Source organism: Enterovibrio norvegicus FF-33 (genome assembly GCF_000286835.2).
Classification (GTDB): Bacteria; Pseudomonadota; Gammaproteobacteria; order Enterobacterales; family Vibrionaceae; genus Enterovibrio; species Enterovibrio norvegicus_A.
In genome coordinates, this window is sequence record NZ_AJYD02000038.1 from 2,642,742 (window position 1) to 2,700,412 (window position 57,671).

The 57,671-nt window shown below is 48.6% G+C and carries 46 protein-coding genes and 1 tRNA gene (1 of these 47 only partly in view); 29 read left to right on the plus strand and 18 right to left on the minus strand.

Features of this window, described 5'->3' with window-relative positions; genetic code table 11:
* Positions 1-1,328: the 5' portion of an FAD-dependent oxidoreductase gene (locus A1OO_RS19770; protein WP_017004182.1), read on the minus strand. Its footprint begins 469 nt before the window's first position; only the first 1,328 of its 1,797 coding nucleotides appear in the window; the start codon lies at positions 1,326-1,328; its stop codon lies off the left edge, out of view.
* A gap of 97 nt (positions 1,329-1,425) precedes the next feature.
* Positions 1,426-2,409, minus strand: coding sequence for a sulfurtransferase (locus A1OO_RS19775; protein ID WP_017004183.1), 984 nt, complete (start codon positions 2,407-2,409; stop codon positions 1,426-1,428).
* Positions 2,410-2,738: 329 nt separating this feature from the next.
* On the opposite strand from A1OO_RS19775, the gene A1OO_RS19780 reads away from it, so the two are divergent.
* The 5 genes from A1OO_RS19780 (at position 2,739) to A1OO_RS19800 (ending at position 9,203) form a co-directional block, all read left to right on the plus strand.
* Positions 2,739-4,526, plus strand: a complete 1,788-nt coding sequence (locus A1OO_RS19780) for a sensor histidine kinase (RefSeq protein WP_431354959.1) — start codon at positions 2,739-2,741, stop codon at positions 4,524-4,526.
* Positions 4,526-5,137, plus strand: a complete 612-nt coding sequence (locus tag A1OO_RS19785) for a response regulator transcription factor (RefSeq protein ID WP_026023961.1) — start codon at positions 4,526-4,528, stop codon at positions 5,135-5,137. Before A1OO_RS19780 ends, A1OO_RS19785 begins: the two co-directional genes overlap by 1 nt.
* A 383-nt stretch (positions 5,138-5,520) precedes the next feature.
* Positions 5,521-7,032, plus strand: coding sequence for a hypothetical protein (locus tag A1OO_RS19790; protein ID WP_241819198.1), 1,512 nt, complete (start codon positions 5,521-5,523; stop codon positions 7,030-7,032).
* 1 nt (position 7,033) lies between these two features.
* Entirely contained in the window at positions 7,034-7,864 is an 831-nt protein-coding gene (locus tag A1OO_RS19795) for a hypothetical protein (RefSeq protein WP_016961233.1), read from the plus strand.
* Between the two features lie 79 nt (positions 7,865-7,943).
* Complete coding sequence (locus A1OO_RS19800; protein ID WP_016961232.1) at positions 7,944-9,203, plus strand: OmpA family protein; 1,260 nt, start codon at positions 7,944-7,946, stop codon at positions 9,201-9,203.
* 122 nt (positions 9,204-9,325) lie between these two features.
* Here A1OO_RS19800 and A1OO_RS19805 read toward each other — a convergent pair whose 3' ends face one another.
* The 6 genes from A1OO_RS19805 to A1OO_RS19830 all read right to left on the minus strand — a co-directional run bounded on the left by A1OO_RS19805 (position 9,326) and on the right by A1OO_RS19830 (position 15,833).
* The gene (locus A1OO_RS19805) at positions 9,326-10,507 is read right to left on the minus strand and encodes a M24 family metallopeptidase (RefSeq protein ID WP_017004185.1); all 1,182 of its coding nucleotides are present in this window, start codon (positions 10,505-10,507) and stop codon (positions 9,326-9,328) included.
* Positions 10,508-10,599: 92 nt separating this feature from the next.
* Positions 10,600-11,943 carry a TRAP transporter large permease gene (locus A1OO_RS19810; RefSeq protein ID WP_017004186.1) on the minus strand — a complete coding sequence of 448 codons (1,344 nt, stop codon included), beginning with the start codon at positions 11,941-11,943 and terminating at the stop codon, positions 10,600-10,602.
* A complete protein-coding gene (locus A1OO_RS19815) occupies positions 11,943-12,482 on the minus strand; it encodes a TRAP transporter small permease (protein ID WP_016961229.1) in 540 nt (179 codons plus the stop codon). The genes A1OO_RS19810 and A1OO_RS19815 overlap by 1 nt, the downstream gene beginning before the upstream one ends.
* A 143-nt stretch (positions 12,483-12,625) precedes the next feature.
* The gene (gene dctP, locus A1OO_RS19820) at positions 12,626-13,669 is read right to left on the minus strand and encodes a TRAP transporter substrate-binding protein DctP (protein ID WP_016961228.1); all 1,044 of its coding nucleotides are present in this window, start codon (positions 13,667-13,669) and stop codon (positions 12,626-12,628) included.
* A 120-nt stretch (positions 13,670-13,789) separates the two neighbouring features.
* On the minus strand, positions 13,790-14,998 hold the full coding sequence (locus A1OO_RS19825; RefSeq protein ID WP_017004187.1) for a M20 aminoacylase family protein: 1,209 nt from the start codon (positions 14,996-14,998) through the stop codon (positions 13,790-13,792).
* Between the two features lie 64 nt (positions 14,999-15,062).
* Positions 15,063-15,833, minus strand: coding sequence for a maleate cis-trans isomerase family protein (locus tag A1OO_RS19830; protein ID WP_017004188.1), 771 nt, complete (start codon positions 15,831-15,833; stop codon positions 15,063-15,065).
* Between the two features lie 250 nt (positions 15,834-16,083).
* On the opposite strand from A1OO_RS19830, the gene A1OO_RS19835 reads away from it, so the two are divergent.
* On the plus strand, positions 16,084-16,575 hold the full coding sequence (locus A1OO_RS19835; RefSeq protein WP_016961225.1) for an Lrp/AsnC family transcriptional regulator: 492 nt from the start codon (positions 16,084-16,086) through the stop codon (positions 16,573-16,575).
* A 77-nt stretch (positions 16,576-16,652) separates the two neighbouring features.
* Here A1OO_RS19835 and A1OO_RS19840 read toward each other — a convergent pair whose 3' ends face one another.
* Positions 16,653-17,843 carry a diaminopropionate ammonia-lyase gene (locus A1OO_RS19840; RefSeq protein WP_017004189.1) on the minus strand — a complete coding sequence of 397 codons (1,191 nt, stop codon included), beginning with the start codon at positions 17,841-17,843 and terminating at the stop codon, positions 16,653-16,655.
* Positions 17,844-18,336: 493 nt separating this feature from the next.
* On the opposite strand from A1OO_RS19840, the gene A1OO_RS19845 reads away from it, so the two are divergent.
* The 3 genes from A1OO_RS19845 (at position 18,337) to A1OO_RS19855 (ending at position 24,531) form a co-directional block, all read left to right on the plus strand.
* A complete protein-coding gene (locus A1OO_RS19845) occupies positions 18,337-21,777 on the plus strand; it encodes a M66 family metalloprotease (RefSeq protein WP_017004190.1) in 3,441 nt (1,146 codons plus the stop codon).
* Between the two features lie 383 nt (positions 21,778-22,160).
* Complete coding sequence (locus tag A1OO_RS19850; protein WP_017004191.1) at positions 22,161-23,261, plus strand: alkene reductase; 1,101 nt, start codon at positions 22,161-22,163, stop codon at positions 23,259-23,261.
* Positions 23,262-23,523: 262 nt separating this feature from the next.
* Positions 23,524-24,531, plus strand: a complete 1,008-nt coding sequence (locus tag A1OO_RS19855; protein ID WP_016961220.1) for a substrate-binding domain-containing protein — start codon at positions 23,524-23,526, stop codon at positions 24,529-24,531.
* Between the two features lie 121 nt (positions 24,532-24,652).
* Here A1OO_RS19855 and galM read toward each other — a convergent pair whose 3' ends face one another.
* The 4 genes from galM to A1OO_RS19875 all read right to left on the minus strand — a co-directional run bounded on the left by galM (position 24,653) and on the right by A1OO_RS19875 (position 29,069).
* Positions 24,653-25,711 carry a galactose-1-epimerase gene (galM, locus tag A1OO_RS19860; protein WP_017004192.1) on the minus strand — a complete coding sequence of 353 codons (1,059 nt, stop codon included), beginning with the start codon at positions 25,709-25,711 and terminating at the stop codon, positions 24,653-24,655.
* A gap of 9 nt (positions 25,712-25,720) precedes the next feature.
* Positions 25,721-26,881, minus strand: a complete 1,161-nt coding sequence (gene galK, locus A1OO_RS19865) for a galactokinase (RefSeq protein WP_017004193.1) — start codon at positions 26,879-26,881, stop codon at positions 25,721-25,723.
* Positions 26,882-26,972: 91 nt separating this feature from the next.
* The gene (locus A1OO_RS19870; protein ID WP_017004194.1) at positions 26,973-28,025 is read right to left on the minus strand and encodes a UDP-glucose--hexose-1-phosphate uridylyltransferase; all 1,053 of its coding nucleotides are present in this window, start codon (positions 28,023-28,025) and stop codon (positions 26,973-26,975) included.
* 339 nt (positions 28,026-28,364) lie between these two features.
* Positions 28,365-29,069, minus strand: coding sequence for a VC0807 family protein (locus A1OO_RS19875; protein ID WP_017004195.1), 705 nt, complete (start codon positions 29,067-29,069; stop codon positions 28,365-28,367).
* Between the two features lie 452 nt (positions 29,070-29,521).
* Here A1OO_RS19875 and A1OO_RS19880 point away from each other — a divergent pair, with 452 nt between their 5' ends.
* Positions 29,522-29,986, plus strand: coding sequence for a hypothetical protein (locus tag A1OO_RS19880; protein ID WP_017004196.1), 465 nt, complete (start codon positions 29,522-29,524; stop codon positions 29,984-29,986).
* 124 nt (positions 29,987-30,110) lie between these two features.
* Here A1OO_RS19880 and A1OO_RS19885 read toward each other — a convergent pair whose 3' ends face one another.
* Positions 30,111-30,698, minus strand: a complete 588-nt coding sequence (locus A1OO_RS19885) for an acyl-homoserine-lactone synthase (RefSeq protein WP_016961214.1) — start codon at positions 30,696-30,698, stop codon at positions 30,111-30,113.
* Positions 30,699-31,047: 349 nt separating this feature from the next.
* Here A1OO_RS19885 and A1OO_RS19890 point away from each other — a divergent pair, with 349 nt between their 5' ends.
* Together A1OO_RS19890 and A1OO_RS19895 are read left to right on the plus strand one after the other, a co-directional pair.
* On the plus strand, positions 31,048-32,043 hold the full coding sequence (locus A1OO_RS19890) for a hypothetical protein (RefSeq protein ID WP_017004197.1): 996 nt from the start codon (positions 31,048-31,050) through the stop codon (positions 32,041-32,043).
* 425 nt (positions 32,044-32,468) lie between these two features.
* The gene (locus tag A1OO_RS19895; RefSeq protein WP_241819200.1) at positions 32,469-33,224 is read left to right on the plus strand and encodes a LuxR family transcriptional regulator; all 756 of its coding nucleotides are present in this window, start codon (positions 32,469-32,471) and stop codon (positions 33,222-33,224) included.
* 169 nt (positions 33,225-33,393) lie between these two features.
* Here the strand turns inward: A1OO_RS19895 and A1OO_RS19900 are convergent, their stop codons facing one another.
* Both A1OO_RS19900 and A1OO_RS19905 read right to left on the minus strand, forming a co-directional pair.
* The gene (locus A1OO_RS19900; protein WP_017004199.1) at positions 33,394-34,782 is read right to left on the minus strand and encodes a hypothetical protein; all 1,389 of its coding nucleotides are present in this window, start codon (positions 34,780-34,782) and stop codon (positions 33,394-33,396) included.
* 44 nt (positions 34,783-34,826) lie between these two features.
* On the minus strand, positions 34,827-35,195 hold the full coding sequence (locus A1OO_RS19905; protein WP_017004200.1) for a hypothetical protein: 369 nt from the start codon (positions 35,193-35,195) through the stop codon (positions 34,827-34,829).
* A 168-nt stretch (positions 35,196-35,363) separates the two neighbouring features.
* On the opposite strand from A1OO_RS19905, the gene A1OO_RS19910 reads away from it, so the two are divergent.
* The 17 genes from A1OO_RS19910 to A1OO_RS19990 all read left to right on the plus strand — a co-directional run bounded on the left by A1OO_RS19910 (position 35,364) and on the right by A1OO_RS19990 (position 56,360).
* On the plus strand, positions 35,364-36,353 hold the full coding sequence (locus A1OO_RS19910) for a hypothetical protein (RefSeq protein WP_017004201.1): 990 nt from the start codon (positions 35,364-35,366) through the stop codon (positions 36,351-36,353).
* On the plus strand, positions 36,346-37,917 hold the full coding sequence (locus tag A1OO_RS19915; protein WP_017004202.1) for an AMP-binding protein: 1,572 nt from the start codon (positions 36,346-36,348) through the stop codon (positions 37,915-37,917). The genes A1OO_RS19910 and A1OO_RS19915 overlap by 8 nt, the downstream gene beginning before the upstream one ends.
* A complete protein-coding gene (locus A1OO_RS19920) occupies positions 37,914-38,915 on the plus strand; it encodes a 3-oxoacyl-[acyl-carrier-protein] synthase III C-terminal domain-containing protein (RefSeq protein ID WP_017004203.1) in 1,002 nt (333 codons plus the stop codon). The genes A1OO_RS19915 and A1OO_RS19920 overlap by 4 nt, the downstream gene beginning before the upstream one ends.
* Positions 38,896-40,449: an AMP-binding protein gene (locus tag A1OO_RS19925; RefSeq protein WP_017004204.1), complete on the plus strand. Its 1,554-nt coding sequence runs from the start codon at positions 38,896-38,898 to the stop codon at positions 40,447-40,449. Before A1OO_RS19920 ends, A1OO_RS19925 begins: the two co-directional genes overlap by 20 nt.
* On the plus strand, positions 40,442-41,443 hold the full coding sequence (locus tag A1OO_RS19930; RefSeq protein ID WP_017004205.1) for a hypothetical protein: 1,002 nt from the start codon (positions 40,442-40,444) through the stop codon (positions 41,441-41,443). The genes A1OO_RS19925 and A1OO_RS19930 overlap by 8 nt, the downstream gene beginning before the upstream one ends.
* Positions 41,440-42,384 carry a transglutaminase-like domain-containing protein gene (locus A1OO_RS19935; protein WP_017004206.1) on the plus strand — a complete coding sequence of 315 codons (945 nt, stop codon included), beginning with the start codon at positions 41,440-41,442 and terminating at the stop codon, positions 42,382-42,384. Before A1OO_RS19930 ends, A1OO_RS19935 begins: the two co-directional genes overlap by 4 nt.
* Positions 42,371-43,333 carry a 3-oxoacyl-[acyl-carrier-protein] synthase III C-terminal domain-containing protein gene (locus A1OO_RS19940; RefSeq protein ID WP_017004207.1) on the plus strand — a complete coding sequence of 321 codons (963 nt, stop codon included), beginning with the start codon at positions 42,371-42,373 and terminating at the stop codon, positions 43,331-43,333. The genes A1OO_RS19935 and A1OO_RS19940 overlap by 14 nt, the downstream gene beginning before the upstream one ends.
* A gap of 17 nt (positions 43,334-43,350) precedes the next feature.
* Positions 43,351-44,322, plus strand: coding sequence for an alpha/beta hydrolase family protein (locus tag A1OO_RS19945; RefSeq protein WP_241819207.1), 972 nt, complete (start codon positions 43,351-43,353; stop codon positions 44,320-44,322).
* Between the two features lie 293 nt (positions 44,323-44,615).
* Positions 44,616-45,614, plus strand: a complete 999-nt coding sequence (locus A1OO_RS19950) for a TIR domain-containing protein (protein ID WP_017004209.1) — start codon at positions 44,616-44,618, stop codon at positions 45,612-45,614.
* A gap of 427 nt (positions 45,615-46,041) precedes the next feature.
* On the plus strand, positions 46,042-46,311 hold the full coding sequence (locus tag A1OO_RS19955) for an acyl carrier protein (RefSeq protein ID WP_017004210.1): 270 nt from the start codon (positions 46,042-46,044) through the stop codon (positions 46,309-46,311).
* 2 nt (positions 46,312-46,313) lie between these two features.
* Positions 46,314-47,204, plus strand: a complete 891-nt coding sequence (locus A1OO_RS19960; RefSeq protein ID WP_241819209.1) for a hypothetical protein — start codon at positions 46,314-46,316, stop codon at positions 47,202-47,204.
* The gene (locus tag A1OO_RS19965; RefSeq protein WP_017004212.1) at positions 47,204-47,833 is read left to right on the plus strand and encodes a hypothetical protein; all 630 of its coding nucleotides are present in this window, start codon (positions 47,204-47,206) and stop codon (positions 47,831-47,833) included. Before A1OO_RS19960 ends, A1OO_RS19965 begins: the two co-directional genes overlap by 1 nt.
* Positions 47,830-48,942: an acyl-CoA dehydrogenase family protein gene (locus A1OO_RS19970; protein ID WP_017004213.1), complete on the plus strand. Its 1,113-nt coding sequence runs from the start codon at positions 47,830-47,832 to the stop codon at positions 48,940-48,942. Before A1OO_RS19965 ends, A1OO_RS19970 begins: the two co-directional genes overlap by 4 nt.
* Positions 48,939-50,273 carry an MATE family efflux transporter gene (locus A1OO_RS19975; protein ID WP_017004214.1) on the plus strand — a complete coding sequence of 445 codons (1,335 nt, stop codon included), beginning with the start codon at positions 48,939-48,941 and terminating at the stop codon, positions 50,271-50,273. The genes A1OO_RS19970 and A1OO_RS19975 overlap by 4 nt, the downstream gene beginning before the upstream one ends.
* 14 nt (positions 50,274-50,287) lie before the next feature.
* A complete protein-coding gene (locus tag A1OO_RS19980; protein WP_016961193.1) occupies positions 50,288-51,946 on the plus strand; it encodes a class I adenylate-forming enzyme family protein in 1,659 nt (552 codons plus the stop codon).
* Positions 51,943-53,091, plus strand: a complete 1,149-nt coding sequence (locus tag A1OO_RS19985; RefSeq protein ID WP_017004215.1) for an efflux RND transporter periplasmic adaptor subunit — start codon at positions 51,943-51,945, stop codon at positions 53,089-53,091. Before A1OO_RS19980 ends, A1OO_RS19985 begins: the two co-directional genes overlap by 4 nt.
* A complete protein-coding gene (locus A1OO_RS19990; protein ID WP_017004216.1) occupies positions 53,088-56,360 on the plus strand; it encodes an efflux RND transporter permease subunit in 3,273 nt (1,090 codons plus the stop codon). The genes A1OO_RS19985 and A1OO_RS19990 overlap by 4 nt, the downstream gene beginning before the upstream one ends.
* Before the next feature lie 222 nt (positions 56,361-56,582).
* Here the strand turns inward: A1OO_RS19990 and A1OO_RS19995 are convergent.
* Positions 56,583-56,673, minus strand: a tRNA-Ser gene (locus A1OO_RS19995).
* Positions 56,674-56,857: 184 nt separating this feature from the next.
* Positions 56,858-57,610, minus strand: coding sequence for a phosphate ABC transporter ATP-binding protein PstB (gene pstB / locus A1OO_RS20000; protein ID WP_277814493.1), 753 nt, complete (start codon positions 57,608-57,610; stop codon positions 56,858-56,860).
* Positions 57,611-57,671 lie beyond the last annotated feature (61 nt).

The window sequence follows — 57,671 nt, forward strand, 5'->3', positions numbered from 1 at the left end:
AGACGAGATGCGTAGCTGTATTCATCTTGGAAATCACGACCTTCTTCTAAAGGACGATCTGCGAATTGGCGCTCAATGCTCATTGCCGCTTTACGGCCCAGCGCCATCGCTTCAATCACGATGTTACCGCCACAGGCATCGCCCGCTACATACACACCCGCCACTGAGGTTGCCATCGTATTCTTATCAACCACGTAACGACCGCCACGGGTTTGCTCAAGCGCACCATCAGTGATGTCGGCAACAATTTGACCGGTTGCGAATAACACGGTGTCGACGTCAATAACACGGGTTTCGTCTGCGTAGCTCGGTGCAAAATTACCGTTTGCGTCGAGAATAGAAAGTACACGCTTCAGTGTGATAGAGAACACTTTGCCGTCTTTCTCTTCGATAGAGATTGGGCCCCAACCTGCGTTGAATGACACGCCTTCTTCCAGCGATTCTTCAATTTCAACGTGGCTTGCTGGCAGATTTTCCATGCTTTCCAGTGAACACTGGTGCACTTCATCTGCACCGATGCGCCATGAAGAGCGTGCACAGTCCATGGCAACGTCGCCGCCACCAATAACCATCACACGCTTACCAGCACGCGGGAACGCACGGGTTTCAGAGACTTCTTTCAAGTATTCAACCGCTGAGAACACGCCTTCTGCTTTGTGACCCGGCAGAGGAATGATTGAACCAATGTGCGCGCCGTGCGCCAGAACAACGGCATCATGGGTATTGCGCAGTTCTTCGAAAGTGATGTCTTTGCCGATTTCCACACCGAACTTGGTTTCAATGCCCAGCATATCTAGGTAGCTGTATTCGAAATCGATCACATTACGTGGCAGACGGTATTCTGGGATACCGACACGCATCATGCCGCCGTATACGCTCAGTTTTTCAAAAATGGTGACACTGTGACCTTTACGACGCAGCTCGATTGCCGCTTGAGCACCCGCAGGGCCCGCACCGATAATCGCGATCTTCTTACCCGTTGGGTTAAGAACGGCAAGATCCCAGTTTTCTTTGTTATCCATTTTTTCAGCAACGAAGCGCTTAATGCCCGCCACGCTGATTGCTTGGCCGTATTCTGTGTTACGACGACATGCCGCTTCACATGGGTGCGCACAAATGCGGCCCAGTGTTTGTGGCAAAAACAATTTTCCGCGAATGGTATCAAGTGCTTCTTGATACTTACCTTCACCGGCCAGACGCACATACTGTTTAACATCAGTGTGCATTGGACATGCTGTTTGACATGCTGGATCTGCATCGCCCATACAGCCATCTACTACGCGTTGTGCCGCGTCATAGAGTTTTTGGCTAAAGATTACATTGCTCATTATTTTTATGCTTCCAGTAGAAGTTGAATTCTTTTTGTATCCGTTACATGACGCAGGGGTCAGCAACACACCGACCCACCGTCTTACTCATTCGCAATTAGCTTTTGCCGTTTTGTACCGGCACGTCAGCGCGTGATTGCTCGTAGTGGGCGTAGCTGTATTCAATCCAAGAACCGTCGTAGTTGTAGATACCTTCTGCACCCAGTACTTCTTCCAGTACCATTTGAGTGTGTGCAGAACGAACACCAGACTGGCAGTAAGCAATGACTTTTTTGCCTTTGATCACGTCGCCATAAAGTGCTGTTAGCTCTTCAGCGCTTTTCAGCGTGCTGTCTTCGTTCAGGGCTTTGGTCCAGTTGATATGAACACTGCCAGGAATCGTGCCAGGACCGAATGCACCCGATACGGTGGTAGAACCATCAAATTCTTGAGCGCCGCGCGTATCTAGGATCACCCAGTCTTCAGAAGATTGTGCATCGATCACCATCTCTAGTGTGGCTAATCCGTTCTCTACTGCTTGCGGTGCAGGCGCTTCGTAATTGCTTGCCGTCACGGTCGGGTTAGCATTGCCCGTTGGGTAGCCTTCGCCAATCCATGCGTTCAAACCACCGTCTAGATAGCGAACATCGTCATGGCCTAGATTTTTGATTTGCCAGAAAAGGCGAGCAGCATCGTGGTGAGAGTTAGCAGCGTAAACAATGATGGTTGAAGAAGGCGTCGCGCCGTACTGGCTTAGCAGCGTTTCCATTTCATCGACAGAATTGCGCATGCCGTCAAATGCATAGGCGCCGTCTGCTGCAGAGTAGTCATTACGCCACATAGAGAAAGAGCCTTCGATTGGCGCATCAGGTTTCATTGGGTTAAGTGCACCAATGACCACAACATCTGCACCCGTGCCCATGATGCTTTTCAGATCTTGCGCAGAAATAAAGGCTTCAGGGTTAGCATACGCATTGAATTTTTCGTTCAATACGTCTGCACTTACGGTGACGGCTTGTGCGCCGAACATTGAGGTATATCCTACGTAGCCTGCTGCCATTGCAGTAGCGAGCACACCCATTGCAATTGTCGATTTCTTCATCACATCATTCCAATATTGTTTAAATTTTTTCGCTCATCACTGAGCAGATTGAAATCGGTGACATGAAGCTTTACTGGGAGGCTGAGTTATTGTTTTTTAGTGCCACACGTTGAAAAGCATCACGCTATAAATTATTTAGTTGGCCGCTAAGAGCCAGTAGCACGGATTGTGCGTTTTTGAAGGGCTGACGGATATTGTGGTAAACCACAATATCGACACTAATTTGATCTAAAACAACATAAAGAAAGCGGTTATTTCAGGTATCATCCCCGCCAATCGAGTTTGCCCTTTAACGGTCCTCCCTTTTGTCTGGATATTTAGTGCGCCTGATGCCCCTGTTTAGCATCAAGGCCGTTTTACTTTTCGTCGTCAGTTTTAGCTGTTTTTGCGCCTGTCCGGTGCGAGCTAATGTTATTCAGCATTATGATGTTGGCGTACTTGCGTTGCGTGGAGACGACCATGCCAAAGCCGCGTGGCTTCCAACGTTGAAATGGCTCGAATCTCAAATTCCAAATACAACATTTGATATCCACACGTACGATTTCGACCAGTTAGATGATGCTTTTCGACACAATCAACTCGACTTTCTGCTGACCAGCCCAGGACAGGCGACCAAGATTGCCCGCCAATATCCGCTTAACTGGCTCGCCACGCAGAAAACTGCCTACAGCAGTAATGCAACCCATTCCATCGCCTCGGTGGTCGTCGTGCACGACGACTCGCCTTATAAAACATTGAGGGATATTGAGCATGCGTCAGTCGCAGCAGTCTCTGAAAAAGCATTTGGCGGATTTTTGGCACTGCGGTATGAGCTGGATAAAAGCGGTTTGTTCAGTCGGGCTTTCTACAAAAACATCACGTTTACGGGGCCACCAACAGACAAACTGCTGCTCGATGTGCTGGATAAGAAACTGGATGTGGCGATTGTGCCTGCCTGTACGCTGGAAAGTATGGCCAAAGAAGGCTTACTAAAACGTCATCAACTTCGTGTGCTTGACCGTAAACACCCTCATGATTCGGTATGCGCTGTCACAACGGCGCTTTATCCAAACTGGACACTGACCAAAACGGAACGCGCATCGAACGAGATCGGTAAAAAAGTCACTCAGGCCTTATTGTCACTCCCTGAATATTCAAAAGCGGCAGCCGCGGCAGGTAACATTGGCTGGACACTGCCCGCCAGTTCGATGCGCGTAGACAAAGTGTTTCAACACCTTGACATGCACCCGCTGCAAGAAAGCTGGCAACAGGGCCTATTCAAGTGGCTGACCAAAAACCAACTCATCACCTTTGCCATCGTGATTTTTCTTGTTCTGCTCAACGTGTACCACTTCTGGCTTGAATACCATTTCAACCGCAGCAAGAAGGACTTGGAACGCACATTGTTTGATCTCAAAGAAAAGAACACCATGCTGGAACATGCCCAGCGCACCATGATTGTCGGCGAGCTAGGCAGCAGCATTGCACACGAAATTAATCAGCCATTAAGTACCATCAAGAACTATTCCGAAGGCATTCAACGGCGGTTAGATCAAGGTATGACCGCGGAAGAGCTCGCGCCATTTCTGGGCAAGATCCACCAGCAAGTGGGCGTGGCCAGTGACATTGTTCAGCGCTTAAGAAGCTTAATAAAACGCACTCCGAGCGAGCGGGTTATCTGTGACCCAGCAGCCTTTATCAGTGAATCGTTAGAGCTTATCGAGTTTGATTTTCAAGCACTGAAAATTGGCTTGAAGTTCACGGTTGAAGGCACGCCAATACAAGGCGAATTTGATTACATTGGCATGCAACAAGTCATGCTCAATGTACTACGAAATGCCAAAGAAGCGTGTCTTGCTAATCTGGATTGGGAACAGCGGCCAATGGTCAGCGTCGAGCTTCTCTATGGCGAAAATGACATTGTTATTCGCGTTGAAGATAATGGCGTGGGCCTGGAAGCCTGTGAGAAAACGGTAAAAGAACCCTTCTTCACCACCAAGCAGGACGGTCTTGGACTTGGACTGGCAATCTGCCGTGATGTCATTGAATCACACCATGGGCATTTGATGATCCAACCTGCCCGCCCGAATGGCTGCGAAGTCACCGTGGTCATCCCCCTCAAGAGAGAACAAGCATGATGAATTCCAACACCGGCCCCGTTTATGTAGTGGATGACGAAAACGCGGTACGAGAGTCGCTGGTTTTTATGTTGGAAACTTACGGCTTAACGATTCAAGATTTCAGCTCAGGGCAAGCCTTTCTCGAACAGGTTGATATTCATCAGCCCGGTTGCATTGTGCTGGACAGCCGCATGCCTGAAATGCGCGGGCAAGAACTGCAAACCTTATTGAACGAGGCACGAAGTCCGCTTTCCATCATCTTCTTAACGGGACATGGCGATGTACCGATGGCAGTCGATGCACTCAAAGATGGCGCGGTCGATTTCTTTCAAAAACCCGTCGATGGCGACAAACTGGCCAAAGCCATCGACAAGGCGCTGACACACTCGTTTAAGCGCGAAGGTCACGTTAACGTTGAGAAGAAATACAACAGCCTGACTGAGCGCGAAAAACAGGTGCTGAAAGAGGTGCTAAAAGGCCAAACCAACCAGCAAATGGCGAAGACGCTGTGCGTTTCACTGCGCACCATTGAGGTTCACCGCGCCAACATGATGAAGAAATTCGAAGCCTCCAATGTCGCTGATTTGGTGCTGAGGCTGAGTACGCTTATTCAGCAGAGCAAGCTGTAACCACAGCTAAATGATTGTCGCTCACTGAAGCAATCAAAACATCATCAATGCTTAGTGTTCATCAGTCGAAAAAGCACGTCATTCCTCCCAACACTAATGGCAGATTTTCCAGTAAATAAAAATGAACGAACCGAGAGGAAACTATGGATGGCATTTGTATTAACCAATTCCCCTGAAAACCCACTCCCATATTGAGAATATTGTTAATAAAGAAAATCTCTGAAATATCACACTAAAAACGACGACTAATAAAAATCAATTCAGACTGAGTAAACGTTATTCACGTTGCACACCCCGCAAAACAAGCATTATTATTGACTAGTTACTATGCTATTAATAGAATTCAAGCTTGAAACATCATCTAAACATTCTTTGAGAATAAAATGAACGAAATTATAAAAACAATGATTCAGTACCGAACCGTACTGGCTATTGCTTTGTCTACGTTGGTTACTCTGTTCACTCTTTATTACAAAAGAGAGGCATTCGCGCTTTGGCTTAAGTCTCTTTGGTACAGACTCCCTCTTATCGGAGTAAATAATAGATTATCAAAACGACTAGGATTGAATGACCAGAATTGGTTCAATTCAGAAACTGAAGTATGCAGCGCATTTCTAAAGAATTATGTTGAAAATGAGGCTGATGAAGAGCACTACCAGCAAGCAAGTGTCTATCTAGATAAAGTTGGAGACAAAGGCGTCAACCCATTAAAATGGTACCACTGGTTGGGTCTGTCCATACTCGTATTGATCGAAGCTGCAGGTTTTGCTTATGTACTAGCAGGGTTTACTCTTCAAGATGCGAGCGAATCTCTTCAAAAAGAAGCTGCTGTAGCCATTGCACTTATCATCAGTGCTCTGCTTGTTGCTCTCACCCATACTATGGGCGGCGAAATTTATCGTAACCAACAAATCGATAAGGTTCGTTTACGCTGGCAAAATTCTGAAAACAAAACAAACATTATCGAACCAGATAATACTGTAAGCCTTAAATCTCGCCGCAATCATATTGATGACAACGAGTCAGGCTGGCAACAAATGGCAAACCGATTAGACAAAGTAAATGCTCAATTTTCTAAATCTTGGGCATTAACTATTATCACGTTGTCCTTTATCGCTATCGTCGCTGTTGGTGCAACTTATGTTCGTGGTCAAGTTCTCGAGAAGCTTGCTATTGAAGAAGTTCAAGGTGCTTCTGAGAACACAGATATTGCAGTGTTTGACAATCCGTTTGCTGCAGTACCAAAAGAAGGAAGAGATGCAAATGAAGAAGCATCTAAGATTGCAGAAGACGAAAAGCGCGATGCACATAAAAAAGCCGGGTGGACTACTTTTGTCATCCTAGCCGTTATTTTCGTTGCTATGCAGTTCTACAGTATCTACCTAGGTTTCAAAACGACATTTTCAGGAAGGGAATCAAAGGAAGCTTACAACTACATTAATGAGTTCGACAATGTTACTAACTTCATTAATTACTATGCTGCTCGTCAAGAAGCTGTAGCAAGAGCGGCTCAACGTGTCTTGTCAGATCTCCAAGCAAAGATAGCGAATTTTTCCCAGAAAAACTCAGGGGAACAACGTGTACTTTCTGCTGCCACTAATTCTACCAATAGAAACTTCACAAGTTTCTTACGCCTAGAAGCAGAACAAACCAAGGTTCAACCCCAGCCTGCAGTGAAAACTCAAACACCACAAGCTTCTTCGCAGATTCAAGCACAGTCATTAACATCATCTGCAGTGCTCACTGATGAAATCATTCAACGAGTGAAGCAGGGAGATATTTTAGGTTTAGATGACGCAACCGTTGTAGCTGCAATGAAAGCAATCAAGGAACAAGCGTCTGAGGAAACTTCAGAGCAACGCTTAGCCCGACTGCAAGCATCGCTAGGACAGTAATATGGTAATCAAAACGCTATTGATTGCTGCAAGTTTGATGTCATCGGCGGCCTTAGCCTTCACAGATAGGAATGATATTCCTAGCTGCAGCCAAGGCCTACCTGATGATCTAGTCACTACCACGGCTGAACGTGAGTTATTTGTGATTATAGATAGAACGATGTCAGCCAGTCTGAATGACCGAATCATGCAAGAAACCTATGGGCAGATTTCTCGTTTTATCCGACCAGGCGACAGCATTCAGATTATTCAGTTTTCGTCCTACAACAAAGATGGATTTACCAGTATTGCTCTTAAAGGCAAAACTGATATGCCTTTGTCTAAAGACAGTCGCGACGAAGTCCGAAAATCCCAATTAGCTAAGTTTGACAAGTGCTTGAAAGATCAAAAACGTTATTTCCTAGCTAAGACTGGTTTTGCACTCAAAGATTCTTTTTCAGCGCAAGAAAATACTGATTTTACTGAAGTGCTTGCTGCACTTAGAGACATCAGCACCCAGATTGTCAAAAACTCTAACGCAAAAGACAAAGTAGTCTTACTCATTAGCGATATGCTTGAAAACTCCGCGTCAACATCTTTTTACCAACGCGGAAGTGTTAGAACAATTGACCCTAAAAAAGAAATTGACCAAGTTATTGATCGAAGTGAGCTGGGCGATTTCGCTGGAGCTCGAGTTTACGTCATGGGTGCAGGCTTACTTCCGGGAGGACAAAGCTATGTCTCCTCTACAAAGATGAACGCCATCGAAAGATTTTGGAGCGGCTACTTTTCTGAAAGTAATTCTGATCTAAGAGGCTTCGGTAAGCCTTTACTTCTGACACAATTTCAATAGCTACAAAGAAGCCTACGCCTGTAGGCTTCTTTAATTTTCTCTACCTAAGAAATTCACAAGCTACATTTTGGGATTCAACATGCTTTCAATGAAAAGATCGATAGTTCTAGCCTTGTTTTCCATCCTCTCCGTTGGTTGTGCAGGGACACCAGGCGAAGGAGAAGCGTCAAAAAATACTGGTTCATCATATTCTAACGAACAGATCTTCTTTGCTTATCAAAACACACTTGATCTAAAGCAGGAAAAATTATACGTAGAAGAAAATGGAACAAAACGCTTCGTCGGAACAAGAACAACAGCCCACTCGATCTTCAAGCCAAGCAGTACTGATCTTAAAAACAAAGACAGCGTACAGAGCTTTTTCTACCATAGAGGCCTGAATGCTAGGTCTGCAACTACATGGCTAACCGTTGTAGGACATACTGACTCTAGCGGCAATTCAGAAACCAATTTCAAGCTTTCCAAAAAACGAGCATTCGAAATTGCGTCACTGACTATCCAAGCGGGGCCAAATCTAAAGCACTACTATCAATTTGGGGATTATCTTCCAGCCTACCCGAACAATACTAAGCAAGGGCGTGCAAAAAACCGCAGGATCGAACTGCTTGAGTTTAACAGTGAAGATGACCTAAACCTCTACATGAACCAGTATTACTTTGCACCTTTCGATACAGAATTAGCTGCAAGAAAAAAACAAGTGGAGAAGCAAGATGCAGCGAAAGCGTCTTCATCTAAATCAAGTGAAGACAAAAATCTGAACAAAAAAGTAAAACGAAGAACCGGCCAATTTATTAATTTTGCGGGCACACCTTTTGGCTCAAGCAGCAACGACATTATTGCTGTACTTCAACCATTGCAGAAGTCTTCATTCAACATATTCAAAAAGGCGGTCGCTGCGGACGTGTCAAACGCTTGTTTAAACGATACCCCACCTAGTGAAACGAAAGATATAATATTGAAGACCAGTGAGTATTACCCTCTGATGAACAGAACATCATGGTGGGCAATAGTCAATGGTCATGGTGTATTGGTCACTCCCGTTGGAGTAGCAAAAGACGACGCTGAACCTGTCTCTTCGCCTACTATTTATGTATATAAAGACTACCAACCAGACGCCAAACCCACACACAAGTACCCTGCCGATGTGGTCGTTTATGAAGGTAAGGACCATCTTCTATATCGTGTCTTTCCAAGAGACATTTCTCAATCAATGCAATGTATTGATATTTTGTTATCCAAAAAAGCCATGGCGCAGCCTCCTCAAGCTACTCGAGGAAAAATCTACTACGACACGAAAACTGGAATACGCGTAGCCAACTACTTACCAATCAAAGGGTGATTTCGGCAGGAATGAAAAATTCGAAGCCTCCAATGTCGCTGATTTGGTGCTGAGGCTGAGTACGCTTATTCAGCAGAGCAAGCTGTAAGGGGGAAGACGAAGCCTGTCACCCCCCGTGCATGTCAGGTAATTAATGGCATCTGCTGCCATGTTCTTTCGTGCAGCAATTCACAGCCTGATTCGGTGATCACAAGATTGTCTTCATGTACCATCATTCGGTTCGGCGCGAATGCCATGCCCGGTTCGAGCGTGAGTACCATTCCTGGTTTCAGCACCACATCACCATTGGGCACATGGGACGGCCATTCAGTGAGTTGCATGCCCAAACCGTGCCCCATTCGTCCAACATCGTTTCCGAGCGCGCCTGCTTTTTCAAGCACAGACCACATGGCTTGCCACACATCCCCCGTGGTCGACCCTGGCGCAGCGGCACGTAACCCCGCTTCCGTTGCGGCATACACCGCATCGTAAGCTTGCACAGTATCCTCAGCGGCATCCCCGAACGCATAGTTTCGGTCAAAATCACTGAAGTAACCGTCAAAGTTTGCGCCCGTATCAATGATCAGCACATCACCGTCGACCAACTCGCGATCGGTGGGCCCCATGATGATATTGTCATACCCGCCCTGCCCTGATGCCGAAATCAAATAGGGGCAACTGTCAGCGCCCAAACGCAGCATTTCTAGATGCATGGCTTTGCACGCCTGCCGCTCCGTCATGCCAATGGCAAGATGGTGGCGCAAGTAGTCAAACCCTGCAGCAGCTACCTGACACGCAAAGCGGATTTTATCTATCTCTGCCAATGATTTGATACTGCGGATCTCTCGCACCATTAAGGATGCGTCCACCAACTCATGATGCGCCAACACCTTCTGTAACATCGCGAAATTCGCCGCGGGCATACGCAGAGATGTTTCGGGACCTAACATCGCGCCAGTACGGCGATAACGCGTACTGACTTCAACCAAGGTCGCAGCAAGTAATGAAATTCCATCATCTTCAGGTCTTGGTGAAGGCCAACTGCGCACGTCATCAATCCACGTTAAATCAAACCCTGCCACGCCTATCTCAGGCACAACCGCAATAGGTTTGCCCTCGGCTGGCACGACAAGAAACCACGGGCGGGTTGGGCTTTCCCAAAACTGCGATTTAAAGCCGCTGAAATAGCGAAACTCCGGCTCAGTGGTAAAGAACACCGCGTCTATTTGCTGCAATCGCATATGTTGCTGCAATTGCTGCGTGCGGTATTCGTATTCCGCCAACGCAAACCCGCGTGCAGGCACAACCAATGGCAGTGTGGTCATGTTAATCATCCTTTATCAACGCTCGGTGCCAACTGGTTATGGCACGTCAAAAACAGCTTCATCAAATCAGATTCCGTTAAAAGAAAACGCCATCATGGAAATAATATGTCTCTTGGCATTAACGCAATGCCCGGGAAGAAAATCAGCAGCGCTGACATAAACAACAAGATCACGAAGAACGGCAAGGCTCCTCTGATCACGTCCAAATAAGGTCGTTCAAAAATAGCGATGGCGGTGAAGATGTCACAGCCAAATGGCGGTGTTGCCGAGCCAATGGCCATTTGCAAGGTGATCAACACTCCAACAAGGATAGGATCAAGCCCTGCCGCATAAACGATAGGCATAAAGATCGGCGTCAAAATCAGTAACACCACCAGCGAATCGACAAACATGCAACCGACGAAGAAGGCCAACGCAATCACAAACAGGATGTACTCCGGCGATGCGTTATCTAGATCCAACGGTGCCAAAAGCTCTTGAGGGATTTGTTCAAAGGAAATGTACCAAGAGAACGCTTGACCAACACCCACCAGCACAAACACCACCGCAGTAATCAGCCCAGTGCTCAGCGCGGCATCGCAAATATCTTTCACGCCCAATTTTCGATAGAACACGCATTCCACAATAATGGCGTAAAGCACGGCAAAAGAGGCCGCTTCAGTGGGAGTGACGATGCCTGAGTAAATACCCCCAATGATGAGTGCGGGAAAACCCAGCGGCAATATGGCTTTTTTGATCGCTACAATTTTTTCTGCGGAATTGGTTTCTTCAACCAAACTGATGCTGTCGCTATGCTTCACACTGTATACGTAACTGTAGATGGCAAAGAAACAGGTCAACACGACACCGGGCCCAATCCCCGCAATGAATAATTCACCGACACTCGCGTTAGCCAATGTGCCATAAAGGATTAAGCCAATGCTCGGTGGAATTAAAAACGCGATGTCACTGGCATTGATGATCAACGCCATCACAAAGCTGTCTTTATAGCCCGCCTGTAACAGCTTAGGGCGCATGATCTGCCCCACCGACACCACGGTCGCTTGCGTGGAACCAGACACCGAACCAAACAAGGTGCAGCTAATACACGTCGTGATCGGTAAGCCGCCGCGCAGGTGGCCAACAAACGCTTGAATCAAGCCAAGCAGGTTATGCGCGGTGTGTCCGCGCGTCATGATGTCTGCGGCCAAAATAAACATGGGCACCGCAATCAAGGCGTTGGGGGAAATGCCCGTGACCATTTGTTGGATGAGCACTTCTGGGTCGACTTGAGAGAAATGAATCAAGCCAATCAAGGCACCGACCGCCAAAGGTACAACCATCGGAAAACTGAGGAATAACAAAATGATCATCACGGAAACGAGGGTAAACGTGATCACATAGATATCGAGTTCACCCGCGATAATGTCTGAAAAAAATTGCATCACATCATTCATCACAACACCCCTGATAGGTCTTTTTGATCTTCGGTGACATCAAAGGAAAGATAGATTTCTTTGTGGAGCAAGTTCATCACGAAGCTCATCGCATACTGCAACCCCGCCATGGCAAAGCCAACCGGAATAATGGCGTAGATATAGTAAACGGGCATTTGAAGCGCGGGACTCAGCCGGTTAATACTTTTCAATTCGAGGACATAAAACACCGAAAGATAGGCGAGATAGAAAAGCAACAGTGACGTACAAAAGGCAATCACTGTGGTGAGGACTTTCTGTACCGGTCGGCTCAGCGAATCATAAATTGCGGTCATCCGGATGTTGCGCCCTTTGCGAACGGCATAGGCAAAACCAATGAAGGTGACGCCAACAATCAAGAATTGGTTTAGTTCTTCAGAAAAGAAGATACTCTTATTGAATGCATAACGGCCAATGGCATTCGCCGTTGAATTCACCATCATGGCGAGAATGCCTGTCATGATCAAAAAGCGCTCAAGCTTCTCAGTCATCTCGCTGATCTTCTTCAACAGGTTTTTCATAGAATGTCCTACAAACGAGTTAGCAAGTCTGTCAGCAATCTGTAGTGAAGGCTAAACGCTCCTTTTACTAACAACGCTAGTTACATGACTGACCCACCAGACGATGCGAACAACCTGCCGCATCGTCTGATGGAGAGATGGCACTATTGCGCTGCTGACGCTGCTTTCACTTCGCTCAGTAAGCTTTGCAGAATATTCTCCGCACCTTCGCGCGCGGCGGCTTTTTGATCGTCAGGATACGCATTCGCCACCACGTCATAGTACGTCGCATGCAGATTCTCACTCAGTGCTTTAAAACGATTACGTTCTTCGTCAGTCAACACCACCACTTGCATTTCAGGACGTTCTTTGAGGATTTTTTCCATGTTTTCGCTGTTGATGCGAATTTGGTATTCATAAGCGGCTTGATCGGCGGCCTTAATCGCTTTTCTCACCATGGCTTGTTTTTCAGCAGACAATTCACTGAACCATTTGCTGTTTGTCGACACCGTGCTGACGTAAGGTTGCTGCCCTGGGAACATCAAATAATCTTGCACTTCATGCCATTTGGCGTTGTAGATGAAGTAAATAGGGTTAACCATGCCATCAATGGTTTTGAGCTGAAGCGAACCGTACACTTCACCCCACGACAAAGGCGTCGGGGTGGCACCAAACGTCTTGTAGGTTTCAACAGGAATTGTCGATGTGAACGTTCGGATTTTCTGATCAGAGAAATCTTCGGGTGAACGAATCGCCTTGTTAGCCCCCCAGACCATTTCCCCTTCAGACATCATCGATAGCAGCTTCAAGTTGACCTTTTCAAACTTAGGGGCCAATTCGTTGTAGATCGTTGGGCTTTCAGTCAGCACTTTGTGTGTCACTTTTTCGTCTGTACCCAACACATATGGCAAGCTTACCGCCTGCACTTCGGGCACGTAAGAACCCAAGTGACCAGACCCTACAGACACAAACTGAATAGTGCCTTTTGCTGCTAGCTCAACAATATCGTTTTCTGTGCCAAGCTGACCGTAATAGTAAATACGCACGCGGATATCGCCATCCGACTCTTTTTTCATCACCTCGGCAAATTTTTGCGCATAGATATCTTGCACGTCAGTTTTGTCTTCTTCCGACGCAAACTTCCATGTCTCAGCCTGTGCACCGAACATCATTCCTAAACTTAATAGTGCTACGCCAAATCGCTTCATTACTTCCATCCTTCTATGTCGCTATCCGAGAAACACCTTAATACCGGACGCCGTCATGGCATTCACTCAAGTACTTAGGTGGTGAACTTGCACTGTGTCAGACACAGCCTGTTGCCTGATTCAATCGACCGTGAGTTGGGTTAAACGATCGTTAACCAGTTGGATCCAATATCGTGCTCCCAATGCCAGAATGCGGTCATTGAAATCGTATTTGGGATTATGCAGCGCACACCCACCGACCGATTCCACGCCATTACCGAGCAATACATAACAGCCAGGTTTAACGCGAAGCATGCTTGAGAAATCTTCCGAAATAGTCAGCGGTTCACATTCGCCGTTGACCTTGTCATCACCCAACACTTTCTGCGCAGCTTTCACGGCATAAGCAGTTTGCTGTGGTGCATTTACTGTGGGGTAAAAGGTATTAATGAACTCAAATGAATACGTCGCACCTGCCGCCAAACAAATGCCGTCAACAATACGCGCCATGCTCTGTTCGATGCGTGCCAACGTGGCTTCCGTAAAACATCGGCAATCCCCTTTGATAGTCACTTGGGAAGGGATCACGTTGACCGTGCCATCCGTCACGAACTCGGTGGCAGACACCACGGCGGTTTCGTTAATGGCGCTGAGATTGCGCGAGACGATGGTTTGAAGCCCCATGATCACTTGTGCGCCGACCACAATCGGATCAATGCCTTGATGTGGCAAAGCGGCATGACCGCCGACCCCATGGATCGTAATTTCAAAGCTGCTTTCGCTCGCCATTAACGAGCCTGCACGCACCATTAACTCGCCTTCCGCTAAACCGGGAAAGTTATGAATACCGTACACTTCATCAATGGAGAAACGTTCAAAAAGACCATCATCAATCATGGCTTGTGCACCACGACCATGCTCTTCATCAGGCTGAAAAATGAAGTACACCGTGCCATCAAACATTAGGTTCTGAGCAAGATAAGCGGCGGCTCCCAATAGCATGGCGGAGTGCCCGTCATGCCCACAGGCATGCATCTTCCCTTCATGTTGGGAGCAATGTGAAAAGGTATTTTGTTCATGGATATGCAGCGCATCCATGTCTGCGCGGAGCCCGATACTGGCCGTACTACTTCCACTGCGCAACATGCCCACCAGCCCGCTTTGACCAATATTTCGCACCACCTCAATGCCAAAGCTGTCTAATTTGTCTGCAATAAAATCAGCGGTGAGATTGACGTCAAAACCACACTCGGGAAACCGGTGAAGGTGCTGCCGCCACGTCGTCATGTCAGCAACAAGCTGCTCGGATAACAATAATGAAGAAACCGAAGGTGAAGAAAGCAATGACATTGTGAGCACTCCGTAGCGAGCCATTAAAAAAGCGTTGTCCCTTCAGACAATAGAAACAGATGCACTATTGCGCGAGATGCTGCTCAAGGAGCACACCAAATCCTGTGATCGGTCGGGGGTAGTTCACCAACCGAAGGGAATGCCACACCAATACCTGATTACTGCTGAGGACAGGCTTGTCTAGCGCCAACTCTAAACGCGACACAACACTCGACGCGCGCAACGCAGTACAAGAAATAAAGAGGAGATCAGCATCAGGGTGGCAGGTTGAAATGGCCGCTTGCGCAATGTCCTCCCTCGAAATGTACGTCATCGCCGTATCATCTTCGAAGCCAAATCCCGCAATATTGAGTACGTCATAACCTTGCTCGATGAACAATGCCGCCATCTCTCGGTTCACCGCATCAGTATAGGGAGTCAAAATGGAGATTCGCTTTGCGCCCAACGCTTCAAACGCGCACAGGGCGGCGGTCACAGGGTTAGTGACTTGAGCGCCGGGTCGTGCGCGTTGAACCAATTCAGTGACACGGTCACTACCAATGGCAACAGTGCCAGAGGTGCAAGCGTAGATAATCACGTCCAAGTCCGTGCCGGGTAAAATGCAATCTGCCGCGGCGCTGATGCCCGGTGCCATGCTGCGCAGGTTTTCGACCGTCAACGGGTTAACGTTTCGCACGCGGCTGGTAAATGCACGCACATCATCGGGATACAGATGGCTAAAATCGTGCTCGATATTGAAATCCGTCGCCAATGCGATAACACCGATGCGTCCTGCTGGTGCTAAGTGCTCAAGTTCGCATCCAAGAGCAACAGTTTCGCTGTTTATCTTTTCCATCTCTGACCATTCCATCAAGCTTGTTGTTACATTTCGTTCACAAGATCCATAATCCCCCGAAGGGTTTAAAGAAAATCCCAATAAACATCTTTTGGAATGAAGAAATTCCGCATTTTTTATGCGCTATAGTGGGTTTTTAGTACCAAGATAAAATAAACACTGACATGGCTTTCTCGCCTTGTTTTTGTCTCAAAAATGGACAGAAACACCACCACTATTTTGACGTCACCATTCAAAGGACCGAACGGGTATGCCGAATTCATCAACACCTTCTATTGATAACTTTGATCGCAAGATCCTCAATATCGTGCAAGCGTCAAATCGTACGACATCCGATCAAATCGCAGAACAAGTGGGACTCTCTCCCGCCGCCGTACAGCGACGTTTAAAACGCCTTCGAGAGCAAAAAATCATTCATGCCGATGTGTCTGTGATTGACCCTAAAGCGGTAGGAAATGCGATGACGTTTGTGGTGCAAGTGACCCTTGAGCGCGAGCGCGTCGATTTGATGCATAATTTCAAAAAGGAAATGAAAACGAACCGCTCTGTACAGCAATGTTATTACGTGACAGGGAGTTCGGATTTCATTTTAATAGTGACAGCGGCAGATATGGCGGGATATGACACGTTCACACGAGAGACATTCTTCGACAATGCGAACATCAAAAACTTTCAAACCAATGTGGTGATGGATCCGGTTAAAACTGGGTTAACGGTGCCTATTGATGAAGTGGCGGAATAAAACGTCTGCCAAGAAAAATGGCAGTGTGTGTATTTATCACACTGCCCATTTATGATGTCGGCTAGCAAACGAGACGATTAGCCGACTAGCTCACGATAGAGTTCGGGGTCAGTGGCACCTTCGGTGCCAAAAACAAGCACGCGGCTGGTTTCATCTAGCCCCAACGCTGACGATAATTCGGCTTGAGTTCGCGCCAATAGCAACGCCGACAAGCCCGGCACACCGGACTCTCCTGCTTCAATTGCAGGGTCGTTTTGATAACCCGCCGCAAGCAATCTCATTGTTTCAGGTATTGCGCCTTCGCTGATTGTCATAAAATCATCGGCACCATTAGCCAAAATTGACCACGCAAGGCTCGAAACTTCGCCACACGCCAACCCTGCCATTAAGGTATCGAGATCACCATGAACAACAACAGGCTCGCCGGCTTGCGCACTTTGCTGAAGGCAATTCGCTTGCTCTGGTTCAACAATAATGAATCGTGGGCGTGCATCACCCCACCAGTCCCAAAAATAGCCGCACACCGCGGATGCCAAGCCGCCCACACCACCTTGTACAAATACATGGGTTGGAATATCACCTTTAAGCTGCTCAACGATTTCCGCCAGCATGACGGTGTAGCCCAGCGCCACGTCTTTCGGGATTTCCATGTACCCCTCATACGAGGTATCAGACACAATCACGCGATCATGTTTTTTAGCTTCAGAATCTGCCATGCGAACAGATTCATCATAATTTCCGCTGATCCGAATCACGTTCGCACCAAAGGCTTCCATCGCCTGCTTGCGTCCTTCAGACACATCACGGTGGACATAAATGACGCAGCCACAACCAAACATCTGCGCCCCCCAAGAAACCGAGCGCCCATGGTTTCCATCAGTCGCGCAACTCACCACGATCTCAGAGACCTCTGATTGCCATTTACCGGCCAATAAGTCCGCAATCGCTGGCGTTTTGCCAAAGCGCTCACTCAACACCCACTGCAACTGACGCGCAACGGCATATGCCCCACCCAACGCCTTAAAGCTTTTTAGCCCAAAACGTTGTGACTCGTCTTTGTACCAAAGCTGACTCACCCCAGCCGATGCTGCCATGTCGCTCAATGCATGAAGCGGTGTCACCTGATAACCGGGCCATTGCGAAATCGAGGCAATGGCTTGTTCTGCATTCTTCACACTCAAAATACCCCGTTGGGCATCGCTGTATGGCGTTTCTACATGCGATTGAGGGTTACGAAAATGCGTCAGGTTGCCAGTGAGAAGCTGCATAGAAAATCATCCTTGTATTGGTTCGCCTATGGCTCGGGGTTTCAGCGTGTATTCCGTGAAGCACACGTTCAATGTCGATAATAAAAGTTTACCAACACGGCCTGCTGCGGTTGTGCCTTGTTACGTTCAAAAATGCGGGTTTTACACAAAATGGCGATGATCTACGCGTAAATTCCGCATAGTCAAAATCAAGCATCGTTGATGATCACACATTCCAACGCTCCTTCAATCTCGCCAATATCAGTGGGCACGCCATGTTAACTCGAACAATACCAACTCAATATTTTCACTCTAAATTAATGATTTAAAGCTTATTTTTCAGCCAGCATGTAGCACGACAAAACCCGCATTATTGAAGCAGGATCAACATTTCAAAAACAATCTCTGCACCAAGATCAATGAATTGCATATTCACCCATCATCATTATTGATAAATCCATCAGAATCCCGTCCGTAAACACATAATTCTAAGAACATTTTTCTGGGACAAACCATGAAACTAAAGCTGTTGCCATTGCTCATTGGAAGCGCACTTGTCAGCCTGCCTACACTGGCAGAAACCAACACACTCACTGCGATGGGTGAACAAACTCGTGCATCGCTGGAACAGATGCAGCAACTCGCACTAGACCCCGCCAACATTGTTGAGCGCGACGGTCGTCGCTTTTTGCAGTACCAAGGCAAAGAATATTGGGTGAACCACGAAAACTACCCAATGTTTCCGCTAAGCGATAAAAATGGTGAATACAGTACGGCCTTCCCGTTTGTCGACACCGATTGGGAATACGTCGCTTACAATGGCGGCTTCTATTTGATGCATCGCGAATTCGGTGTCATGACATCGGATGATACGGGTTGCTACGTAGAATACATTCCCGCAGCGCGTGGCTCACAACATGATGACGGCAGCTATATTTGGCAAAGCGACATGGTATTGCGCACCGTCACGTCTGACTGCGGCACGCTGACTCTGCCAGAGATCACTGAGCTGCAGGCAGCATCTGTGTCTGACATCGGCGTAGAGCTGGCTTGGGTCGCAACAAGTGATGATGCTGACTACTCCATTGCACTGACCGCTCGCCACGAAGGTCAATCACCGATCACTTATAACTATTCTGCCAAAGGCAAGAGTTTCTATATTGGCGATCTCGAACCAGAAACCACCTATGAAGTCGAGCTCAAAGGCTGTAATGCACTAAGTTGCGACACTGAAACGTTTAGCTTTACCACTTTGCCAACCCGCCTTAGCTACAACGACAGCCGCAATGCGCAAAATCACTTACTTGGTAACCTTCGTGCCCACGTTAATTTTGCACAGACACACACCAGTGTGATGCCAAATGGCAACGAGGTGTTGGGTCACCCTAATCTTGTTATGTCACGTAACGCGCAGTTGTTGGTGACTCCCTCTCAGCGTGGTGTAAACCAACTGTGGGTCGACGTTGAACTTGACGGCGTCAGCATGGGTCGTTTCCCAATGCAGCCACCGAGCGCATTGGCGAAAACCGATCAGCCAAACAATGGCCGAAGCAAAGTGGTGTACTCCCACCACGCGTGGAGTTTCCCCCTGAGCTGGGAATGGATGAAACCCGGTCTATCACTGCGCTTTAGTGACAATCGAGGCCGTGAAGGCGATCTCAACAGCGACATGCTGGTATTCGGCGGCGCACCAGAAATGGTGATTCAAAACATTGATATCGGCATGTTGGTTGAGCCGCGTGATCGCTATGACATGATTAAGCAAATGCCAAATCTGGCGACCGATTACTTCCAGAAGATCCCAGTATCTAAACTGGTAATGGCAGATTACACGCCCGTGCATTTACGAAAAGTGACACTGCCAAATGGCAAGGTGTACACCAAGGCCAGCGAGTTTGAAACACCAGGATGGCACGGTGGTGACATGCGTGAGTTCATCGGTAAGCGCTTGTTCTCCATTGGTATTAATAACGCCAACTTCGGCATCACAGATACCGCTGGCGGCGATGCTAGCTGGGCTCGCCCATTTAGCCATATCACGGCACACAACAGCCGTGGTCGCTATTTGGCGAAAAACGCGGAGACAGGCGTTGTCACGTCTACCGTCGTGGTGCATGGCGGCAGCGGCGGCGGTGGCATTGTGACGCTAGACGATACCCGTGGCAACGAGTGGTCACACGAACTTGGCCACAACTTCGGTCGTGGTCACCACCCACAAAACTCGTCGATTCATGACATGGAATCTGGCTGGGGTTGGGATGCACGCTACAATCGCTTCATCGGCAACATCCATTGGTCTGCTGCACCAGAGACAATGGAAAACCCTAGCAGTGGTGAAATTGTGCCGCCGTTCGCAGGTGAATTCCGCTTTCTTCGTGAAGCCATGGGGGGTGGCGAGTATCCGCTGACTGGCCTTATCAGTCATTACACACTGGAGCACCCTATCCAATCTCGCATTACACAAGATTGGTTTAACCGTTCGAACAATTTGGACATGAATAGCACCACGGGCTTCTCGCAGTGGGATCACTATGCACAGCAATATGTTGAAGCTGATTCAAACTATTCAAAACCAACATCGAAAGGCGTGCCAGTTATTACTGTGTTGGGTATTTACGACCCTTCAGAGAATAACCCAAGCCAGATTTATCCCTTGGTGTATTCCAACTACGGCAACCTATTTGATCTTCCTGCGCCAAGTGCCATCGACCTGCAACTCGAAGGCTGGCAAGACGTCGTTTCCATCACCAGCGCTGATCGCGTGAACACCCAATGGCAGACGATCAAAGAAAACAATGAATGGCTACCGCTTTGTCAGTTCAGCTATACCAATGCGAATGGTGAACAAGCCAACTTCGTCGGTTATGAAGATACAGCAAACGCCGTATGCCGCTCATCATCAGACATGTATTGGGCCGTGAATGGCGAACGCGAAATGCCAGAATCCGTGCCGATGGAATACCAACTGCTGGCAAGCAAGGGCGAACTGTTGGGCAAAGTAACCTATTCGCCAACCGCGGCGCTGGGTGAGCAAACCCTTTGTAGCCTTGATAAATCAGGCACATCACACGACGGTGCAGGCTTTCTTGCTAACGGAAAATGTACGCAGTTTGACGGTGTTAAACACGTCAACGGCGCAAACTGGGCTTATGCAGCCCATCAAGGCGGTATCATGCAGTACAGCCTGACTTCACAAAAGCAATGTGAGCTAGTTGTTGATGGCGAAGACGGTTCAGTGCAGCGCATTGCGCTGGCAGGTGGTCGTTACAACAACGGTGAAAGTAACAAGTTCCACATCAACTTGCCTGCAGATGTGCACCCTGAGCGAATCTCTCTGAGCTGTTCTACAGGCGTAGATTCTCACAGTGTGCTCGATTCGGTTGAAACGCCACGCAACCCTGCGGTTAACGATCTGATTGGCCCTGTCATCATTGGTCAAGAACACGGTTATGAAGCACTGGATTCCGCATTGCCATCAGGCTGGTTTAGCCACAACGACACCTTCGACCCTGCGGCATTGACTGAAAAAGAGCGTCAAAACCTTGCTACCCTGCGTCTAGGCAATGACTACCCGAACATCTGTCGCTTCCCAATGACAGTCAACGGCGTAGAAAAAACCCTGCACGGTTACGTGGATAACCTTGGCAACGGCGATTTCCAATGCACAGGTGGCAGTGAAATCACAGTGCGTGATGCAGAAGGCGAACGCCCTGTTTTATCAGCGCTGAACCAATTTGAATGGCTGTCTTTGATTAGCCGAGAAGATATTGGGGAGCGTATCAAAGCGACGGAAAACGGCGATGCTAACCTGTGTAGCTTGAATCGCGGCGGTGATTTTTACGGCGCAGGATTTGTGAATAGCGGTGGCCAATGTGTGCAAGAGCCTGAAGTGTATTGGTCAAATGGCAATCATTGGACCTTCTCTAATGGTCATGGCGCATATAGCTTTCGTTAATGATGGCTTCGTTTAACGACAGTTTTCGTTAAATTAATCATGTCTAACCTTTCCCGCCAACACCGCGCTTTTCGCAGTGTGTTGGCGGGATGTTTTCTGTTTGCATCCCACCTGAAACACCGCTCAGCCCCCCCGTTATTTCATTAACCTCTTTAACTCTTTCTGTCGCGTAAGTCCGTGCACAAGACTCGCGATGTTCATAACGTAAAATTATTCATTCGATAATAATCGATAATTTTACGCACACACTATGAGCGCTTATTCTCGACCCCAAGCAAAGCCAACGTTTAGCGCGGCATGTAAAAGAGAACATCATTCTTATCAATAGCCCTGACGCCTAACCGATTGCGCTGAATGAGATAAGCGAATACGAGGAAATCGACATGAAAGACGCATTGTTCCAACCTATTAAACTGGGTTCTCTTTCACTTCAAAACCGCATTGTCATGCCGCCGATGACACGGTCTCGTGCCACCCAACCCGGCAATTGCGCTAACGATATGATGGCGACTTACTATGCACAACGAGCCAGTGCTGGCTTGATCGTGGCTGAAGGCACGCAGATCTCGGCATTAGGCCAAGGCTATGCTTGGACACCGGGTATTTATAGCGAAGAGCAAATCACGGGCTGGCGTAAAGTGACCGACGCTGTTCACGAAAAAGATGGCGTGATTTTCGCACAGCTTTGGCACGTAGGTCGTGTGACGCATACGGCTAACACAGGCGGTGAACAACCTATTTCATCGTCTGCACTTAAAGCCGAAAACGTCAAAGTATTCATCGATAACGGTACCGATGAACCAGGATTTTTCGACGTGGTTGAACCGCGTGAAATGACAAAAGAAGACATCAAAAACGTGGTGGCGGAATACCGTCAAGCGGCTTTGAATGCCATTGAAGCGGGTTTCGACGGCGTTGAACTGCATGCTGCCAATGGCTACTTGGTGAACCAGTTTATTGATTCAGAAGCCAACAAACGTACCGACGAATACGGCGGCGCTATCGAGAACCGTCTGCGTTTCCTCGGTGAAGTGATTGAAGCTATGACTGACGCCATTGGCGCAGATCGCGTCGGCGTGCGTCTCGCGCCGTTCACGTCATTGAACGGCACCGTGGATAAAACCCCCGTAGAAACCTACACCGCTGCTGCTGTGTTGTTAAACAAACTGAATGTGGTTTACCTGCACATTGCGGAAGTGGATTGGGACGATGCCCCAGAAACCCCAACCGTGTTCAAACATAATGTGCGTGAAGTGTACCAAGGCGTGATCATTTACGCGGGTAAATACGACGGCGACAAAGCCGAACAAGCAGTCAAAGACGGTCTTGCTGACATGATTGGTTTTGGCCGCCCATTCGTTGCCAACCCCGATCTGCCAAACAGACTTCGCAACAGCTACCCGCTGGCACAGCACGATCCCAACACCCTCTTTGGTGGCGGTGAAAAAGGCTTGACGGATTACCCTGAATATCACGCTGATTGATTTTCAGCGACATAGTTTCGGATATAAAAGCCCGCCCTTTCGTTCAACGACAGGCCGGGCTTTCTCGTTTTTCGACGCATTTTCATTTGCGCTGACAATAGAAGATTCAATAAAAAAGAGCCCAAAAAGCAGAACGTTTACACTCCCACTAATCACCAAGATTACAATTGGTTATCTTAAAAATTCACACAGAGAAACTCACTTTAATTGCTTCATTTACACAATCGGTATTTAATAGCCTCAGTGAATTGAGAGGTAGAAAATGGCAACGATCAAGGACGTGGCGAAAGAGGCGGGAGTCTCTGTCGCAACCGTTTCTCGCGTGATTAACAAATCGCCAAAAACGAGTGAATCATCCATCGCATCTGTCACCAACGCGATGAGTAAACTCGGCTATCGTCCCAACGCGGCAGCGCGAGCCTTAGTCAGTCAAAGCACCAACACAGTTGGCGTGCTAGTGGGTGATGTGTCTGACCCCTTTTTTGGCACCATGGTGAAGGCGGTGGACAACGTTGCCCATGAGCACGGCAAACACATATTGATCAGCAATGGCTATCACCGCCCTGAAGAGGAGCGCAATGCGATTGAGCTTCTAATCAATAACCGCTGCAATGCCTTGGTTATCCACGCAAAGGGATTGTCAGATGAAGAGTTGATCGGCTATGCCAAAGAAGTGAAAGGCATGGTGATCATTAATCGTCACATTCCTGATCTGGCAGAGCGCTGCATCTCGCTTGATAACCGCAAAGGCGCGTATCTAGCGACCGAATACCTCATCAATCACGGTCATACTAAAATTGCCTGTATCGCGTCGTCACAAAACATTGAAGATGCTTCTCAGCGTGTTGAGGGTTATCTTGCCGCACTGAAAGACAACAATATTACGCTGTCAAAAAGCCATATCGAGTATGCCGAACCCAATAGTGATGGCGGTGAAATCGCGATGACGAACCTACTCAACAAGTCACTTGAGATAACAGGAGTGGTGGCCTACAACGATTACATGGCATCAGGCGCGTTATCTGTTTTGGATGAAAACAGCATCAAAGTGCCTGAGCAAGTGTCCATGATGGGGTTTGATGATGGTTTAATCGCCCGTTATGTCTACCCTCGCCTCACCACAGTGCGTTATCCAATTGAGATGATGGCCGACAAAGCCGCGCGGTTAGCACTCGCATTAGCGCGTGAGGATCACGTGGAAAATGAGACCATCGTTTTTTCACCCACCGTTGTGCGTCGAAACTCCGTAGTGCGTGTGTCGGAGAGATAAGCCAAAATCACCAAATCAGACAAATAAAAAAGAGCGCGAATATGCTGATATTCGTGCTCTTTTTTGTTTTTACGCCCGACGCTAACATTCACGCAGGACAGCAACTCTCTCGTTGAACTGATTAAAAATCAAAAGCATAAACTGTGTGGTAGCGATACGTTTGATCTGGTTCAAGCACACAACTTGGCTGATCCCACTCAGGGTGATGAGGAGAATCTGGCAAGAACTGCGTTTCCAGCGCGACGCCTGCATAGTCGGCATATTCACCACCGCTGCGATTTGGCGTACCAGCCAACCAATTCCCCGAATATAACTGCATCGCCGGTTTGTCGGTAAACACCGACATTTGAACCTTCTCATCACGACTCGCAAGCACAGCAACCGCCATCGAAGCCTCTCGGCGAGGGTTAAACCAATAACTGTGATCGTAACCTTTGGCACCTTCTTGCTGACTATCCGCGAAGAAATCCTGACGAATTGTTTTAGGCTGCCTGAAATCAAACCCCGTCCCACCGACTGATGCCAACTCCCCCAAAGGAATACCCAAATCCGTCGTCGGCAAGTAGTGGTCCGCATTCACTTGCAACCTTTGGTCACGACAATCTGCGCCCGATTCCGCCCCATCGAGATTAAAATAAGCATGATTGGTCAGGTTAACGGGTGTCGCTTTGTCTGTGTTCGCTAAATAGCAGATCTCAATGCAATTATCCTCGGTGAGCTGATACGTCACCATCACAGTAAGGTTGCCCGGAAAGCCTTGATCGCCATCTGGAGACTCATGTGAAAAAACCACTTTTGCTGACGTCTGCTCGCGAATACGCCAGCGCACTTTATCAAAGCCGAATGCGCCGCCATGCAAGGTGTTGCCCACTTGATTAGTCGTCAGCTGATAAGCATGATCGTGTATGTTGAAACGTCCATTGGCGATGCGGTTGGCATAGCGGCCAACCGTCACGCCCATGTAACTTTGCTGACGCTCAAAATCAGCCAATCTAGCCACGCCCAGTATGATTTCTCGGCGCTCCTCATCAGCTATCGGCAATCGACAACTTAGCCAGGTTGCGCCAATATCCATCAACACAACGCTGACTCCCGCCGCATTGCTTAATTCCACCAGCTGTGCCGGCTTGCCATCATAAGCAGACTGTTGCGTCATTGATTGAAACAGAGGATGCGTCATTACACTCCCTTATAACGTTTCTACTAGACCTGCGCCGTCATGCACCTGACACACGTAGATGGATTCTTTCAAGCCTGTCTGCGCTTTATAGTTTACTTCGACTGCGGCCTTCACCTCATCGACCAATGCAGGAGGCACAAGGGCAACGATACAGCCACCAAAGCCACCGCCTGTCATACGCACGCCGCCTTGATCGCCAATCACTTCCTGCACGATTTCTACCAGTGCATTGACTTCTTTGACGGTGATTTCAAAATCATCACGCATTGAGGCATGGGATTCGGCCATCAGCTCGCCCATACGCTTCATGTCACCCGCACGAAGGGCGTCTGCGGCAGCAAGGGTGCGGTCGTTTTCAGTGATCACATGGCGAGCACGTTTGGCGACTAACTCTGACAGATCGCTAACTCGGTCATTGAATTGCTCAATGGTCACGTCACGCAAGGCTTTCACGCCAAAGATACGCGCCGCTTCTTCGCACTGAACACGACGCGTGTTGTATTCGCTGTCGACCAAGCCGCGTTTTTTGTTGGAGTTGATGATCACCACCGCCATACCTTTTGGCATGGATACCGCTTGGGTTTCCAAGCTGCGACAATCCAACAACATGGCATGGTTTGCGCGGCCTTCGGCGGAGATCATCTGATCCATGATGCCGCAGTTACACCCGACGAACTCGTTTTCGGCTTGCTGACCATTGAGGGCAATATCAGCTTGAGAGATATCGAGCTGATACAGTTCTTTAAACGTTTGACCAATCACCACTTCCAGCGCGGCTGACGAGCTTAACCCCGCCCCCTGCGGCACGTTACCGCTGACTGAAATGTCTGCACCGTTGAACGAAAAACCACGCTCAAGCAAGCATTTGACGACGCCACGAATGTAGTTTGCCCACATCTTGTCTTGTTGGAAGGTAATGTCTTGTGTGATATCAAATTCATCAACTGCGTTGTCATAATCAACCGACACCACGCGAACGATGTTGTCTTCACGTTTCGCCGCTGCCACCATGGTTTGATAGTTAATCGCGCAGGGCAGCACAAAACCATTGTTGTAATCCGTATGTTCACCAATCAAATTGACACGTCCTGGCGCCTGCACGATGTGGGTTGGCAGGTAGTGAAAAATCTTCTCAAAAGACGCTTTCACATTTTGAATCAGATCAGACATATCTATCGCTCTTATAAAATTTCAAACTGGGTGAAGGCACACCAAATCGAGCAAGCCCTCTGAATTCATTTTTTTCACTGTTCTTTAATCATTATTGTTCTTTGTAGTGAACGTCGCTGACATCACGAAGACGCTGCGCTGCTTGCTCTGCCGTCAGGTCACGCTGACTTTCTGCGAGCATCTCGTAGCCGACCATGAACTTGCGCACCGATGCACTTCTCAGCAAGGGCGGATAGAACAACGCATGCAATTGCCAATGGTCAATATCCGTGCCCTCATCAAAGAATGGCGCGTAATGCCACCCCATCGAATAGGGAAAAGAACATTGAAACAAGTTGTCATAACGGCTGGTGAGTTTTTTGATCGCCACCGCTAAATCATCACGCTGCTCATCACTCAATTCGTTCATGCGACGAATAGACGCTTTCGGCAACAACATGGTTTCAAAAGGCCATGCTGCCCAATACGGCACCAGTGCAACCCAATGCTCGGTTTCAACGACCACACGCGAGCGATCTTTCCGCTCAGCGTTCACATAGTCCACCAACAGGTTAGACCCGTGCTCTTGATAGTAGGCATTTAAGTGGTGTTCTTTGCGTTCGATCTCGTTCGGCAAAAAGCTATTTGCCCAGATTTGACCATGAGGATGGGGCTGAGAGCAGCCCATGGTTTCGCCTTTATTCTCAAACGCTTGCACCCACAGGTAATCTTTACCGAGTTCTTCGATTTGATCGTTCCACGTATCAATCACGCGGCGAACGCTCTCAAGCGGAAGCTCAGGCAGCGTTTTACTGTGATCGGGCGAGAAACAAATCACGCGGCTCAACCCACGAACACCTTGGGTTTTGAACAATAGATTGTCCGATTCGGGCGCGTCAGGTGATTCCACCATCAAGGCTGCAAAGTCATTATTGAATACATACGTGCCCGTATAATCGGGGTTTTTGTCACCAGACACGCGCTCATTGGTTGGGCACAGGAAGCACGTTTTTTCATAGCTCGGCAGCGTGTCATTCGACGGTTTTTCATCTTGACCGCTCCATGGACGTTTTGCTCGATGAGGAGACACAAGGATCCATTGCCCTGTCAGCGGGTTATAGCGGCGGTGTGCGTGATCAACAGGGTTAAATTCAACATTCGACATCTTCGTTACTCATTAATCTTAAAGCGCATGTAAACGTTTCCATAAGATAATAGAATAATACAGATTGAAAGAGAATGCAGAAAACCGCCCTGATCTTTTTATTGACTACATTGCGGCCACATCACGCGACACATTGGCTTTAAAGTGAAAGATATAGAATAAACAATCGTCGAAAATAGGAACTGATGTACAGTGACGCATGGACCACTCTCTAGCATGGTTGCTTAGTGTGTGTTTTACGTGAAATATGATGGAGGGGGGAGTGATGAAAATACTATTTACCCATTTCTTATTAGCAGGGGGTCAGAGCTTTTACTCTGCCCCTAGCCTTTAAATTGGTTATTTCGACGAGCTATTCGCCAACACCTCTTCTAGCTTCAGCCCCGTCAAATCATGAATCGTTCGCCACAGGTAATAGAATACCCCCATCATCATGATGGTGGATGGCAGTGCAATCATTGGGTAGCTGTATAGCGTGAGTTGACCCAGTTGTTCATTAAACTCAGGGGTTCCTGCAGGGCTAGTGACAATCCACTTGGCGAGGATGAAGTTCATGGTTGCCGAAAAAGCAAAAGAGCCCGCGACAAGGTAGGTGGCTTTCATCAATCGGCTTTCAAAGGCTTCCATGCTGTTACGCATTTGCAGGCGTTGATTGATCTTCTCAACATCCATCACCGTTGGGTTAAAAAGCAACGCTTTGACTAACGGGGAAGAGGTAAAAGTAGAGACCAAAACAGCAATACCTATCGCCGCGGGAATAGCGGCTTCTTTAATGGCCAACCATTTGGTGTCCAACTCAAGTAAACCAATACCGCCCGTAAGTAGAACGTTGGCGAGGCCCAACAAGGCAATAAAGTTAAATTTTCTGTATTTAATGAGTTCAAACAATCCCCAACCGAGCGGGAAGCTCAAGGCGACAATCAATCCGCCGCTCGCACCTAGATCATTTTCACCACTTAATTTCATGAGAACAAAAGCAGGGATGACGATGCTGACCAAAAGGTCAATCATCGGGCGTGGTTTATGTGTAGGTGCACTATTCATGTTTTGTTGTTCCAGACTAAGTATGAAGGCTGATATACCATCGCTAATACTATCGAATGGCAAATTCGTTGGATAGTTTTCTGTCTGCCCTTTTTTGTTCGATTTAGTGTCTGACGTATCAATATCAATCGAAGCAACGATGTATCACGCGACTAAGCACTCATGATGTCAATATCCATCCATGAATGAGCGCGAAAACACGCGCACTGGTTGATTTCCTATTAGAGAAAGTGCCGTTTACGTTTCATCGTGAATAGTGTTGAGGTATCTACCCCTTTTTCAATTGCGTATTCCATTTGCGAAAAAGCCCCGCTAACTCGCATTTTCACAAGCGAAAACCAATCCCACAAAAAATACCAAGTCAAACAGCATATTATTATTTCTTTCAGATTCAGTTAAACGATAAAAAGACCAAGTAGACAGATATTGGTGCTGATAGTGAGATTCACCCTATGGAGTATGCCAATGAATACACAAAGAAAGAGAAACTCGTAAGGTTCTCCCTGCTTGCTCTCTTTGGAATAGTTGCGGTTGTTGCGAATAATGTATGGCTACAGCCCTTACTCACTGATTTTGATGAACATCCGCATTGTTATGAATTATTTGGGCTTAATGGTGCGGATACTATCTGGCACTTATTGTTTGTTGGCCTACCTGTATCATTATTCCTAATAACAAGCTTTATGCTGCCAACAGGTATAGCAGGTCTCAAAGAAGGTCGTTATCCTCCCCGCGCCATGAAGGTATACAAGCCAACGGTGGTTAAAACTGGGGTGACGGCATACTTGCGGTCAAGCGTTTTCCTCCTGCTTCCTCTTTTCGTTTTATTAGTCGCGGTTTGGGGCTCTCAGCAAGTTGATAAGATGCCCGTTATTGATAAAGAAAGGCTTGGCGTACACTTGTGTTCAAAGAAGTAGAAAAAATTAGAGGGTTTTAAGTACACGGGGCATTTTCAGCTTGTGTTGAACTGCATAATTTAAAGACGAAAAAAACCGCGCGATCTTCATTGATGATCTGGCATGCACACTCCGCAAAAAACCCTTAGTTGATATTGATCTTCAAACGCTCATCCACTTCCAAACGCAATGCGACTGAACGTTCTTTACCCACTTTCAGAGACTTCCCATTGCCCATGCGGCGCATATTTAAGCCCAGTGAACGGAGCATTCTTTCGCAGCCGACAGTGGTAACAAGAACATAAGCGCGAATGTCATTTTCTTGTGCGAAATCGTAGAACGAGCGGATAAGTGTGAGCGCATTATTGCCGAACCAGCCGTTGGTGTTCTCGTAGCTTTCTTTTGATGTGGTGAAGCGAGATATTTCCCATACGCCTTCTTCCATTGGCGCATCCTCGCCTTGAAGAAGCTGAGGGAACACATCTTTCAACATATACTCGCCTTGCGTTGGCATGGCACGCCAGCAACCAATCACTTCTTGGTTGTCTTCTGTCAGTGCCACATAGCTCGTTTCATTCATCTCATCAAAATTATCAGATTCCATATCTTGCGTTGATTCTACTTCCCACCCTAAACGCTCCAAAAAACTGCGGTGACGCAAACGAAAGATATTATTCAGAACAGCAGGATTGTGAAACTTAGATTCAGGTGTCAGGGTAATTAGCTGGCTCATGGTTATTCCTTCAACTTGTCAGTAGTCATCGTTTAGGGCGATTGCTTGAGAACGAGTTAAAGGCTATTGCAACCCCTTCAATCCAGTAAGCTGTCTGAAATTACAGCGTCCAGCATCTAATTTTTAAACCTCTAATTTAAATAGATAAAACAGCAATACAGAGGCTTCCCTATCACTTATGACAGGGTGTGTTTCTGCTGCAATTCCCTATTGTTGCACTATGCAATTAAGCGGATACCACTTTTCTATTAAACGCATACAGCAATTAAGCAGACGGGACATGGCTATTAAGCACAGAGAACGTTGCAATTCAGGGGAAAAAACATGGCGATTAAGGGCATAGAACACTTTGGCTAACCAATATAAAAACAAAGCCGTAGCGCAGCGAAAATATGCTCCATCATTAGAAGAAAATGGGATACCTGACGAATTGGTCATGGCGCTGAATAAAGCAAAATCGCTGTCTAGTCGCAACGGTGTCGCATGGTTGCTGTTTGAAGATAATCAGAGGGTTGCGAGTTATTGTGGTCTTGCGGGTGATCCGATGTTTACTTCATTGAAATACCCGCCACCATCAAATCGACAGCGTCGGCTCTATCTTTCCACACCGCCACATCGATACTCTTTTCTAAGCGATGAACTCATCGATATCGCTGAAAAATGGTCATTGAACACCATTTGTTACCCCACACTTTCCGACGACATGAGCAACGCGCTTGCCGTCGAAATCCTCAATACCGACAACCTGTGTACCCAGGGATTAACGCTGCATACGCCCAATATTGGCGAGAGCAACGAGTCGCTGTTTTTTGGCCCTGCCACGTTGAAAAAACACCAACGCCCTTGGACCATTTGCTTTATTTCCATGAACAGCCAGGGGCAAGCGGTGACGTACGATCATTTCTTCTCGGGATTTGGTGCAGAGAGCACGTTTCATCATTCATTGACTAAACACACCATCGTGGCGGTTGAGAAAGGGTTAAGCCAAAGCGACCCGCAATTAATGGCCATAAAAGAAAAGTGCTGCGCCATAGAGATAGAAAATGCCGAAGCCTTAGCACAGCTTCAAGCCAAACTCGCGCAGGGAGGTCAAAACACACTGGTCACGCTGTGTGGCAATGGCTTCTTTTATGAATTGGCGAACGCCAACAAGGTCGATGAATGCAGAACGTATGTCGCGCTGACGGATTTGCCACACTTCAAACCGTTATCCGCATCGAACAACCAGAAGACACAAGCGGTTCCAAACCTGTTTGGGTGGAAAGTGACCTCAACACACAGTTTCGAGTCAGGTGTGCTCATTCAGATAAGACGTGAAAACCAAACCTTTGATCATGAAATTTAAGGTTCTTTAAGAAAAACAGCAGACTCAAACAACATGTAATGCCATACCGAAACATGCTAAAAATTGACAAAACGGTCATATTTAATGATTCGCTAATATTACATATTAAAAATTGAATATCACTGTCACCTTTACGTAAAAGTATCTGAAAACATTTTATTCAACCCTGTTGTCAGCACTAAAAAATGAAACGCTTTACTTTCTTTTCTCGATTTAGATTCAACGGGGTTAAATTAATACACCATGCCTATCATTCTCGCTCAGCATTTGACCCTTTCTTGATCTCGGTGCTAAGATCTAACGCACCAAAGCCATTCATAGCAACACATTCAGAAAATCATTTCATGTGAACAGTGATAGCTGACTTTGCAGCATGCCTATCCCGGTTGTGCCTAGTTTGTCTAACCTTAGTTAATACACCAAGGATGAAAGTTGTACTTATGGATACCGACCAGCTTTTTGCCATTGTTGGAAAGCTCACTAACGTAAATAATAGAGAACAGCTTGAAGAGGTTTGTGAAAGTTTTTGCCAACTTGTCGGGCTTCCTTATTATTTATTCGGCGTCATTGAACAAGACTCACTATATTCCCCCATCATTCATGCTTACAGTAATTACCCAACGCCTTGGTTAGAAAGATATTTCGAGCAAAACAAACAACGCGTCGATCCCGTGGTGAGTTACATCATGACGCAGCAGTCTCCCATTCGCTGGGATTCCCTCGTGCAGCGTGAAGAATTTCAATCTCCGCAACAGCAAGAGCTCATGGCAACCGCCAAGCAGTATGGGCTGAGCAATGGTTTCACCGTACCTATCAAATCTGCTTCGGGAGATTTCGTGTTACTTAGCATGGCCATTGGGGATGTTGAAGACCAATGCGAAAAATTGAACGCCGCCATTCCTTTTGCCCACACCCTCGCCTCCCATCTTCTTGAGTGCTATCTCTCCATGAAGATCAACGCCAAAGGTCACGACAAAATCTCGCTCACTCAACGTGAAACTGACTGTCTCTTTTGGGCAAGCGAAGGGAAAACCGCGTGGGAGATTTCAAAGATCATTAATGTTTCCGAGCGCACTGTGCTGTTTCACCTCAACAACTGCACCAAGAAACTCTCTGCTTCTAACCGCCAACATGCTGTAGCACTGGCGATTAAAAAAGGGTTACTCAAGCCCAACCTGTAAAGGGCACGTTTTTGGTGCACACCAGTTCGTGCCCATGCGAAGCCGCAACATAAACTCGCAATACATGAAACGAAAAATAGAACGCGGAGCCAGGTGGCTCCGCATTTTCGTTGAAAAGCGTTGTCTCTGTTCGATCAGCAATAAACACTCTTTGAATCAAACACAAGCGCTAGCTTGCTCGACGCAATGTATTGCTCTCCGTGCCGCCTGGCGATTCTGTGGCCACCCCTTCATCCATCGGCCTATACCTTCGCTTCATCTCTTCGATAGAATCTTGCCTACCCACTTGCTTCACCCCCCTTGGCGTGACCATGAATTCTGCGGGAAAGCCATGACCAATAAACAAACCTGGAGAACTGGTGACCGCATACGCGCCCACTTGATGCACAACCAGATAATCACCAACCGCCAACGGTTCAGATTCGAATTTATCAGCAATAATGTCTGAGGGTGTGCATAGCGGGCCAACCAAGGTATATCGCGTATATTCACCCTCTATTGCACGTTCATTACGCGTTTCCATGCGCTCCGGCAAGCCAGATTGAGCAATCACCTCAAGGCTATGTCCTTGCGCTTTTCCAATAAAATAGGGTTTTCGCATCAAGTTCGCGAAAGCCGTTGCGCCGTGAAAAAGGTTATAGCCGCCATCACACACTACAAAGGTTTTTCCGCCCGATTGCTTGATGGATTTCACCTGTACTACCGCTTTGCCGTTTTCTCCCACAATGAAGCGGCCACTTTCAAAAAACAGCCGTGTTGCGCCTGTTTTCTCGATCAGGTTTTGCTGTAACTCCAGTAATGCCTCTTGCATACATTCCACCGACAAAGAGGCTTCGCCTTTGTAATAGGGAATACCAAATCCACCACCGAGATTCAGCCAATGTAATGGCAACACAAAACGCGTTTGAAGTTGGATCAAGTAGTCACACAAGGTCGAAAAATTAGTCATAAAACTGGCAGGGTCGAGCACGCGTGTGGTGGCATAAATGTGTACCCCAGAAATGGCGATCTGATTTATTTCGGCAAGGGCAAGCAGCGAAGGCAGTTCCTCTTCTGTGATACCAAACTGGGAAGCCGCACCACCCATTTTCATTGAACCACCGGAAATTTCCATGTTTGGATTTAGCCGTAAAAGGATCGCGGTATCGGCGTCATAGCGCTGTTTGAGTGCCCCTAATTCAATCAACTCGTCGGTACTTTCGACGGCGACAAAAGCAATGTTATTACGCACGCACTCGGTCAATAATCGTGTCGATTTATATGGGCCCACACATCCAATGTTTTTCGGGTCGACGCCGCTAGAAAGTGCCACGTCTAATTCGAATGCACTGCTCACATCGCAGCCCAATCCTTGTTTTACGATGGTATCGACCAAAGACGGATTGGGGTTGGCCTTGAGTGAATACAACACGGTGGCGACACGAGGCAAAGCTACGGCTTTTAAACGGTCACATTGCTGTTGAATGCCCACTTGGTCATAGACATAAAACGGCGTGGGCGGCAGTGAGCGACTCGGCGCATCACCATGAGGGAAGTCAGGCGTTGACGTTTCTTTCATCGAAGTCTCTGTCATTAAAGTCTCTAACATTGTTGAATTCCCCATTATGGATTCTTAAATTCGTTGTATGTCAGGCAGCGTTTCGCCGGTGCGTGATGCACCATGTCTACCGACTCCAATTCATCGCTATCGGTATTGATCGTGATGAGGCTCAACACGTTATGGCATGCTTTCTCAGCGCGTAAACTCATGTACACAAAATACTCCAGATACTCTTGGTTTCGCTCCTCCCGCAAAAATGTGAAGTAATTGATCTCATCGCTTTCTTCAAACACCCACGGGCTGCCGGACAGCGCGTGACCATTCAACATGGTGCGCACTTCGGCTTGGTCGAAGCTGGATTTCGCCGTGACAAATGGGGCCACCAGCAGCAGCGCCAACAAGCCGCTTTTTTTCATTCCGGTTTTGAACATTGACCTAAACATGGTTTCTCCTTGGTTGTGCGCATCGTGCTTATACACATCTTGGTAATACACAATGTCACACACGGCGAAGTCCGCTAACTGTCAGAACTGACAGCTGTGTCCAGCACAAATAACCAACAACAATGGATGTCATACGTTCGCAAGTGGAATGACACGATGACCCAACTGAATTACTGGTCGGACACAGCAAAGAACAGAGAACCCGTTGAGACGACCCTTTCTAACCTCGGCTATGACGCAGGCTATGTCGGCATCATTAAGAAGATATTTCGCATCAAGCAAACGCCGGTTTCCAAGCTGTCGCCGCAGCAATACCTGCTGCAAGATGCGTTCTGTCAGCAAGCAGAGCTGCAAGCGTCAGACGCGCTCACCTATACCCACACCGGGCAGGAAGTGTATCCGTTTGGGCAATCTTGTTTGCGATCGATAAACCGCTCAAGCCGCGGCAATGGCGTATTGTTTGGGTCAACAGCGAGCAACTGCGCCTCCACGTTCAAAGTGCTCGACCTCTACCGCCGACGCGAACGAACCCGCCTGTTGAGCGCCAAACGCCATGTGATCATCACGTGCGACACCGGCTTCACACCAATCCTCAAAGACATCCCCGGTTCAACCGTCACGGGCGACGCGCGCAGTGCCATTTGCTTGGACAACAGTGCAGCGGGCAACTATCAGTTGGTGGGCTATGAGTCGCAGGTTTACCCCGCCCATTTTGGCGGCGCGTGGGAAGAGGCAGAGCAACACGCCATTTATGAGAAAACCTATAAAGATCGGATTGTTGCGTTGATCGAGCACTCGCTCTCGGTGCTTGCGCGTGAACACAAACTCGATGCAGACAGCCGCATTGCCATCGTGCCCCATAACGTGAATGTCTACACCTGGAAGGCCATCGAAAAGAAACTCAACAACCCGCAGCTCTCTTTTTTCACCGACGGCGTGGCTGACCACGGGCACTGCTACGGCAGCGATGCCTTCATCAATCTTCAATTGCTTGAACAGCGCCATGCCGAGCCGATTGATGATGCCATGACAACCACCCACCCAACGCCCGACTATTACCTCTGTGTCACTGCGGGCGTAGGTGGCTTTTTCTCAAGCGTGACGCTGACACGAACCGACACGAAGAAGGACCCGTTTTATGACTAAATCCACCTTGAGTGAGCGTATTTTCACGCCCACGTCACTCCATCAAACCATCACGGCAAACATCGACCAGTTTGGCGATAAAACTGCCGTGCGCTATCGCGACACCACCTATAGCTATCGCGACTTGTTGGTGCTTTCAAGCCAACTGCGCGAACTGATACAAGCCAAAGGCGGCATTCAAGATAACGTGCCCGTTCTTACTTGTTCCCGATCCCCCCTGTTCGCCAATTTGTTCAATTTACTGCTTGGAATTGAAGGCATCACCTATGAGCCGCTGTCTCTGAATGAGCCGTTCGACCGCGCCATCGCGAAAGCGAGTAAATGGCAACATTTCATTTTGCTGACAGACACCCAAACCGAGGCTGACCTTAGCGCCATCTCCACGCGAGCGAGCCTGACGTTAATTGCGGATGAAGACTTGTCTTACCGTGCCCATTCACGCCCTGAAAACGCGGGCGAGAACCACTTATCCCTCAATGAATGCGTCTACATACTTTCTACTTCTGGCTCGACCGGTGTGCCGAAATCCGTGCCGATCAAACGCCACAATCTCGACGCTTACTTATCTGCCGCCACCGGATTTTTTGACGTTAAACACGATGAACATTTCTCCGTGATCCACGATGTGTGTTTCGACTTCAACATCCATGAGTTGTATTTGCCCATTCACAATCACGGCTGCCTATGTATCGCGGATAAATCGGACTTACTCAGCCCGGCCACGGTCAGCAAATTTGTTGAACGCCACGGCATCACATTCTGGTCTTGCGTCCCTTCTTTCATCAACCATTTAGACCATTTACGCAAATACAACAGCCACACCTTCAACCGCATTCGCAAAACCATGATTTGTGGTGAAGCGCTGACCTTGGTGATCCAGCAAGCATGGCGAGCACTCGCCCCCAATAGCCGAATATTCAATCTTTATGGGCCCACAGAATGCACGGTGTCTGTGTCAGGAAAAGATGTCACACACCCGCAAGAGGAGGATGTCCGTCATGGCGTGCTCACCATTGGTAACGCCTGGGATAACACCCAGTTCTATGTGCTCAACGAAGGCCACATCAGCCAGGAAGGCCGAGGGGAGTTATTAGTTGGCGGGCCGCAAGTCTTTGATGGGTATTTCCGCGAAGGGCGTGTGTGCCGTGAAAAACTCGTTGAAGAACCGCAAACGGGGCAATTGCTCTATCGCACCGGTGACAACGTCGAGCTCTCGCCCAACAAACCCAATCACTATTTGGGGCGCGGCGACGATCAGCTGCAAATACGCGGGCATCGGATCCAAAAAAACGAAATCTTGCACCTTATTTGTCAAACCATTCCCTGCTCTAACCTTGCGGTGGTAGAGAAAAACTCCCGCAATGGCACCACGGTCGGCATCGTGTTGTTTATCTGCGGTGAGAACTTGCAAGAGGTCGATATTCGCCGTCGCTTGGCGGCCACCCTGCCAAGCTACGCCTTGCCATTAAAAATCAATATCGGCCCCCTGCCGATGAACAAGAACATGAAAATTGACCACAAGAAGCTTTACGCGCACGTGAACCCGGAGGCAGAAACCTCATGAGGATAGAAAATAACGACAGTATCGCGCTGTCTATTGATGCCATTCGCGTCGTCAGGCCCAAGCAAAAACTGGTGTTAGTGGACCACCATGACGCCGTGCATTGCACCTCGTTCAACGCGCATATCTTGAAAAAAATGATGGGGATAGAAACCGTCAATGTGTTGCCAGATGGCGAACCGCACGAATCACTGATGATGCCTTTGGTCTCGCTGTCTTCAGGCGAAGACGAAGACCACCTCGTGGAGTTACGCAGTGCCAATACGGGCGCAATGCGTGCGCAGTTTGGTCAATCAATCGACCGTTCTTTGGCGAGAATACACAACCTGATCCCGTTAGGCGTGAGCAACGCAAATCGCTGTGTTTCCTTGTTTAAGCAACTCGATATGATCTCGCGCTCCGCCCCTGCGCTCAGGCACTATTGCATCCACAATGGTGAACTGGCATTCAGCAAAGAAATGCGCATTACCCGAGGCTTGTCGGTGCAAGGTGACAGTAACACCAGCTTGCGGTTAAGCCACACGGATTCGCCAAAGGTTCAGGTCAGCAGCGTGCATTTGCACTACGACCGCCGTTTTGCCCGTGGCATCTGGGGTGACAACATCGAAACCAAAGCCTACGAAGACAATTATCGCCAAAACATGCATCAGGTGATCCATCGTGCTTTAGACAAAGCTGGCGTCACCCTGTCACAAATTGACCACCTGCTCCCGCACAACATCAATATCAAATCGTGGCGTTTTCTTTGCCAATCGCTCGATGTCCCTGAATCACGCCTGTTTTCGCGCAACATTCAAAGTGAAGGCCACTGTTTTTGCAATGACATGGTGATCAACCTCAGCGATGCACTGGACACATTCACTCAAAAAGACAACCCACCCACCGCAGAAAACCCCTTACGTTTTCTTGCCGTGGCGGCGGGCGCGGGCGGAATGTTCGGCGCCTGTGTGCTTGATGTTATTCAGCTAGAAGGATTACGAAATGAGAGACACGCTATATAACATCATGGTTGAGGCAGGCGATCGCATTGCTGTTCTCGATCAAGATAAAAGTTACCGCTACCAAGACGTCTTGAATGATGCTGCCTTGCTGCACGAAAAGCTCAGCCTCGCCGCAGAGGGGAAGCCCAGTGGCACACACATTCTGATGTCAGCGCAGCGCTCTTACACCAGTGTGGTCATGTATGTGTTCAGCGTGGTGTATGGCTACACCTTGGTGCCGGTGACGGCTGAAATCGACAATCGCTCACTTGAAAGGCTGATTAACGAACTGCCTGTGGCCTTCTTTTTTACAGATGTTTCCACATCACGCCTGCTGACGGTGGCGACACACTCTGATTGCCCGACATTAGTGGCACAATGCGGCGGCTCGCTCCATCAAGGCGTGTTTACCCAATCCGTATCAGCCTTTTCCTTCACGAAAACACAAGTGGCCGCTACATCATCGCATGCGTCGCCCAGCCAAGATAACCCTGATCTGTATTTGATTTTTACGTCTGGCAGCACGGGTAACCCAAAAGGCGTGAGCGTGGAAACCCACAATCTGCTCAATTACCTTGAAGCCACGCGGGACGAATTTGGCATTTGCGCTGACGATGTTCTGAGCCATATTTCACCGCTCAGTTTTGATTTCAGTATTCACGAAATTTTCATTGCGCTGTTTAATCAAGCCGCCATTGCCGTACTGCGAGAAAACGACAAATTCAATTTCTCAGGCTACTTACTGCGACACGCCGTGAGTGTGTGGGCTTCGGTGCCCTCCACCTTGGCGTACTTAAACAAAACTCGGCAGTTAACCCCAAACCAATACCCCGCATTGCGTTTGGCCTTTGTCGGGGGCGAGCCTGTGCATCCTTCATTGCTGTATACCCTGTCATTAGCCGCACCGAACTGCACCGTTTACAGCTATTACGGCCCCACCGAATGCACCGTGGCAATGATGGCGTATCGGTATGACCCCACCCAAGAATATGCCCAACACATGCCGCTCGGTCGCCCTTTTGGCGGGCATCGCTTGTTTATTCAAACCGAGAAAGATGGCGCGTTTCATGCCACTGGCACAGGGGAAGCCTACATAGCAGGGCCACAGGTATTAAAAGCCTATTGGAAGAACCCTGAACAAACGGCCATTCGCTTTTCGTACCACCCCGAACACGGCTATATGTTCCGCACCGGCGATATCATTCGCATCGAAGACGACGGTAACCATGTTTTCATCGCCCGCCAAGATGACGACATAAAAATTGGTGGATACCGTTTCAATACCGCGGCCTGCCGCACCTTTGTTGAGGAGGTATCAGAAGCCGAAGACGTCGTTGTCACCCCGTTTTCTCATAGCACCGAAGGCACGTTTGATCGCCTCTTGGTGGTGACGGTGAACGCCAAAATCACAGAAGCTGCCTTGGCGCGTATTTTCCGCGACCAATACGATAACTATGTGCAGCCTCATTTCATCAACGTGTCGGAATTGCCGCGAAACCGAAACGGCAAGCTAGACAAAAAAGCCCTGATGGAAAAGGTGGCCTGCCATGTTTGAGCAACGTATTCCTTTCAGCACATTGGCGCGAAGCGAAGCGCCAGCAGAACACGCGAATATTCCCTATGACGCGCTTCTTTACGCCAAGAATACGCCGCCATTCAAGCAAGACATTGCGGTGTTTAATCGTCTTATTCCCATTGAAGGTAAGCCCACCAATCTCGCCATTTGGGCGCCAATGGCGGATTTGGCTGACACCCAAGAAACAGATTCACGAGCAATCAATGGAACTGCACGCAACCCCATGCGCTATTACCTTACGCACCAGGGCGATGCGGTAAAAGCGCGGCACATTCACGCAAAGCCAGATATTCAGCTCAAGAAGCTGTGTCTGATTTTCCCCGGTTTCAATGGCGGCCCGTTCGATCAGTTTCACCTAGCGGAAACACTCGCAAAATCTGGCTATTGGGTCATGTCTGTAGGGTGCTATATCAACCCCGAACTCACACCGAGTGCCGACCCAGACAAGATCGCCCTCGCGCTGAAAGAGGCTTATGCCACCTACCCTTCAGTGTTGGCGGCCTTCACGCAGCTCACCGGCATGCCTGTTTCGCCCGATACGCTAACAAAGATTCGATACCTCTCTTTTTCAGCTGGAATCTATCCCTTGTTGCGTGCGATAAGCGAAAACAATTGTCCGCAGTGGCAACATCAGATGTTGCTGATCGCCCCTGGGTTGTCCGCCACTTCAGGGCTGGAAGATCTATTGGCTGACGCCCCCGTTTCTGGCGTGGATGTAATTCATTCCGCGCAAGATACCCACCCAACCTTTGGCGATCCCTTACGGTATTTAACCCTGTTTGGTGACTCACTCACGCAGCTTCACTTGCTCCCTCACGGTGAGCACTACGACTTCATTCATCTGCCTTTATCTATTCAGAAGTCAGCACAAAAAACCCGCGCCAGCACCTCTGCCCAATCTCAACACGAGCACGCCGTGAAACAGGAATGTTTGGCGATCCTCAGCAACCTGATTCAAGGAGAAACACAATGAGCACAAACATCGCCACATCTAGCATGATGAATATCGCCCATGTCTATTCCACACCGACGCCGTACACCGCGTTTGAGGATTGGCAACAGTTCCACCCCGCTTACGGCGACGATATTTTATCTGATCCGCAGAGCGCGATTGATCTCGCCAATGAATTGGTGGCCCATTACAACCATTCAGAGTTTCACAAAATGGCACCGGAGCGAGCCGACGATCTCGAACTGCGTTCGGTCAAGGAAATCATTGCTCGCTACCACGAACTTAACCCTGAATCCTCTGCGCCTGTCACGCCGGTAGGTGGTCGCTGCCGAGACCTCGCGTTGCTGGTGTGCAGCCAATTTCGCGCCCAAGGTGTGCCCGCTCGCCTTCGCTTTGGTTTTACGCACATGTATTACGACACCAAGCGTGCGCTTGCCGATCATGTTGTCGTGGAATACTTCGATGAAGGGCGTTGGAAAATTCTTGAACCACGTGGCAGTTCTCGCTTAATGGATCATCAAGACCTGGGGATTAATCCGATCGATGTTGACCCGAAGAAGTTCATCAATGGCCCACGCGCGTGGCATAAAATCCGAAACAAAACCCTGCGTGCTGAATGGTTCAGTGGCACAACGCCAAATGCGCAAATGGGCTTGTGGTATGTGCGAAAAATCATGCTGTTTGATTTGGCAAGCCTGTGCCGATACGAAGCTGATGTGTTTGACTTATGGGGCTATTTAACCGATTCAAAACCAGGTGTGATGCCAAAGTTCAAGCCGCATCTAGAAGCGCTAGACAGCATCGCCGCCACAGATTTTCTGGATGAACATGCCTTTTCAGAGTGCTATCAACTCTTGGTGCAAGATGACCGCTTTTTACCGGATGGTGAAATCAGTGTGTCACCCACACTTGGGAAACGTTCCACGCTGTCAGTAAGGAAAGATGACTATGTTCTATATTAGTCGCAACATCACCGCTGACGCGCCGCGCGTACTGAATGTGATGGAGGATCATGACGCGTTATTCTTGAGTGCGTCATCCGCCAAAGTGTTTAGTCAATGGTACGGATTTCATGAGCTTCCTTACTACGACAATACGCCGTGCACTCAATATTATCAGCAAGCGCTACAAACCTTTGTTGACGCCGACAACAGCGCACCCGCTCACTATGACGCCGTGGTACATAATCACACCGGGGCGCTATGCGGTGTGTTTGGCGAACGGGTCATGCTGCGAAGCACCCGCGCCGCGCTCGGAAATAATGACACCGACGAGAACAACTGGCTGCCCTTTTCTTCCTCGGCCACCAAATGCGCCACCCCCATGCAGCTGATGAAATACTTCGAACGCAACCGCACACTGAATAACGTTCTTTTAGTCACAGGAGACATTGCCGACAACGTTGACCTTCGCGTTAATCCCGTTGCACTCAGTTCAGACACCATCAACATGGTACGGCTCACTCGCACGCCGAGTGATATCTCGGTGCTTTCAGTTGCGACCTTGTTTGACGGACAATTTTCAGGAGGGATCTACCTACAATCCAACGATGGCATGCAGCAAAAGTACAACGAGTTTTATCAGATCAACGTGGAAAAAGTGGTCGAGCGCTGCCTAGCAGACGCTAACCTCACGCGTGACGACATTGATGTGATATTACCGCACAACGTCAACGTGCAAACGTGGAAGAAATTGACAACAAAATTGGGCATCAGTATGGACAAGGTTTACACCAAGAACATTGCCCGATATGGTCACTGCTTCGGTGGTGATCTCTTCGTCAATCTCAACGATGTGTATAACGAATTAGATAGCCAAGCATCTGTGACTTGCCTTGCTGTTGCAGCAGGGATCGGCGCGTCATTTGGTGCAACCCTATTTGGCATATCTAAAGGAAAGGAAACGGAATGAGAGGTCGATGGAAGAAGATGAGTATTTTTCTGATTTCCACAATCGTCGTGCTGAGCATCATCGTGCTGACGATATTTTTATTACAACGCCCACCCTTAGACCCCGCGCTAGAGAAAGGTTTGCAGGTGTCAACGTTCATGGTGGAAGACACAACCGGTCAAACCCAGCTGGAAGCAAAAGTCTGGCAGTTACCGCCTGAGAACGAAACACAGCCCAAAGGCGTGATCTTGGTTTCACACGGGTTCTCCGCCACCGCGGGCACCATGCGTGTTTATGCGGCACAACTGGCACGCGCAGGTTATGTGGTTGCCGCCGTCACGCATGATGATCTCAAAGGTTTACGCAGTGGGTTGGTTGAAAACGACCCCATGATAGCCAGACAACGACACTTGCAACTGCTGCTAGAACAGCTTTACGCCAACGATGCGCAGAACACGCTTCGCGCGTTACCTGTCGGCATGTTGGGCTATTCACTGGGCGGTTACACGGCACTCACCAGCACGGCTTTTCCTGCACAACTGGACAAACAAGCGGCTTTTTGCGAAACCCAGCCACGCGGTGAAAACATCTTGCTGTGTAACCCGCGCTTTGGGCAACGCATTCAGGCGATTCTCTCTCAAGAATCGACGGCTTCTACACCAAGCCTGATCCCCGCTTTCGCGATTGCGGTGTTTGCCCCGGCCTACACCCAACTCATTGACATGACAGACCAAGAAAATGCGCCCCCCATCTTTCTGGCTAACGGCCAGTTGGATGAGTACATCAGCCCAACCGACATGGAATCACTGGCGCAATCGCACCGTTACATCAAAACACATAAAGAATTGGAAGATGCTGGCCACTATGTCTACCTGCCGTCATGCCCTTGGCCGCTTTCCATTTTTATGGAAAATTGCAAAGACCCGAAACCGATTGAACGCGCCCCCAAGCAAACCGCGCTGGCAAACGATGTGATCGCATTTTTTGATGAGAACTTGGTGACGCAGTAGCGGGATGGTTTGACTCCCCCCTGCTGAGAAGCGGGGGGCTTTGGAATGGGGATTGCCCCATTCCGTGTCAGCGATGTTCTACTTTATAAATTACAGTGAGGTTGCCTACCATATTTTTTCTCATGCTATGGGTGTGTGTTCGGGGTCGAGGGGGGCTTAACACCACAAAGTGTTATAGCACGGATTAAGAAAAACCACCCTAGGGTGGTTTTTCTAACTTGCTGATCAGATGGAATTTCTAGCTGGTGTAGTTCCGTTACGGTGGTAAAATATCTCTAATATAAGGAGAGTTTATGGCAACACTGGCAAAAAGAGATATCAGGCTACTAGAGACGTACTTGCAAATGAGCGGCGGTCATTTACTCGATTTCTCTCACAGGACTTTGGCTGAGTTTTTTGAAGACTACAGCATTGATATTGATGAGGCTCAATATCAAGTAGGTTCTGGGTCGAAAGCTAATCGCATGAGAGGCTTTTGGCAAGTAAGTAGCGATATGGTCGTCGGACGTGTACTTAAAGGTGTGATTGAGTACTACGATGATAAGCGTGCGTCTGGTTTTTATATTGATGCGTCTAGCTACAGTGATGAGCTACGAGATAAGTGTTTAAAAATAGCCAACCAGTTAAGTCGTGGCACATACTCAGCTCAACTTGGTAGTCAACAGAGTGATACAGCACCTATCAAGCAAGCGATACGAAATACGATTCAACCGTCATTGCCCCCCTCTACACAGCAAACGACTCAACGGCCGATGCAAGCACCAGTGCGGCAAGATTTTCAACAGGCTGTACAAGCGATATTTCGACAACCCGCACCAACTGAGCAACCAATGAATCCAGCAACCCAAGCCAGTAAACAGAAAGTGTTTATCGTACATGGTCATGATGACAACTTGAGAATGCAGGTTGAACTCTTTGTTAGAACTGTAGGCTTAGACCCTATAGTGCTCATGAACCAAGCTAATGGTGGTAATACTATCATCGAGAAGATTGAAGAGTACGGGGATGTGGACTATGCGATTGTCCTCTATACACCGTGTGATGAGGGTAGAAATAAAGGAGCTCAAAACCTAAACGGCCGAGCTAGACAGAATGTTGTCTTTGAGCATGGGTATTTCATTGCGCGACTAGGGCGTAAAAAAGTCTCAGCAATGGTTAAGCCAGGAGTTGAGATTCAAAACGACATTCAAGGAGTCGTCTATATCCCGACAGACACAAACTGGCAAAATCAGCTACTTAAAGAATTTCATAAGGCTGGATTAGAGTTTAATGCGAACGCATTGTTTGCATAGGTAGGCCCGTCAGGTTAGGACTTAGTTATTCTTGAGTGCATGGTTGCAATACCTCACGTAATCCGAAAAGTCAGAGTATGCTTTTGTTCATAACTTACTTTTGTCCACTTTTGAGTTAGCCACGATGGCTAGCTCAAAATTGTCCAATAACGAGCCAATGCATCCGTCAGCGTTCACTAGCCCCCATACGCATCAGCTCCCCTGTCACAAGTGACAGCTCTGCTCGCTCGCCATACATGCCTCAACACCAACCCTAAATTTACACAATTAAAATCAAGCAATTAGGTCTACACACCTCTTCTGCCCTCTCTTTAAAAAATCGCACTGTCAAAAGTGTCAGGTTATCAAATCTCCTTCTCAGGCTTAGTTTGTATTCATGGATTTCGAGCAACACACAAACAACCTAACCGAGTAAATGGAGTTAATTATGCAAAGAGAAAACGCGTATCAAAATATGGTGGCCATTCTGAAATCAACCATCACGATTCCGGAAGATGTGGAACTGGCCGAGAACACCAGCCTGCGTGATGACCTGGGGATGGATTCATTAGGATCTCTGACTTTCTTGATGGAACTTGAAGAGTCTATTGATGGGTTTTCTATTGACCCTGAAAGCCTCGAAGAGCGCCATTTCAGCTCGATTGGCGCCATGGTTGATTACATTGTTGAAAATGTCGAACTCGCGCCGGCAGCCTAATTATGTACATTAATTATTGCCAATATTTCCCACTGGATGAAAGGAGCCTACGACAGGAACCTCGGGAACGGTATACCACCTACTTCAAGGACTTATACCGCATTTCCGACAAAGACCTGTCGCACGAAACCTTTTTGGCAGGTGATCAATATAGCTATACCAACATCATTGATTCGGTGTTAGACGGCAACTTACCGTTCGCGGCCTACCCAGATATCTCTGATGTGGCTTTTAGCTATTGGACACCCGAGTGGGACCCTGAGTACTCGGCGTTCGCGACCTACTTCCTTTGGAAAAGCGACGTAGACGCTGAGATTATCGATGTGTGCGATGTGGGCTCTATCGCCACCACGACCGCACTTCACATCCTTTTCAATACTGACAGCCTTGAAGATCCTCGCACCAAAATTTTGGTCGGCATGGAGCAAAACTCTGTGCCTCGCTACCTGCCAGACAACAACATGATGCCCACCCATTCCAGCGGCTCGGCATTGTTTGTGAGCCAAGCCAACAGCGAAGGGGCGCTTTTCAAACTTGAAGACTCGCTTTTCTTAAATGAAAACAAGATTTACGCATCGAACTTTGTACTGGCAGAAGAGCTGCAAGCGTTGCTCGATAAACACAAGTTAAGCGCTGGCGATTGCACGCTGTTCTTGCAAAGAAACACGGCGGCATTTAAGCAATTGGATTATTTGTCGGACAAGGGAGAAATCTCTGCCGACTTATTACGCCATGCTCACTATTTACCCGCCCAGTATTCGGTGAATACCTTGCCGAAACTCTTGGATGAGTATCAACGCCATCCTGAATCATTCCGCAGCAGCATTTGGGTGTTCATTGATGAAGACGCCGAATCGCTAAATACAACCATCAGCTTGTTGAGGGCGTTGTAATGTATCGTCTCGATTTCGAAAACCATTGCAGCATCATTGCTGACCCGCAAGAGGAGCAGTTACAAGGCACCTTAGTTTCTGCTTTTCACGGCGCAGACAGGAGTGTTGTGATAATAGACCGCCGAGCCCGCTCAGATGGCCCATCTGTCACCCTTGATCGTGTAGATGCCGAAAACCTGATCGCACTTCCCAATACCTATTTGGTGAAGGTGTCGTCGCGCACAAGGAAAACCTTGCCAACCCCAGGGTTTCACGAGCAGCCATTGAGCGATGCGCTGCCCACATGGGAGGCGTTTGTTCAGCAATCACTTTCTTGTTTTCACGCCGAGATGTCGGTGTTTTTTCGCCACGTCGTCGCACGGCTGAAAACCAAAAAGGTGGGAGAGAACACGCTGATCGACATTGAAAACGTCGCCCTTTCTGTCACGGATTATCACCGTTTTCTGTTCCACGTTGAGTTGGCGTCCCAAACGCTACCGGAGACGTTAACGCCGCTGTCTGAGCGTGTGCTGCTGGCCTCAAATACTCTCTCGAACTTGCAAGGCGGCATTTCCATTCTGGCCGGAAGCGGTGTCGAACATCACCTGCAATATGCCCTTTTACTCAACGATTTGGAGCAATGGCGATGATTAATTTAGACCGATATGCCGCGACGTATGGCGAAAAATACGGGGAGCACATTGAATGGCTGCGCGAAGTCGCCACGGCGGTAGACAGCTATCAAGACATTCACAGCAACACGGATTTTCGCAACGGGCAATTGGATGCGCTGCTGCTGAGCAGCTTTTCCATGACCACGGAAGAACGTGTTCGCATGTTTGAACAACTTTCTTACGGCGACCCAGGAGCATTGCTATTTTCACCCGGTCCCAGTTTGTCTGGGGTGATCTTGAATGAAGCAGGCTCAGAGGCGCAAAAAGCGCAGTTTTACGATTACCTGAAGGAACACAATTGCCGCACTTTTTTTGCGGTAACCGAGCCGAGCAAAGGCAGCGATGCCGGACGGTTGGAATCACGCTACACCGATGGCACGTTAAGTGGCGAAAAATGGCTGATTGGCAACGGGACACGCGGCGACATGGGTGTGGTGCTGTTCAAAACAGGCAATAGCCCGCTCGCGACCCGCGCTGCATTGCTCACCAAGGAGATGATTGACTCGCCACAGATAGAACGCCGTTTATTGAAGCAACACTGTTTGCGTGGCGCGCGTTTGTCTTATTTGAAATTTGATGCGCTGCCTATCCCGCAAGAGCAGTTGCTGGGCGAGCACCTTCACCCTTGTGAGCGCGGCTTATTTTCAATGATCCGCACCTTCAACAAAATGCGCCCTTGTGTGGTGGGGTTGAGCATTGGCTATGCACAAGCCGCTGTCGACCTATTATTGGAACACGGCAAAGACGCGGGCATTCCGCAAGAGACCTGTCGCCACTTCAACACCATTCTCGCCACCATTCGAGAGGTGAATCTGGTGGCAGCGAAAACCGCGGATAAAGAGCCTGACAACATGGCCTATTCCTCGCTGGCGAAAATCGAATTGGATGATTTAGTGAAACAAATTCGTCCGTTCTTATTCCAGCACTTCAGCAAGCTGCAATCTGACCACTTCGTCCATGTTCGCAAGTTTATGCGTGATAGCTATGCCTTTGATTTTATGGAAGGTACGCACGTTATTCAGAAGCATAACTTGGTCAACATCCTGAAGCGGAACGATTACGTGAGCCCATGGAGCGGACAATGAAAAATATCGCCTCTACCTTCTCTTCGGTTGCGTCGACGCTGTCCATTTTTGCCTCTTCGTCGTCGACATTCGTCACGCAGTTGCTGGCGGTGTGGATCATTAGCCAAGAAGACCAACGGGCGCTTCTGATCCTTACGGTGTTCATGCCCTTTGGTTTCACGCTATCAGCATTGTCTGATGCGTTACGAGCGGGCGCATTGCCCATCGTATCGAGCCATGACGATGCGGGATCACATGAGATTCACAGCGCCATTGCTACCTTGTTTGGTATGGCATTGGTGTTGTTTGGTGGGTTAGGCGCGATGGCGTGGGGGCTGATGCCCCTTCTCCAATCTTATTTTCATTTGCCTATCGTCGCCTATCTCGATTTCTCAGATCTGCTGCTCGCCATGACCTTGGTGTTCCTGCCTATCACTGTCTCTTCGGTGTTGACGACGTGTCTGTTCGCGAAAGAGAAAAACGCGCTAGCCACCAGCATTGTGGTGGTCGCCAATGTGCTGCAACTGAGCCTGATCTACATGTTTGCCAAACAAGGTCACGGCGTAATGGCGATGCCGTATGCGGCCGCGTGTTCAACACTGGTTGCCATTACCATGGGACTGACATTGTCGCCCACGCTACGCCAGATAATCGCACCTCGCGCATTGGCGTATTTTTCCGCCATGCAAACGCAATGTAAGCAGCTGTTGTCCATTATTGTGCCTATTTTTTCCAGCTACTTATTGCTCATTGCCTGGTTGTTCTACATCACTTACATCTTGCTGCAATACAGTGAAGCGGCAGCGTCTGCCTTCCCGCTTTATGCGCGAATTCAGAACCTCATCATCATGTTGTCAATTGCGGTCGGTGTCAGCCAAGCCATTCGCTTCAATAAGCACTCGGCCGACTACGACTACAGCATGCTTAAAAACAGCGTGACCCAGTTTGTGGTTCAATCATTCGCCTATCAAATCCCAATGCTGTTGGCAGTATTTATCTTCAGTGAAAACATTGCGTTATGGTTGGTGAGCGACCCCACCATTGCGGCGGAATGTGCGCAATACCTTCGCATTATTTCTCCTGCTCTACTGGTGCTTTCTACCTATGTCGGTATGACGGTGTACATGGAACAAACCTTCCGTTCTCGTCGCGCCTTTATCTACAACTTTCTCTATCTGGGCTGTGAAGTCGCGCTGATTGAGATCGTTCGCCCATATTGCACCACCAGCACCGAACTCTACACCTTACTTGCCGTGGCCTTTTTTGCTTCTGCCATTTTCATCTTGTTTGAAATGGGTCGCTCACGCTACGAATACCACCTGATGCAAAAAATGCAGTCTGTGACCCTATAAAGGAATATTCCCCTATGAAAACGACACTTTATGACCAGTTGCTACACATTCAACAGCAACACCCAACCAAGGTATGTCTGCGTGATGCGAAGAACGATTGGACGTTCTCAGACCTGCTGGACAAAACCAACCGCCATGCAGAAGCCTTAACACAAGAAGGTCTCGGCCTTGGCGACCGTTTGTTGTATATCGCAGGCCGTGGCATGAACACGCTGCCGCTGCTGCTCGCCGCGAGCAAACTTGGGGTGCTATTTGCCACCATTGATGCCCGTGCTGACCAAACCAAGAACCAAGCCATCATCGATCAGTTTGAAGCGGATATTTTGCTGATTGCCCCAGAGCATGCCAGCAAAGCCATGTACCAATTGAGCTATTACCGCGAGCTAGGCTGCACCGTTAATAGCAACGCTGATAATAGCAACGCTGATACTAGCAACACCGAACAGCGTCATGCGTTTGGCGCACCGGGCTGGCTTCGCAATGACCGCGCAACAGGCGTGTGTGATACAGCCGTCGCGACCCAGCAGCGCAGCCGCAAGCCCGTCGCCAGTGACATCGGCTTGGTGTTCTTTACCTCGGGTTCAACGGGCCGTTCAAAAGGCGTAGCACTGAGCCATTCGAATGTCCTGTTTGCCGCGCAATCCATTATCGAGTACTTGGAAATTGATGCCGATGACGTGATTTACAACGCGCTGCCGCTGAACTTCGATTATGGCTTCTATCAAATCTTGTTCCCCCTGTTCACGGGCTGCCAAACCTTCCTAACCCACTCTTTTATGATCCCGCAGAAGAACTTGATGGAAGTGCAGAAAATCAACGCAACCCACTTCCCTATCGTGCCGTCGATGGCGCGTTTGATTAAGCAGTTTGGTGCGGCCAAGGCGCTTGAGTCTGTCACCACGATCACCAACACAGGCGAAGCGATTCACCGTGGCGAAGTGGAATACATGCAGAACATTTTTCCTCACTGTCGTTTCTTCTCCATGTACGGGTTAACCGAGTGCAAGCGCACCACATGGCTTCACCCTGACGAGTACGCCAAGAAACCTGACAGTGTGGGGATCGCGATTCCGGGCACGCGCATCGAAATCTTGGATGAGAACAACCAGCCGGTTCCTGCGGGCACAGAAGGACAAATCGTGGTGTCTGGCCCACATGTGATGACCGAGTATTTAGATAACCCAGAAGCAACCAGAAAAGCACTTTTCTTTGATGAAAATGACCGCCAGAAAAAACTCGCAACGGGTGATTTTGGCCGCATGGACAGCGAAGGGTATCTCTACCTCAGTGGTCGCAAAGACGAAGTGTTCAAAATTGATGGCTTGAAGTATTCCTGCAAGGAGCACGAACAGTGGTTGAAATCTCAACCTGAGGTTCGCGACGCCTGCATTTTGGTCAACCCTGACACCTTGGAAATCACCGCTTTCATCGTGGAAGAGATAGGCGAACGCATGACCGAAGGCATGATTCGCGAACGCCGATTGAAAACCTGTGCCCTCTCGTCTCACCTGCCAAAGCATGTAGAGCGCTTAACTGACATTCCAATTAACGATAACGGCAAGCACAACAAGCAGCGCCTGAAGCAGGGCTTGCAACAAGGCGACCTCGCACAATGGCAGTTACCTGACTCATTGACCCATGTTCAACCAAGACAGTTAGCAGAAACATTATGAACAATAAACTCGCGCTTCTTATCCCGATTTTCGCTGTGGCACTGAGTGCTTCACTTTTCTCCTTCGCAGGCGTAAAGAAAACAACGTCGGATAACGATATTCCGGCGGGCCTTCAAATGAAAACGGTTGAAAGCCTGTTGATGCAGACAGAACGTCGCAACAAGGTCTATCAGTCGGCTTGCATGATCACGCCACAGAACATTTACCATCTCGCCCCCAAGGTGGACGGCGAAGTGGTTTATGTCCGTAAAGGCGGTCATCAGGTGAAGAAGGGCGAGTTATTGCTCGAAATCGAAAACGAATCCGTGCGCTATCACTATCAAGTGGCACAAAACAACTTACGTTTGAATGCACTGAACCTGCAACGCTACCGCTCACTGCGCGTCAAAAACTCGAAACAGGAAATCGATGAACTGCAGTTGAAAGTCGATAACTTGCGGGCAGAAGTGGCGTATCAACGTGCGTTATTCGAATCTTTCAAATTCTACGCACCGGAAGATGGCGTATTCGAAACACCTACCGTTAAACAATATGACCGCGTAAATCCGGGTGTTTCGGTGCTCACGTTTTATGGAAATCAAACCTTCGAATTCACGTCCAAAATACCGCTCCACATCTTCTCGTCTATCGCGTTGAGAGACAAAATCGCGTTGCGCTCTGTCGATAACGGCGATGTGATTGCCACGGCGCAATACAGCCGTCACGAGCCCGAAGACAACGGCGAGTTCGTTAAGCTTTACGGCACACTCAGCCCGGATGATGTGATGATGGAAAGCACAGGCCAACCTGCAGACTTGGTTAACCATTCCCTCTTCGAACGCTGCACATCTAACTTGCCGCTTCAACAGGCTGACCAAGGCATGTTCCTTGAAAACAAGTATGTACACTTGGATTACAAAGGGTTCTACGTGTTCAAACTCGATGGGCGTCGCGTGAAGAAGCAGTATGTGCAAGTGAGCTGGTATGACGATGGCGTGCTCGCACTTGAAAGCGGTGTGACGCCAGGCGATGTCATTGTCACGGCGGGTTCATTCAAATTGCTGGATAACGAATTGGTTCGCGTAAAACGCCCCCGAACCAATAACCCAGCACCTGTTGAGCCGGCTTCGGACACCACACAACAATTAGTGGGGATGGTACGATGAAAAGCGCAATTAACGGGTCGTCACTGCTCGGTCGCTACTTCGAATCGCGTATGGGTTACATTATTTTGATGTTGCTCATTACCCTCTGCGGCTTGGCAGCCCTCAAGTTCGTGACACTGACCTCATTCCCTTATTCGCGCAGCAGCACGATTTTTGTTTCCGCCCAATTTTACGATAAGCCTGCCAAGTACATTGCGACGCACGTTGCTAGCGATATTGAAGACATTTTCGCGGAGCAAGATGGATTGGAATATACCCGCCTGACGGTGGGTAATAACTCACTTCGCGTGACCGGTAAGTTCGACAAAAGCGTCGACATTGATGCGGTGGCGCGTGATATCAGTAACCAGCTCACCAATCGCCCTATGGTGCAAAATAACCTTGATGAGCTGACATCAGGCTTAGACAAAGGCGACTTTGCACCAGACTTGGGGTACGTGTTCACGTCGAATGCACGATCTGATTCTCTCATCAGCCGGTTGCTGGAAAGCGAAGTCACGCCAATTCTGCGCAGCTTACCCGGCATTCAATCTGTGGCGCTATATGGCCCTAGCGATGCAATTTATATCGATGTCGATCAAGACCGCCTAAACGCCGCAGGGCTTGCGCTCAACCAAGTGTATGACTCGGTGCAATCAGCTTTTTCTCAACCCGCCAGCTACTTGGTGGACGGTGAAAACTATGAGATTTATCACCATAAGTCGGTCGACAACGGCATTCAGAAAATGGCGACATTGCGCCTTGAAGATGATGGCACGCAAGGCGTTCACAGCCTGTCTGATATCGCAACGTTTCGCGTAGCCAACGAATACACCCGCGTGAAAGCCAAGTTCAATGACAAAGATGGGGTGGTAATGCTGGCGACCTTCGATGGCCGCGCCAACCCACTGTCGGTTTCGACCGAGGTGAAAGTGATGATCTCTGATTTCTTGGTCGGAGAACCTGATATTCACGCGCAGGAAATCATGGACAGCACCGTCATGCTGTATGGATCCATCAAAGAAACGATATTGTCGATTTTGCTTTCCATCGCAGTCACCTGTTTAATTGTGTATTTCACCACACGCTCTCTTGCCTCTGCCTTCGCGATTTCACTTTCTATCCCCCTTTCTTTGCTGTTGGCTTTTGCTTTTTATTCAGTGTCGCTCGATTCCATCAACCTGATCACGATAACGGCCTTAATCATCGCCATTGGTCTGGTGGTCGATGACTCCATTGTGGTGACAGATTACTTAAATGGGCACAACCAGCTCGTTCAACCAGGATTAACCCAAAGTGGCAACCAACTGATGCGATTACGCGCCATTTTGATGGTGTTGGTCGCGATTACGCTAACACTGGTGGTGGTGTATTTACCGTATATTTTCTCAAGCGCAGATTACAGCGTGGTGAGCAAGGAGTTTGGCATCGCCATTTCCATTGCCCTGTTGTGTTCTTTGTTTGTGTCTGTGCTTATCACCCCCAAGCTATTGCCAACACAACGTAACAACTTGCACTCACACTCGCAGGGCTCAGATGCCAACGCTTCAAGCTCGAAGACAACGCCCTATCAAAACCCAGCGCTGCGTGCCTACCACCAATCGCTGTGCTATTTCGCGGAAAGCCGTGTCATTCGTGCCTTTACTGCCTTGGCGATCATGGGTGTGCTCGTCGCGGGTTTCTTTTCATGGCAAAACAGCGACAGCGAAGTCGCACCGCCAGAAGACAAGCGATTACTGTTGGTACTGAGTGAAGTGAGCCCGAATGCCACATCGGCAGATGTTCAACAGCAAGCCAGCACCTTAACGCAACGTATTCTTGCCCTGCCTTGGGTCGATTCCACCAACTACGTTACCGGCCTGCCAGACAGCAACATGATCACCCATTATGTGCGCCTGAAAGCACCTGAATTTGGCAATGAAAACGGGAGCGAAAACCAAGAAAACACCCCACACACAGGATGGTGGCAACACATCACGCAATCTATTCAACATACCACGCAGCAGTTCGTCGATAACCCACAGAAAAATAACCTATTGGTGAAACAATCTGAGCGGTTAGCGTCGATGCTGGCACAAGAAACCTTGAGCCGTTCTTTTGTGATTTTACCGACGGATATTCCCGGCGCGTCCACCTTCCCTATCGACATGGCGATCATGGGAAGCGACACCGAGGAAGTGCTGGAAAAAGTAGAAGCCGCACTGCGAGAAGCGCGCGCCTCGGGGATGTTTGAGTTTTTGGTGCATGATGCGAAATACGTGTCGAATCAATTCAATATCGACACGTTAGTCGACACCACGACGTATGGCAGTGCGGAACGCCGCTATTTTGCCTCGCTGATCGCGGCTTTTTCTCAACCGAATTACATCGGGAAAACGCCCCATGCAAACGACAATGTCAAAGTGTACCTTGGCGTTTCACCGTCCGAGCAACGCATTAGCAACACACAAAACACCACGGTCATCGATGACTATGCTCTGTATGACGATGGATCACGGAAAATCATGAAGAGTGCTGTTCAGCACGTCGAGCCGTCTTTCGAGCCATTGAATATCAACAAAACCAACGGCCTGCCGAGCGTGCAAATTCGGGGGATTACGCTGTCTGGTGTGAACAAATACGATGCGATACACGCGCTGAAAGACATTCTGATCTCAAAAGGCATTGCGGAGCACAACATCACGTTCATTGGTTCTAGCCGTTCGATCTCTTCGTCGGTCACCGAACACATCAACATTACGGTATTCTCGTTGCTTCTGATCTTCTTGCTGCTGACAGTGCTGTTTGATTCTGTTGTCGCGCCGCTCATCATCGTGCTATCGACCGTGCCTGTCACTTACTTCTCGGGATATATCGCCCTCGATTTATTTGGCTTGTCAGATAACATTTATACCCGATTGTCGATTCTAACTGCGGTCGGTCTGTCGTCAAAACAAGCGGTGATCATGGTGTATGAAGTGATTCGAATTGCCCGCCAGTATGCCGACCCCACAATGCTCAAAACCGCGATTATCGAAGGGTGTTCGCAGCGTTTTAATGCAGTGTTTATGACCTCGTTCTCGCTTATCCTCGGGGTGTTGCCCTTGGTGTTTCAGTTTAACTTTGGCGCAGTCGCGAAATACAACATTGCTGTGGTTATCGTGTTCTGCATGACCACCTCTTTCTTTACCGTGCTGTATCTCGTGCCCTTGGTCATGATGGTGCTACCCAAACGTGCCTATAACAAATTGCTGGGATATGCCCCAACAAAAGTACCAATGAGCACGCAGCCCATCGCCCAGTCAGAGTAAACCAGACAGTCATCACGTCATTTTTACGCAAAAGACAATAACGAAAAAGCCCACCCGCTCTTCATTCACGAGCGGGCGGGCTTAATTTAATTTGGCGGAGAAATAGGGATTTACTCGGTCGCTTCGCTCGGCTAAACCCTAGCCTAGGATTCTGCCCCCCTATTTCCAAATGCTTATTCCAGAAACGAAAAAGCCCGCTCACTGAGCGGGCTTAATCTAATTTGGCGGAGAAATAGGGATTTGAACCCTAGGAGGGCTATAAACCCTCGCCGGTTTTCAAGACCGGTGCTTTAAACCACTCAGCCATCTCTCCGTTGTTGCCGCGAATATTACAAAGCTATCGTGACCTTGTAAAGCGCGAATTTACTCTAATTCGCTCGTTTGGACAGGCTTTAAACAGTTCGTGCAAATGAACACCAGATCACTGCCGAAAAAGGCGAACGTTGAGTTCGCCTTGATAACATTATCTTAATTGACTGAAACCAAACACTTGGGTTTTACCCGAAACGCCCACCAATGTAATCGCGCGTCAGTGTATGCTCGGGTTGCTCAAACACGTTGACGGTTTCATTCACTTCAACCAGATCGCCTAAATGAAAATACGCCGTGCGATCGGAAACACGTCGAGCCTGAGACATGGAGTGCGTGACAATCACGATGCTGAAGTTCTCTTTGAGCTCTTCGATAAGATCTTCGATGATTCCAGTCGCAATCGGGTCAAGCGCCGAACACGGCTCATCCATCAAGATCACTTCTGGTGCAATCGAAATAGTACGTGCGATACACAAGCGCTGTTGCTGCCCACCAGACAAACCCGTTGCAGGCTGCCCTAAACGTGATTTCACTTCTTCCCAAAGACCTGCGCGACGCAAAGATTGCTCCACCACTTCATCAAGCTCGTCTTTGCTGTCCACCAAACCATGAATACGTGGTCCATATGCCACGTTGTCATAAATAGATTTAGGGAACGGATTTGCACGCTGGAATACCATGCCGACTTGTGAACGGAGCTCGACGATTTCTTGCTCCTTGGCATAGATGTCGTGGCCATCCAACAAGATTTCTCCCGTGACATCGCAACCAAAAACCGTGTCGTTCATACGGTTTAAACAGCGTAAAAACGTCGACTTACCGCAACCTGAAGGGCCGATCATCGCCAACACTTGTTTCTCGCCAATATCGAGGTTGATATTGCGGATAGCCGATTTAGCGCCACTCTCGTAGCTCACGCCAACATTGCGCGCCGTCATACGCGGGGCATCGACAAAGGGTATGCCGCAGGTCTCTTTCGGGGCTGCCGTGTGCTCTGCA

Bases quoted from the DNA above. Each gene is read 5' to 3' on its own strand.
- A1OO_RS19775 (WP_017004183.1), bottom strand. From the start codon at position 2,409: ATGAAGAAATCGACAATTGCAATGGGTGTGCTCGCTACTGCAATGGCA.
- A1OO_RS19780 (WP_431354959.1), top strand. From the start codon at position 2,739: ATGCCCCTGTTTAGCATCAAGGCCGTTTTACTTTTCGTCGTCAGTTTT.
- A1OO_RS19785 (WP_026023961.1), top strand. From the start codon at position 4,526: ATGAATTCCAACACCGGCCCCGTTTATGTAGTGGATGACGAAAACGCG.
- A1OO_RS19790 (WP_241819198.1), top strand. From the start codon at position 5,521: ATGAACGAAATTATAAAAACAATGATTCAGTACCGAACCGTACTGGCT.
- A1OO_RS19795 (WP_016961233.1), top strand. From the start codon at position 7,034: ATGGTAATCAAAACGCTATTGATTGCTGCAAGTTTGATGTCATCGGCG.
- A1OO_RS19800 (WP_016961232.1), top strand. From the start codon at position 7,944: ATGCTTTCAATGAAAAGATCGATAGTTCTAGCCTTGTTTTCCATCCTC.
- A1OO_RS19805 (WP_017004185.1), bottom strand. From the start codon at position 10,507: ATGACCACACTGCCATTGGTTGTGCCTGCACGCGGGTTTGCGTTGGCG.
- A1OO_RS19810 (WP_017004186.1), bottom strand. From the start codon at position 11,943: ATGAATGATGTGATGCAATTTTTTTCAGACATTATCGCGGGTGAACTC.
- A1OO_RS19815 (WP_016961229.1), bottom strand. From the start codon at position 12,482: ATGAAAAACCTGTTGAAGAAGATCAGCGAGATGACTGAGAAGCTTGAG.
- dctP (WP_016961228.1), bottom strand. From the start codon at position 13,669: ATGAAGCGATTTGGCGTAGCACTATTAAGTTTAGGAATGATGTTCGGT.
- A1OO_RS19825 (WP_017004187.1), bottom strand. From the start codon at position 14,998: ATGTCATTGCTTTCTTCACCTTCGGTTTCTTCATTATTGTTATCCGAG.
- A1OO_RS19830 (WP_017004188.1), bottom strand. From the start codon at position 15,833: ATGGAAAAGATAAACAGCGAAACTGTTGCTCTTGGATGCGAACTTGAG.
- A1OO_RS19835 (WP_016961225.1), top strand. From the start codon at position 16,084: ATGCCGAATTCATCAACACCTTCTATTGATAACTTTGATCGCAAGATC.
- A1OO_RS19840 (WP_017004189.1), bottom strand. From the start codon at position 17,843: ATGCAGCTTCTCACTGGCAACCTGACGCATTTTCGTAACCCTCAATCG.
- A1OO_RS19845 (WP_017004190.1), top strand. From the start codon at position 18,337: ATGAAACTAAAGCTGTTGCCATTGCTCATTGGAAGCGCACTTGTCAGC.
- A1OO_RS19850 (WP_017004191.1), top strand. From the start codon at position 22,161: ATGAAAGACGCATTGTTCCAACCTATTAAACTGGGTTCTCTTTCACTT.
- A1OO_RS19855 (WP_016961220.1), top strand. From the start codon at position 23,524: ATGGCAACGATCAAGGACGTGGCGAAAGAGGCGGGAGTCTCTGTCGCA.
- galM (WP_017004192.1), bottom strand. From the start codon at position 25,711: ATGACGCATCCTCTGTTTCAATCAATGACGCAACAGTCTGCTTATGAT.
- galK (WP_017004193.1), bottom strand. From the start codon at position 26,881: ATGTCTGATCTGATTCAAAATGTGAAAGCGTCTTTTGAGAAGATTTTT.
- A1OO_RS19870 (WP_017004194.1), bottom strand. From the start codon at position 28,025: ATGTCGAATGTTGAATTTAACCCTGTTGATCACGCACACCGCCGCTAT.
- A1OO_RS19875 (WP_017004195.1), bottom strand. From the start codon at position 29,069: ATGAATAGTGCACCTACACATAAACCACGCCCGATGATTGACCTTTTG.
- A1OO_RS19880 (WP_017004196.1), top strand. From the start codon at position 29,522: ATGGAGTATGCCAATGAATACACAAAGAAAGAGAAACTCGTAAGGTTC.
- A1OO_RS19885 (WP_016961214.1), bottom strand. From the start codon at position 30,698: ATGAGCCAGCTAATTACCCTGACACCTGAATCTAAGTTTCACAATCCT.
- A1OO_RS19895 (WP_241819200.1), top strand. From the start codon at position 32,469: ATGAAAGTTGTACTTATGGATACCGACCAGCTTTTTGCCATTGTTGGA.
- A1OO_RS19900 (WP_017004199.1), bottom strand. From the start codon at position 34,782: ATGAAAGAAACGTCAACGCCTGACTTCCCTCATGGTGATGCGCCGAGT.
- A1OO_RS19905 (WP_017004200.1), bottom strand. From the start codon at position 35,195: ATGTTCAAAACCGGAATGAAAAAAAGCGGCTTGTTGGCGCTGCTGCTG.
- A1OO_RS19910 (WP_017004201.1), top strand. From the start codon at position 35,364: ATGACCCAACTGAATTACTGGTCGGACACAGCAAAGAACAGAGAACCC.
- A1OO_RS19915 (WP_017004202.1), top strand. From the start codon at position 36,346: ATGACTAAATCCACCTTGAGTGAGCGTATTTTCACGCCCACGTCACTC.
- A1OO_RS19920 (WP_017004203.1), top strand. From the start codon at position 37,914: ATGAGGATAGAAAATAACGACAGTATCGCGCTGTCTATTGATGCCATT.
- A1OO_RS19925 (WP_017004204.1), top strand. From the start codon at position 38,896: ATGAGAGACACGCTATATAACATCATGGTTGAGGCAGGCGATCGCATT.
- A1OO_RS19930 (WP_017004205.1), top strand. From the start codon at position 40,442: ATGTTTGAGCAACGTATTCCTTTCAGCACATTGGCGCGAAGCGAAGCG.
- A1OO_RS19935 (WP_017004206.1), top strand. From the start codon at position 41,440: ATGAGCACAAACATCGCCACATCTAGCATGATGAATATCGCCCATGTC.
- A1OO_RS19940 (WP_017004207.1), top strand. From the start codon at position 42,371: ATGTTCTATATTAGTCGCAACATCACCGCTGACGCGCCGCGCGTACTG.
- A1OO_RS19945 (WP_241819207.1), top strand. From the start codon at position 43,351: ATGAGTATTTTTCTGATTTCCACAATCGTCGTGCTGAGCATCATCGTG.
- A1OO_RS19950 (WP_017004209.1), top strand. From the start codon at position 44,616: ATGGCAACACTGGCAAAAAGAGATATCAGGCTACTAGAGACGTACTTG.
- A1OO_RS19955 (WP_017004210.1), top strand. From the start codon at position 46,042: ATGCAAAGAGAAAACGCGTATCAAAATATGGTGGCCATTCTGAAATCA.
- A1OO_RS19960 (WP_241819209.1), top strand. From the start codon at position 46,314: ATGTACATTAATTATTGCCAATATTTCCCACTGGATGAAAGGAGCCTA.
- A1OO_RS19965 (WP_017004212.1), top strand. From the start codon at position 47,204: ATGTATCGTCTCGATTTCGAAAACCATTGCAGCATCATTGCTGACCCG.
- A1OO_RS19970 (WP_017004213.1), top strand. From the start codon at position 47,830: ATGATTAATTTAGACCGATATGCCGCGACGTATGGCGAAAAATACGGG.
- A1OO_RS19975 (WP_017004214.1), top strand. From the start codon at position 48,939: ATGAAAAATATCGCCTCTACCTTCTCTTCGGTTGCGTCGACGCTGTCC.
- A1OO_RS19980 (WP_016961193.1), top strand. From the start codon at position 50,288: ATGAAAACGACACTTTATGACCAGTTGCTACACATTCAACAGCAACAC.
- A1OO_RS19985 (WP_017004215.1), top strand. From the start codon at position 51,943: ATGAACAATAAACTCGCGCTTCTTATCCCGATTTTCGCTGTGGCACTG.
- A1OO_RS19990 (WP_017004216.1), top strand. From the start codon at position 53,088: ATGAAAAGCGCAATTAACGGGTCGTCACTGCTCGGTCGCTACTTCGAA.
- pstB (WP_277814493.1), bottom strand. From the start codon at position 57,610: ATGACGGCGCGCAATGTTGGCGTGAGCTACGAGAGTGGCGCTAAATCG.